48 protein-coding genes and 1 pseudogene (2 of these 49 only partly in view) are annotated in these 57,671 nt (G+C 71.9%); 24 read left to right on the forward strand and 25 right to left on the reverse strand.

Annotated elements, in window-relative coordinates:
- From CO540_RS31205 to CO540_RS17530, 4 genes are all read right to left on the reverse strand, one after another.
- A protein-coding gene (locus CO540_RS31205) for a tetratricopeptide repeat protein (RefSeq protein WP_157779148.1) crosses the window boundary here: on the reverse strand, positions 1 to 2,209 show its 5' portion. 554 nt of this gene lie to the left of the window's left edge; only the first 2,209 of its 2,763 coding nucleotides appear in the window; it begins with the start codon at positions 2,207 to 2,209; its stop codon lies off the left edge, out of view.
- 270 nt (positions 2,210 to 2,479) lie between these two features.
- Positions 2,480 to 2,959 carry a hypothetical protein gene (locus tag CO540_RS17520; RefSeq protein WP_099162887.1) on the reverse strand — a complete coding sequence of 160 codons (480 nt, stop codon included), beginning with the start codon at positions 2,957 to 2,959 and terminating at the stop codon, positions 2,480 to 2,482.
- Positions 2,960 to 3,210: 251 nt separating this feature from the next.
- Positions 3,211 to 3,678: an NUDIX hydrolase gene (locus CO540_RS17525; RefSeq protein WP_253866008.1), complete on the reverse strand. Its 468-nt coding sequence runs from the start codon at positions 3,676 to 3,678 to the stop codon at positions 3,211 to 3,213.
- 23 nt (positions 3,679 to 3,701) lie between these two features.
- Positions 3,702 to 4,925, reverse strand: a complete 1,224-nt coding sequence (locus CO540_RS17530; RefSeq protein WP_216642282.1) for a helix-turn-helix domain-containing protein — start codon at positions 4,923 to 4,925, stop codon at positions 3,702 to 3,704.
- A gap of 627 nt (positions 4,926 to 5,552) precedes the next feature.
- Here CO540_RS17530 and CO540_RS17540 point away from each other — a divergent pair.
- Complete coding sequence (locus CO540_RS17540) at positions 5,553 to 5,795, forward strand: hypothetical protein (RefSeq protein ID WP_172967866.1); 243 nt, start codon at positions 5,553 to 5,555, stop codon at positions 5,793 to 5,795.
- 118 nt (positions 5,796 to 5,913) lie between these two features.
- Complete coding sequence (locus CO540_RS17545) at positions 5,914 to 6,639, forward strand: GntR family transcriptional regulator (protein WP_099162890.1); 726 nt, start codon at positions 5,914 to 5,916, stop codon at positions 6,637 to 6,639.
- Positions 6,640 to 6,647: 8 nt separating this feature from the next.
- Here the strand turns inward: CO540_RS17545 and CO540_RS17550 are convergent, their stop codons facing one another.
- Positions 6,648 to 6,848 (reverse strand): hypothetical protein, encoded by a 201-nt coding sequence (locus tag CO540_RS17550; RefSeq protein ID WP_099162891.1) that lies wholly within the window; start codon positions 6,846 to 6,848, stop codon positions 6,648 to 6,650.
- 155 nt (positions 6,849 to 7,003) lie between these two features.
- Here CO540_RS17550 and CO540_RS17555 point away from each other — a divergent pair, with 155 nt between their 5' ends.
- From CO540_RS17555 to CO540_RS17570, 4 genes are all read left to right on the forward strand, one after another.
- Positions 7,004 to 7,432 (forward strand): hypothetical protein, encoded by a 429-nt coding sequence (locus CO540_RS17555; protein ID WP_172967867.1) that lies wholly within the window; start codon positions 7,004 to 7,006, stop codon positions 7,430 to 7,432.
- Positions 7,433 to 7,527: 95 nt separating this feature from the next.
- Complete coding sequence (locus CO540_RS17560; protein WP_099164814.1) at positions 7,528 to 7,821, forward strand: hypothetical protein; 294 nt, start codon at positions 7,528 to 7,530, stop codon at positions 7,819 to 7,821.
- A complete protein-coding gene (locus tag CO540_RS17565; RefSeq protein ID WP_099162893.1) occupies positions 7,812 to 9,239 on the forward strand; it encodes an FtsK/SpoIIIE domain-containing protein in 1,428 nt (475 codons plus the stop codon). The genes CO540_RS17560 and CO540_RS17565 overlap by 10 nt, the downstream gene beginning before the upstream one ends.
- Positions 9,236 to 9,835: a DUF2637 domain-containing protein gene (locus tag CO540_RS17570; RefSeq protein ID WP_099162894.1), complete on the forward strand. Its 600-nt coding sequence runs from the start codon at positions 9,236 to 9,238 to the stop codon at positions 9,833 to 9,835. The genes CO540_RS17565 and CO540_RS17570 overlap by 4 nt, the downstream gene beginning before the upstream one ends.
- Here the strand turns inward: CO540_RS17570 and CO540_RS17575 are convergent.
- Complete coding sequence (locus tag CO540_RS17575) at positions 9,817 to 10,134, reverse strand: CPCC family cysteine-rich protein (protein WP_099164815.1); 318 nt, start codon at positions 10,132 to 10,134, stop codon at positions 9,817 to 9,819. The two genes, CO540_RS17570 and CO540_RS17575, sit on opposite strands and share 19 nt — an antisense overlap.
- A gap of 47 nt (positions 10,135 to 10,181) precedes the next feature.
- Between CO540_RS17575 and CO540_RS17580 the strand changes: the two genes are divergently transcribed.
- The 4 genes from CO540_RS17580 (at position 10,182) to CO540_RS17595 (ending at position 14,639) form a co-directional block, all read left to right on the forward strand.
- Complete coding sequence (locus tag CO540_RS17580) at positions 10,182 to 11,954, forward strand: replication initiator (protein ID WP_099162895.1); 1,773 nt, start codon at positions 10,182 to 10,184, stop codon at positions 11,952 to 11,954.
- Between the two features lie 15 nt (positions 11,955 to 11,969).
- Positions 11,970 to 12,251, forward strand: a complete 282-nt coding sequence (locus CO540_RS17585; RefSeq protein WP_253866010.1) for a helix-turn-helix domain-containing protein — start codon at positions 11,970 to 11,972, stop codon at positions 12,249 to 12,251.
- An 11-nt stretch (positions 12,252 to 12,262) separates the two neighbouring features.
- Positions 12,263 to 13,651, forward strand: a complete 1,389-nt coding sequence (locus CO540_RS30995) for a tyrosine-type recombinase/integrase (RefSeq protein ID WP_253866012.1) — start codon at positions 12,263 to 12,265, stop codon at positions 13,649 to 13,651.
- A gap of 181 nt (positions 13,652 to 13,832) precedes the next feature.
- Complete coding sequence (locus CO540_RS17595) at positions 13,833 to 14,639, forward strand: HAD family phosphatase (RefSeq protein WP_099162897.1); 807 nt, start codon at positions 13,833 to 13,835, stop codon at positions 14,637 to 14,639.
- Between the two features lie 18 nt (positions 14,640 to 14,657).
- Here CO540_RS17595 and CO540_RS17600 read toward each other — a convergent pair whose 3' ends face one another.
- The gene (locus tag CO540_RS17600; RefSeq protein WP_099162898.1) at positions 14,658 to 15,404 is read right to left on the reverse strand and encodes an oxidoreductase; all 747 of its coding nucleotides are present in this window, start codon (positions 15,402 to 15,404) and stop codon (positions 14,658 to 14,660) included.
- Positions 15,405 to 15,624: 220 nt separating this feature from the next.
- On the opposite strand from CO540_RS17600, the gene acs reads away from it, so the two are divergent.
- From acs to CO540_RS17635, 7 genes are all read left to right on the forward strand, one after another.
- Complete coding sequence (gene acs / locus CO540_RS17605) at positions 15,625 to 17,613, forward strand: acetate--CoA ligase (protein ID WP_099162899.1); 1,989 nt, start codon at positions 15,625 to 15,627, stop codon at positions 17,611 to 17,613.
- 223 nt (positions 17,614 to 17,836) lie between these two features.
- Positions 17,837 to 20,629: an immune inhibitor A domain-containing protein gene (locus tag CO540_RS17610; protein WP_099162900.1), complete on the forward strand. Its 2,793-nt coding sequence runs from the start codon at positions 17,837 to 17,839 to the stop codon at positions 20,627 to 20,629.
- Positions 20,630 to 20,975: 346 nt separating this feature from the next.
- Entirely contained in the window at positions 20,976 to 23,402 is a 2,427-nt protein-coding gene (locus tag CO540_RS17615) for an immune inhibitor A domain-containing protein (RefSeq protein ID WP_099162901.1), read from the forward strand.
- A gap of 182 nt (positions 23,403 to 23,584) precedes the next feature.
- Entirely contained in the window at positions 23,585 to 23,986 is a 402-nt protein-coding gene (locus tag CO540_RS17620; protein WP_253866014.1) for a hypothetical protein, read from the forward strand.
- 189 nt (positions 23,987 to 24,175) lie between these two features.
- Positions 24,176 to 25,012 carry a hypothetical protein gene (locus CO540_RS17625; RefSeq protein WP_157779149.1) on the forward strand — a complete coding sequence of 279 codons (837 nt, stop codon included), beginning with the start codon at positions 24,176 to 24,178 and terminating at the stop codon, positions 25,010 to 25,012.
- A gap of 109 nt (positions 25,013 to 25,121) precedes the next feature.
- Positions 25,122 to 26,450, forward strand: a complete 1,329-nt coding sequence (locus CO540_RS17630) for a vanadium-dependent haloperoxidase (protein ID WP_216642283.1) — start codon at positions 25,122 to 25,124, stop codon at positions 26,448 to 26,450.
- Positions 26,451 to 26,569: 119 nt separating this feature from the next.
- Positions 26,570 to 27,502, forward strand: coding sequence for an alpha/beta fold hydrolase (locus tag CO540_RS17635; protein WP_099162904.1), 933 nt, complete (start codon positions 26,570 to 26,572; stop codon positions 27,500 to 27,502).
- Between the two features lies 1 nt (position 27,503).
- Here CO540_RS17635 and CO540_RS17640 read toward each other — a convergent pair whose 3' ends face one another.
- Together CO540_RS17640 and CO540_RS17645 are read right to left on the reverse strand one after the other, a co-directional pair.
- The gene (locus CO540_RS17640; protein WP_098744019.1) at positions 27,504 to 27,869 is read right to left on the reverse strand and encodes a hypothetical protein; all 366 of its coding nucleotides are present in this window, start codon (positions 27,867 to 27,869) and stop codon (positions 27,504 to 27,506) included.
- Positions 27,866 to 30,991 carry an SseB family protein gene (locus CO540_RS17645; protein ID WP_253866016.1) on the reverse strand — a complete coding sequence of 1,042 codons (3,126 nt, stop codon included), beginning with the start codon at positions 30,989 to 30,991 and terminating at the stop codon, positions 27,866 to 27,868. The genes CO540_RS17640 and CO540_RS17645 overlap by 4 nt, the downstream gene beginning before the upstream one ends.
- A gap of 152 nt (positions 30,992 to 31,143) precedes the next feature.
- Here CO540_RS17645 and mycP point away from each other — a divergent pair, with 152 nt between their 5' ends.
- Positions 31,144 to 32,349 carry a type VII secretion-associated serine protease mycosin gene (gene mycP / locus CO540_RS17650; RefSeq protein WP_099162905.1) on the forward strand — a complete coding sequence of 402 codons (1,206 nt, stop codon included), beginning with the start codon at positions 31,144 to 31,146 and terminating at the stop codon, positions 32,347 to 32,349.
- A 44-nt stretch (positions 32,350 to 32,393) separates the two neighbouring features.
- Here the strand turns inward: mycP and CO540_RS17655 are convergent, their stop codons facing one another.
- Positions 32,394 to 32,687, reverse strand: a complete 294-nt coding sequence (locus CO540_RS17655) for a WXG100 family type VII secretion target (protein ID WP_099162906.1) — start codon at positions 32,685 to 32,687, stop codon at positions 32,394 to 32,396.
- Positions 32,688 to 32,707: 20 nt separating this feature from the next.
- Positions 32,708 to 33,025, reverse strand: a complete 318-nt coding sequence (locus CO540_RS17660) for a WXG100 family type VII secretion target (RefSeq protein ID WP_091584343.1) — start codon at positions 33,023 to 33,025, stop codon at positions 32,708 to 32,710.
- Positions 33,026 to 33,223: 198 nt separating this feature from the next.
- Here CO540_RS17660 and eccE point away from each other — a divergent pair, with 198 nt between their 5' ends.
- The 4 genes from eccE (at position 33,224) to rarD (ending at position 37,008) form a co-directional block, all read left to right on the forward strand.
- On the forward strand, positions 33,224 to 35,068 hold the full coding sequence (gene eccE, locus CO540_RS17665; RefSeq protein ID WP_371682225.1) for a type VII secretion protein EccE: 1,845 nt from the start codon (positions 33,224 to 33,226) through the stop codon (positions 35,066 to 35,068).
- Between the two features lie 50 nt (positions 35,069 to 35,118).
- Entirely contained in the window at positions 35,119 to 35,505 is a 387-nt protein-coding gene (locus CO540_RS17670) for a phage holin family protein (RefSeq protein ID WP_091583634.1), read from the forward strand.
- A 97-nt stretch (positions 35,506 to 35,602) separates the two neighbouring features.
- Entirely contained in the window at positions 35,603 to 36,091 is a 489-nt protein-coding gene (locus CO540_RS17675) for a GNAT family N-acetyltransferase (RefSeq protein ID WP_099162908.1), read from the forward strand.
- A complete protein-coding gene (rarD, locus tag CO540_RS17680) occupies positions 36,088 to 37,008 on the forward strand; it encodes an EamA family transporter RarD (protein WP_099162909.1) in 921 nt (306 codons plus the stop codon). The genes CO540_RS17675 and rarD overlap by 4 nt, the downstream gene beginning before the upstream one ends.
- Positions 37,009 to 37,104: 96 nt before the next feature.
- On the opposite strand, the gene CO540_RS17685 is transcribed toward rarD, so the two are convergent.
- Entirely contained in the window at positions 37,105 to 37,794 is a 690-nt protein-coding gene (locus tag CO540_RS17685; protein WP_099162910.1) for an anti-sigma factor, read from the reverse strand.
- On the reverse strand, positions 37,791 to 38,306 hold the full coding sequence (locus CO540_RS17690) for a sigma-70 family RNA polymerase sigma factor (RefSeq protein ID WP_091583649.1): 516 nt from the start codon (positions 38,304 to 38,306) through the stop codon (positions 37,791 to 37,793). Before CO540_RS17690 ends, CO540_RS17685 begins: the two co-directional genes overlap by 4 nt.
- A gap of 246 nt (positions 38,307 to 38,552) precedes the next feature.
- On the opposite strand from CO540_RS17690, the gene CO540_RS17695 reads away from it, so the two are divergent.
- Positions 38,553 to 40,673, forward strand: a complete 2,121-nt coding sequence (locus tag CO540_RS17695; RefSeq protein WP_099162911.1) for a PhoX family phosphatase — start codon at positions 38,553 to 38,555, stop codon at positions 40,671 to 40,673.
- Positions 40,674 to 40,748: 75 nt separating this feature from the next.
- Here the strand turns inward: CO540_RS17695 and CO540_RS17700 are convergent, their stop codons facing one another.
- Entirely contained in the window at positions 40,749 to 41,531 is a 783-nt protein-coding gene (locus CO540_RS17700; RefSeq protein WP_091583655.1) for an IclR family transcriptional regulator, read from the reverse strand.
- A 152-nt stretch (positions 41,532 to 41,683) separates the two neighbouring features.
- On the opposite strand from CO540_RS17700, the gene CO540_RS17705 reads away from it, so the two are divergent.
- Complete coding sequence (locus tag CO540_RS17705; RefSeq protein WP_099162912.1) at positions 41,684 to 42,865, forward strand: MFS transporter; 1,182 nt, start codon at positions 41,684 to 41,686, stop codon at positions 42,863 to 42,865.
- A 665-nt stretch (positions 42,866 to 43,530) separates the two neighbouring features.
- Here the strand turns inward: CO540_RS17705 and CO540_RS17710 are convergent.
- The 11 genes and pseudogenes from CO540_RS17710 to nuoE all read right to left on the reverse strand — a co-directional run.
- Positions 43,531 to 44,571: a polyprenyl synthetase family protein gene (locus CO540_RS17710; RefSeq protein ID WP_091583663.1), complete on the reverse strand. Its 1,041-nt coding sequence runs from the start codon at positions 44,569 to 44,571 to the stop codon at positions 43,531 to 43,533.
- 88 nt (positions 44,572 to 44,659) lie between these two features.
- Positions 44,660 to 46,213, reverse strand: coding sequence for an NADH-quinone oxidoreductase subunit NuoN (nuoN, locus tag CO540_RS17715; protein WP_091583667.1), 1,554 nt, complete (start codon positions 46,211 to 46,213; stop codon positions 44,660 to 44,662).
- Positions 46,210 to 47,742: an NADH-quinone oxidoreductase subunit M gene (locus CO540_RS17720; protein WP_099162913.1), complete on the reverse strand. Its 1,533-nt coding sequence runs from the start codon at positions 47,740 to 47,742 to the stop codon at positions 46,210 to 46,212. The genes nuoN and CO540_RS17720 overlap by 4 nt, the downstream gene beginning before the upstream one ends.
- A gap of 64 nt (positions 47,743 to 47,806) precedes the next feature.
- Positions 47,807 to 49,735, reverse strand: a complete 1,929-nt coding sequence (nuoL, locus tag CO540_RS17725) for an NADH-quinone oxidoreductase subunit L (protein ID WP_099162914.1) — start codon at positions 49,733 to 49,735, stop codon at positions 47,807 to 47,809.
- Positions 49,736 to 49,745: 10 nt separating this feature from the next.
- A complete protein-coding gene (gene nuoK / locus CO540_RS17730; protein ID WP_089154544.1) occupies positions 49,746 to 50,045 on the reverse strand; it encodes an NADH-quinone oxidoreductase subunit NuoK in 300 nt (99 codons plus the stop codon).
- Complete coding sequence (locus tag CO540_RS17735; protein ID WP_099162915.1) at positions 50,042 to 50,812, reverse strand: NADH-quinone oxidoreductase subunit J; 771 nt, start codon at positions 50,810 to 50,812, stop codon at positions 50,042 to 50,044. Before CO540_RS17735 ends, nuoK begins: the two co-directional genes overlap by 4 nt.
- On the reverse strand, positions 50,809 to 51,450 hold the full coding sequence (gene nuoI / locus CO540_RS17740) for an NADH-quinone oxidoreductase subunit NuoI (protein ID WP_091583682.1): 642 nt from the start codon (positions 51,448 to 51,450) through the stop codon (positions 50,809 to 50,811). Before nuoI ends, CO540_RS17735 begins: the two co-directional genes overlap by 4 nt.
- 1 nt (position 51,451) lies before the next feature.
- Positions 51,452 to 52,807, reverse strand: a complete 1,356-nt coding sequence (gene nuoH / locus CO540_RS17745) for an NADH-quinone oxidoreductase subunit NuoH (RefSeq protein WP_099162916.1) — start codon at positions 52,805 to 52,807, stop codon at positions 51,452 to 51,454.
- Positions 52,804 to 55,287 carry an NADH-quinone oxidoreductase subunit G gene (locus CO540_RS17750; protein WP_099162917.1) on the reverse strand — a complete coding sequence of 828 codons (2,484 nt, stop codon included), beginning with the start codon at positions 55,285 to 55,287 and terminating at the stop codon, positions 52,804 to 52,806. The genes nuoH and CO540_RS17750 overlap by 4 nt, the downstream gene beginning before the upstream one ends.
- Positions 55,287 to 56,603, reverse strand: coding sequence for an NADH-quinone oxidoreductase subunit NuoF (gene nuoF / locus CO540_RS17755; protein ID WP_099162918.1), 1,317 nt, complete (start codon positions 56,601 to 56,603; stop codon positions 55,287 to 55,289). Before nuoF ends, CO540_RS17750 begins: the two co-directional genes overlap by 1 nt.
- Positions 56,604 to 56,905: 302 nt before the next feature.
- Positions 56,906 to 57,671 (reverse strand): annotated as a pseudogene (nuoE, locus tag CO540_RS17760) (NADH-quinone oxidoreductase subunit NuoE); its annotated part runs 80 nt beyond the window's last position; the annotation flags it as partial.

Raw genomic sequence — 57,671 nt, forward strand, 5'->3', positions numbered from 1 at the left:
GGTTGCCGTCGACCAACTCCCGGTAGAGGTCGGCGGCCTCCTGGCCGGCCTCCAACGCCTCCGCCCGCCGCCCCACCTCCGCCAACCGATTAGCGTGGTTGTTCACCGACGTGGCGAGGTCGGGCAGGTAGGCGTCCCGGTTGCCGTCGACCAACTCCCGGTGGAGGTCGACGGCCTCCTGGCTGGCCTCCAACGCCTCCGCCCGCCGCCCCACCTCCGCCAACCGAACAGCGTGGTTGCTCACCGACGCCGCGAGGTCGGGCAGGTAGGCGTCCCGGTTGCCGTCGACCAACTCCCGGCGCAGGTCGACGCCCTCCTGGCTGACCTCCAACGCCTCCGCCCGCCGCCCCACCTCCGCCAACCCAACAGCGTGGTTGCTCACCGACATGGCGAGGTCGGGCAGGTAGGCGTCCCGGTTGCCGTCGACCAACTCCCGGTAGAGGTCGACGGCCTCCTGGCCGGCCTCCAACGCCTCCGCCCGCCGCCCCACCTCCGCCAACCGAACAGCGTGGTTGCTCACCGACGCCGCGAGGTCGGGCAGGTAGGCGTCCCGGTTGCCGTCGACCAACTCCCGGCGCAGGTCGACGCCCTCCTGGCTGACCTCCAACGCCTCCGCCCGCCGCCCCACCTCCGCCAACCGAAGAGCGTGCAAGGCCAGTAGGGACGCTCGGTTGTTTGACTCGGTCTCCCCTGCCGAGGCGGTCAGGGCATGGGTAGTCAATGCGACCGCGATCTGGCCGAACTCGATCGAGGGGTACGGCACCCGCCGCGCTGTCCGCTGGACCCAGCCGGAATCGAGTTCAGCCGTGACGAGCAGGGCCGCGGCCCGCGGAGCGAGCATTCCGGGGAACTGGAGGCCGACCTGGAGCACCGCCTCGGTCATCACCGGCAGATCCGCGGCCAGTGCCACATCGATCATCTCCGCGGCGTCGGGCTGGTGGCTGCGTGCGCGGCTCAGAACCGTCAACGCCTGTACCGCCTGACCGGGAGCCAGCCCTTGCAGGATTCTGCTGCGCTCGGCCGGGGTGCTTTCGGACAGGACCGCGACCGCGAGGTTCTCGGCGAGTAGGTCCGGCTGCAACGTCCCCAGCCCACCGCCCGTCCCCGCTGCCGGGTACAGACCGTACAGCCAGTCCACATACCCGTTGACCACCTCTGGTTGCGCCCCGCCTAGGCCCGGCACCCGGCGGACCAGTTCCATGGCCTGCTCACGGTTGTCCGCACCAAGCAGCGCCGCCACGGCGACCAGCCGCCGCAACACGGCGTCGGCACTTGGCTCACCCGCACCTGGTAGACCGTCGCGGCGGGCCCGGTGCCGCCAGTACCGGGCCTCATGGCCCAGCACCTCGGCCAGCACGTCGTACCGGTCATCACCACGCGGCCCACCCAACACCGCCAGCAACGCCAGCGCATGCAACCGCAACACCGGAACATCAGGACCCAACCCACCCAGCGGAACATCACCCGCAGGCCGGCGACGCAGCTGGGCGGCGAACGCCACCACCGCCTCGGCCACGATCTGCTGCGGGGTGTAGTCCTCAATACGAGCCGGCACCTCTAGGACGTTCGCCGGCAGGGTCAACGCGTCCACCAGATGCGCCTGTGGCGGGTAAGCCGCCGACAGCGACGACCACCACAACCCGGCCGACCGGGCCAGCAACAACACCCGCACACCACCGGCTCGCTGCGCGACACACAACAGGTGCGCCAACGCCTGCGGGTCACGGGTCTCGGCATAATCCACCGTCAGCAGCAACCGGCCCGGCCGGTCACCCGTCTCAAGCTGCCCAGCGACCGTCGCCTCCCCGCCGGGAGCCACAGGCCAACACTCCCAGCCCGTCAACCGGCCGGTGAAGTGTCGCCCCAATCGGGTCTTGCCCACCCCACCCGCACCCACCAACAGCCGCACCACGCTCGCGCCCGGATCCGCGCACCACCTGTCCAACGCCGCCAGCAGCCACCCACGACCGACGAACCCGACCACCGCCGCCTGCGGGCGCAACAGCCACACCACCGATTCCGGCAACTCCGCCACCAACGCCCCCGCGACCGCCCGATCCCGCCGCTCACGCCGTTGCCGCGCAACCCGAACCCACTCCAGAACCGATGGCGCGAACGCTCCCACCACCGCCGCCGCTACGCCCGCGACCACCGTCCAGACCGGCTTGTCATCCGTGACCAACGCCCACACCGCCGCCGCAGCGACCACCGCGGGAGTCAATACCGCCCACCAGCGGCGCCCGACCCACCCCAACCCAGCCCGAAGCACACCCGCACGATACTGAAGGTGATCAGACCAACACACAGTCGATCATCCAAGAATGGAACCCGCTCATCGGCAGATCCCTACGTCCCGACGATCACTGATGCGCCCCTAGGCTCATCGCGCTGTCACGCATCCCGTGACGAAGATATGTCGTGCATCAGTTGTCAGATCACATGCCGCCCACCCGGCTCTCGGTCAATGGCCCTCCGTTCATCACGGACAAAGGTCCGCCCGGACGTGCACCCCGCACCATGCCGGCAGCTCGACGGACCAGACCCGCCACCCGCCGCGGTCCTTTCGTAGCTCCCACCGCCACGAATACGCGGTACCGGCAAGGATCTGCGCGTCGTCCCACCAGACCGCGCGTACCTGCTCGGTCACCGACGCCCGGTCGGCGCCCTGGTGCTCGATCGCGCTCGGCCCCACGCTCTCCAGCTTCGAAGGCTCCCGGCCAGTACCGGTCATCTCGGCCCGATAGTCCCGCCACTGCTGCCGCAGCTCGTCATGACGCGCGCCAGCCAGCACCCGCGACAGCCCCAACTCCTCACCGGCGCTGAGCTTCAACAACCACACCCGGGCCGCGGCCTCCGGCGTCGCCTCGCCCCGCTCCGCTTCCAACTGCTTGCGCACGGCCCACGAGGCCGGCACCGCCATAAGGCCAGCGCAACTGATCACCATCAACGCCAACAGCACCCAGGGCCACCGCCGGGGACTTCCAACTTGTCGGACTCCACGCAACCGCCACCACTGCGGAACCTCCCCCAAGATCACCTACGCGACGATACGAGAACCTCTCGGAACGTGTCTCGTCGAGATGCTCAACGGACGTCGCACCCGTGGCTAACTCCCCGCGCTAGGTGCTGCGGCGAAAGCGTCGATGAAGTTCCGCGCATCGGGGGCAGAGCATGCGGCCCGTTGTGCGCGGTCTTGAGTAAGTCCGCGTGTCAGACAGCGCTGCCGTGCTCGGCGTACGCGGAGAAGCTACCGCCGCGGGCTGCGATTGCGGTGCGGATCCGACGGCCAAGCCGCGAGGGACCGTAGTGTTCTACCGACTCTGCGTCCACGTACTGCCATTGGGTGAGTTCACCGTCCGCGAAGCGGATCGCGCGCTCCTGCTCGGCTCCGAGTGACCCGCCGTCGAAGATGAAGAGCAGTTTGTCGCCCTCGTGCTCGGCCGGTGCCCAGTCCACGAGCAGCATCGGTCCGAGTGCGGGCGTGAGGCCGAGTTCTTCGCGGACCTCTCGGACGCAGGCTGCCCGCGGTGACTCGCCGGGCTCGACGTAGCCGCCTGGGATGTCCCAATGCTTCTTGTAGCTGGGGCGCACGAGCATCACCCTGCCTTCGTTGTCGAAGAACAGGGCGCCGGCGGCGACGCGTGGGGTCGCCACGGGTGGCATCTCGTTGGCCGTCACCAGGGCAGCCTAGATGCCTCGGTTCAGTCGAGCACCTTCAGCCGGCGAGCCAGGCCGACCAGTTCGGCTGGCGGCTTGCCGCGCTGTCGGCGGACCCAAGTCAAGGCGAGCTGCCTGCTAAGGAAGTGGTGCCGCACTTGCTCGGGCGCCATCTGCTCGGCTTCGAGTAGAACAGCTTGAGCGTCATCGACGCGGTTCCACGAGCTGTAGGCGCGGGCGACTTCGAGGGCGTGCCGTACCCGCCGTTCCATAGGGAGTCCGCGGGTGTCGACGCGCGGGCCGAGGTCGACGGCCACCTGAACATCGCCCAGCTCAGCTGCGGTGGCGACGCGGTGGATGACGACGTTGGTCGGGCCGAACGCCGTCCAGAGGTGGTTGGCATCGGTCCCGAGCTGACCGGCGGCATGCGCTGCTGCGGCGAGGAAGGTGCGGGTGGTGCCGGCATCGTTGGCGCGGGCAGCGGCCATGGAGCCGGACAGGAACAGGGTTCCGTAGACGGAGAGCAGGGCCGGCGAGGCATGCGTCAGGTGGGGCTCCAGGTAGCCGGCAGCGTCTTCGGTGAGGCGTACGGCTTCGGTATAGCGACCGGTGGCGTGCAGGGCGTGACCGACGGACCGGAACAGAGAGCCGGTGATGAGCGGGTCACCGGTGGGCCGGACGGCTGCCAAGCCACGGTCGGCAGCGATCCACGCGAGGTCGACCTCACCAAGCTTGGTGAGCTGGGTGGCGGTCAGCTGATAGGCAAGGCCGAGGAGCCGACGGGCTTGGTCCTGGTCGTCCCCCTCGTGTTGGTCGGCGGCGGCCTGGGCGCGGTGGAGCAGGTCGGGTAGTTGGCCGGTGACGTATCCGAATCGCGAGTCCTGGTAGGCGTTCCAGAGCGTGCCGACGTCCTTCCGGAGCACGGCAATGGTCGGGGGCTCACCGTGGGGACTGCCACCGAACGGGGCAATGGCGCGGTAGTTCATGAGGGCCGCGCGGAGAGCGGGGACGGTCTCGGTGCCAGTGTCGGCGGTCCAGTCGAGCAGTACGGGTTCGCCGAGTAGGTCACCGAGGGATACGTCCAGGATCTCGGCGAGAGACTTGATGACGGAGAGCCTGTCCAGCTCGATGCGGTTGTTTTCGACCTTGCCGAGCCAATCAGCGGTGCGGCCGATGAGCCCGGCAAGGACTTCCTGCGACAGGCCGCGTCGGCGGCGGTACCAGGCGACGCGCTCGCCGATGGTCAGGGTCTTGGTTGTCCCGTGCACCGTTTCACCTTCTCCCATCGGCCGGCTGCGACCCCGGAAGGATTTTCCGGGTTGCTGGGCAGTTTGTGCCACAACCTGTGTCCATGACGGGGCTGAACGTATCGACCAACTGCCAATCCTGCTCGGGTGCCGGCTGGAAGTACACCCTTGCGCGATCCGCCGTGCGGGTCATGGGGCAGGGGTCGGAGCGGACTCGTTCGCTGGCTCGGCGGTCCTGCATGGACTGCGCGGGCACCGGTCGCGCGGCAACCTGCTGAGGCTGGCCCGGGGTGGGTGCTGGCATGGGACCGCGACCCGAACGTCGGCCCCGAGAGAGCCCGCCCACCCCGGCGCCCCGCCGACGACACCCGGTTCCGCCCGGCGCACCCAAGCCGGGCGCACTGGTCTTCCTCGACGGTCGCGCGTCGGTGCAATTCGGCGGCGATCGGGCTCTGTGGCTACGGGTGACCGCCATCGGCGATTGGCCGGCCTTTGACGGCTGGGTGTGGCTGACCGGGTACGTCATCAACCCAGGAAACGGGCAAGCGCTGGCCCGGCGCGAAGTCCTTGCGCAGATCGCGGGACTTCAGATCGGCCCCCCATCCAGCGTTCCGTCGCCAACCCTGGCGCGGACGGCAAGGAGGCGTGGTGTTTGACCTTCGGGTACGGCTCGGCACAGTGCTCCGGGTGGAGGCGGCCGACCGCTACCGCCCTGCGGACGGACCGGTAATGCTTCGCGTGACCGGCGTCCGCCTGGTGCTCAATCGCCCGGAGCGCGAGGAGTGGATCTGGGTCGAGGGAACCAAGGTGGCACCGCGCAACCAGAGGGGTGAACGCACCCAGATCCTCGTGCCCATTCGGCTGTTCGCTCCCCTTGGTCCGAGCCGTTGATCCCCCCTCTCCGCTATGCCGCCGTTGAAGCCGCACGGCTGATGCAACTTGTCCTGACATGCAAACAACTCATAAGCTGCTGTAACTCATGCAGCGTTCCTAGGTGGGGTGGCCCGCGATGGCGTACGAGATTCCGACGCCGAAGTACCTGCGCGTGTTGAACACGCTGCGGAAGCGCATCGAAGATGGCGACTACGCCCCCGGCGCGGCGCTACCGTCGGAGAACCAGCTCTGCACGGAGTTCGGGGTGTCCCGGCCGACCGTGCTCAAGGCCCTCGGCATCCTCAAACAGGATGGCTGGATCGAGTCGCAGCAGGGCAAGGGCAGCTTCGTCCGTGGCCGGCCCGCCTCCGGCCGAACCTCCCCTGAGTACGCGCGGGACGCAGTCGAGCTGGACGAGGCCGGGGAGACGGAGATCCTGCACGTCGGCCCGGTGCTCGCCTCGCCGCGGATCGCGGCCGAGTTGAAGATCCCCGAAGGGACACCGGTCTACGAACGGCGCCGTCGCACGGTTTCGGAGGTTGGCCCAGTCGACCTGATCGCCACGTTTGTACCGGTAGACGTCGCCGCCGGCACCGACATCATCAAGCCGGCTCCAATCCCGGGCGGCCTACTCGACCTCATCGCCCGCCACAAGGGCCTACGCGCCGACTACGCCACCGAACGCATGACCGCCCGACGGGTGACCCCGGTCGAGGCGGACGCCTTGGACGTGCCAGCGGACGAACCGGTAATGAGCTTCGTCATTACAGTTCACCAAGCATCCGGCGACCCAATCATGACGTCGGTCCTTGTGATGCCGGGTAGTCGCCATGAGATCGAGGACACCTACGCCCTGTCCTGATCCGCTGTTCAGCGCGGCTGATCGGGGCTCGACGGCGCACGGGGGATCCGCGAGATCCAGCCATCTCCACGGTCTATCCGCAGTTCGTTCGCCTCGCGATCGATCCAGTAGGACTGACCGGCCTCAATCAGCACCGGCAGGTCGAGGCAGAACCACCCGTCAACGATGTTCACCAGCGTCAGACGCTCGACCGTCGTCCACTCCTGCATCGCATCCCCTTCGGTTCACGTCCAAGCCGGCTCTCCACATTGTGCACCCAGCTCACGTTACTCTTGCTTGTACTTACAAGCTGACGTAACTTGTTAGCTCAACCGGTTGTCAGTAAGGCAACTGGTGAAGCTAGGAGGCTGTCCACGTGGTTCCGATGACGTTGAAGGTGCCTGTCCCGTCCGAGTACGTCTTCCCTGCCGGGGCGTTGTGCCTGGGCGTCTCGCCGCAGATCGACTTCGAGCGGCGGGGCGAGGCGGACAACCAGGCGCGGGACAAGGAGACCGGCGAGCGGGTCTGGGTGGTGCGGGTGATGGACCTGGACCCGGAGGCCGGGAAGTTCGGCCGGTCGACCGAGGTGAAGGTCAAGGTCGTGGCTCCGCAGCAGCCGGTGCCGCCGCCGTCGACCGTGCCGGGGTACCCGCCGGCGGTGGAGTTCGAGGGCTTGACCCTGACCCCGTACGTGGACTCGCAGCGGTGCAAGCCGGGTCGGTCCTCGGGTGACTGCCGGTCCCGGATGGCGTACTCGCTGCGGGCGACCGCGATCCGTCCGGCGTCGGTGGTGCCGGGTTCGGTGGCGGCCTGACCGCTGCTCTGTGCGCGCGGGGCGGGTCGTTTCCCCGCCAAGAGTCCCGACCCGTCCCGCGCTCTCCCATCCCTCATCTGGTGAAGGAGGGCGTGATGCCCACCGTAATTCCCCCTGCCCTGTTCATCGCCGTGCCCCTGCTCCTCGGCGCGGCCCTGGCAATCGGCCGCGCCCGCCTGAGCGGTCTGCGCCACGCCTACCGGGAGGTGGAGGCCGCCGTCCGGTCGGCGCTGCATCTGCCGCCGGCTTCCGCTCGGGTGTACGCGATCCGCTGTCCCCATTGCTGCCGGTGGGTGAAGCCGCGCCGCTTCGACCTGCGCCGCATGTCCTGCCACTCGTGCATCGCGACGCTGGGTCGGCCGCACTGGGGTGATGACGTGTGCCTCTGATCAACGTCATTCCCGGGGACAAGATCCCCATGGCGCCGATGAACGTGCGCCTACCGGCGTGGCGGGTTCCGGGTTGGCTGCTGGTGTTGTGGTGGCTGGCCCGGAGCCTGTTCCGCGCCTCCGTGCTGGCGGTCCGGTACTGGTGGCTTACCACCCCCGCCGCGCTAGCTCTGTGGATCCGGGCGGAGTTCGGCGGCCTGGTCCTGGCCGGCGTCGTCCTGACCGTCGCCGGCGGCTGTGTCGGGTGGTGGCGGTGGCATCCGTCGTCGTGGCTGCGGTTCGGCTGGTACCCGCTCGTCAGCCGGGTCCGCGCGCTGGTCGTCTACCGCCGGCGGTGGGCATCCGTGATGGCCACCTGCGGGTTGGCGACGGCGTTCGCCGGTGATCGCTACGTGCCGCAGCTCCTGCGCGTGCGCTGCGACCGGTTCGGCGACGAGCTGACCGTCCGGCTGCTACCGGGGCAAATCCCCGACGACTGGGGACAGGCCGCGGAACGCCTCGCCTACGCCTTCCGCCGCCGCAGCGGACAGGCCCGCTCCACCAACCGGCCGGATCGGGTGGTGGTGCGCCTCGTACGCCGAGACCCCCTCGCCAACGTCGTGGCGCCGCTCCCCGTGGCTGAGGTCCCGAACCTGGACGGGCTCACCCTCGGCGTCGACGAGGACGGCCAGCCCTACCGGCTGCGGCTGGCCGGGTCACATGTGCTGATCGCCGGGGCGACCGGGTCGGGCAAGGGGTCGGTGCTGTGGTCGCTGCTGCGCTCCCTGGCCGGCGGCATCCGCTCCGGGCTGGTGGAGGTGTTGGCGTTCGACCCCAAGGGCGGGATGGAGTTGGCGGCCGGGGTGCCGCTGTTCACCCGCTTCGCCTACGACGACCCCGACAGCATGGCCGGCGTCCTCGAAGAGGCCGTCAAGCGGATGCGGCTGCGGGCGGCCCGGCTACGCGGGGTGACCCGCCAACACGTGCCGACCCCGGAGGATCCGTTGCTCGTCCTGGTCGTCGACGAGCTGGCCGCACTCACGGCCTACATCACCGATCGGAAGGTCCGCGACCGGATCAAGGAATCACTCGGGCTGCTGCTCAGTCAGGGGCGTGCGGTCGGGGTGCACGTGGTCGCCGCGTTGCAGGACCCGCGTAAGGACGTGCTGCCGTTTAGGGACCTGTTCCCCACCCGGATCGGGTTGCGGCTGACCGAGCCCGAGCAGGTGGACATGGTCCTCGGCGAGGCCGCCCGCGACCGAGGAGCCCTCTGCGATCGCATTCCGGAGTCGTCGCCGGGGGTGGGGTTCGTGGTTCTCGACGGCGTCCGTGAACCCGTCCGGGTGCGGTTCGCCTACCTCACCGACGACGACATCCGCCAACTCGGCCGCGACTACCGCCGCCTCTGCGACGACAACAACCAGGAGGTGACCCCGTGAAGGCCGACACCGAACGCGCCGAAGGGCTCGCCCTGGTGTTCATCGTCCTCACCGTCGGCGGACTGGCCGGCGCCGCATCGTTCACCCACGTCCACGACTGGACCATGGCCAACTCGCCTACCGGTACCGGGGACTGGTTCGGCTGGGCGAATGCCGCCATCTCCGAACTGCTCCCGTTCGCGGCGCTGCTGACCATCCGGCGACGCCGCCGCACCGGCGGCCCGGTCGGCTACCCGCTGTTCCTGCTCGTCTGCGCCGTCGCCCTGTCCCTCGCCGCTCAACTCGCGGTGGCGAAGCCGAGTCCGTCAGGGTGGCTGCTGTCGGCCGTGCCGGCGTTGGCGTTCCTCGGCCTGTCCAAGCTCGTCTTCTCCACCGCACCGGCGGCGCCCGTCGATCAGCTGGCTGGCGATCGGGGCGAAGTGCCAACCGGCTACGACCTGACCGAGGATCACCGGCCCGTTGTGGTTGACGCCGTCGACGAGGAGCAGGCAGCGCGGCCGGGGGGTGCGGTACAGCGGCCGGGCCTGGTGCCCGTGCCTGCGGCGGCGTTCACGTCTCGCAGCGCTGCTGGCGTGGTTCAGGGGGTGCGGCCTTGATCGCGGAGTGGATGTTCTTCGGGCCGGGGTGGCCGTACGTGGCGCAGGTCTTTCGGGTCGGCCGCTCCGTGCTTGGCGAAGTTGCGGCGGGCGTCGAGCAGGCTCAGATTGCGGTTCGGCCCGCCGCGTACTCGGCCGGCGTCGTGCTCGTCCTGGCCGTCGTCCTCCCAGAAGCAGACGTCGCAGATCTCGTAGCTGCCTCGCTCGCCCAGGGTGAGGTAGCCGCAGCACGGGCAGGCGTACGGGCCGCCTTCGGGTCCTCGGTACACGTTGACGAACTGCCCCGCGTCGTCCTGCATCACGACGCCCAGCTTTCCACCTCCGCTGTGGGAGGGGTGTCCTGCCAATGACGCAACCGACGCTCATCCCCGTCGAGCAGCCGCGGCCCGGGTCGCGGGCCGACCGGATGCGCAAGCCCTTGGCCAAGGATGCGCTCAAGCAACTCGCCGAGTCTCACGGCGTCTGCGTCCGCCCCCTCGCGCTGCGCCGCACCGACACCACCACCGGCCTGACCGAGGTGGTGGAGGTGCCGTGCGGGGCGACCCTGGCCGTCAAGTGCAAGCCGTGCGCGGAGAAGAGCCGACGGCTGCGCATCCAGCAGATCCGGGAGGGCTGGCACCTCGCCGACGAACCCGCCGTCCGCCCCGACAAGCCCGGTGAAGACGCGCTCGCCCTCGTTCGGGTCCGAGCGCATCTGGAGTTCGAACGCGAAGCCGTTCAGTACCAGCCGATGACCACCGACGAGCGGGCCGCGCAGGTGGCCGAGATCGACGCCGCTATTGCAGAGCTGGATGAAGCTCTCGGCGAGACCAGCCTGCGCGGGCACCTCACGCCGAAGGAACGCGATGAGCGGCCCCGCCGCAAGCGGTCCACCCGACGGCGTCAAGACTCCCCGGACCTGCCTCGGCTCCCCGTCGACCCCCGCACGGTCGGCCGGGCCTACTCGGGCAGGACGGGCAAGACTCACCGGCCGTCGATGCTGGTCACGCTGACGCTCGACTCGCACGGGCCGGTGCACTCCCACCTCCGCCGCGGCGCCTACATCGCTCCGTGCGAGTGCGGTACACGGCACGGCCCGCACGACGACGTGCTCGGCACTCCCGTCGACCCGGCTGGCTACGACTACCGGCGCGCAGCGTTGGATGCGATCCACTTCGCCCGGGTCCTCGACCGGTGGTGGCAGAACGTCCGCCGCGCCGCCGGCTGGAACGTCCAATACGCCGGCGCCGTCGAGCTGCAACGCCGCCTCGCCCCACACGCGCACTTCGCCATCCGGGGCACCCTCCCGCGTCGGCTGCTCAAGCAGATCGCCGCCGCCACCTACCACCAGGTCTGGTGGCCACCCTTCAACGAACCGGTCTATCGGGTGGACAAGCCACCGGTCTGGGACGTCGACCGACAGGCATACGTCGACCCGAAGACCCGCGAGCCGCTGCCCACCTGGGGTGAAGCCCTCGACGCCCTGGAGGAGCCCGACAGCCGCCCCGCCTACGTCGCCCGCCTTGGCCGCATCGACGCCCGCGGCATCGAGCAGGGCACCCGCGATGCGGAGCGGTCCATCCGCTACGTGACCAAGTACGTCACCAAGGACCTGACCGACCAGGCCAAGCCCCGCTCCGACCCACAGAAGGCGCACTTCGACCGACTCCACGCCGAGCTGTCGGTCCTGCCCTGCTCGCCGACGTGCGCGAACTGGCTGCTCTACGGCGTTCAGCCGGACGGCGTCAAGGCGGGCTTGACCCCGGGCCGGTGCACCGGGAAGGTCCACCAACGCTCCACCCTCGGCTTCACCGGCCGGCGCGTCCTCGTCTCTCGCCAGTGGTCCGGCAAGACCCTCGCCGACCACCGCGCCGACAACCGGGCCTGGGTGCGCGCCATCCTCGCTGGGGGCATGGCCGACACCAAGGACCACGACCAGCCGGCCGACGACACGGACGGATCCAAGCGGTACCGGTTCGAACTCGCCCGACCCGAAGACCCCGACGTGCCACCCCTGGAACACCGACTCCTGCGCGCCATATCCGCCCGCATCCGCTGGCGCACAGACCTCGACACCGCGCGGCTAAGAACAGCCGCGCTCTCGCCGTCATCCGATCAACCAGCCGCGCTGGCGGCCTGAACCATGGGGGAACTCTTGTCCAACGTCGTGCCGTTCGAGCTGCGTCAGGCCGGCCCTCGGGTCGGTGAAGCCGACGAGGTGAGGCCGATCCGGGCCGTATACACGGTCAAGGAGGTGGCCGCGATGCTGTCTCTGTCGGTCAGTTCGGCCTACGCCCTGGTCCGGGCCGGGCAGATCCCCGCTGAGCGTCTGGGGCGGCGCTGGGTGGTCCCACGTAGCCGCTTCCATGCCTGGCTGGACGGCGCGGTCGGCGGACTCTCGGCGACCGGAACCGACTCGCCGCGTAGGGGTTGGTGACCGTGGGCTTCGTGAGCAAGACGCCGGCCGGGACCTACCGGGCGAACTGGCGGGACTCGGCCAACCGGCAGAAGGCCAAGACGTTCCGCACGAAGAAGGAGGCGAACGCGTACCTGGCCGAAGTGGAGGGCGCGATCAACCGGGGCACGTACGTCGACCCACACGCGGGGCGGCTGCGGTTCGGCGACTTCGTGACGCGGTGGCTCGCCGGGCGGTCGGTGGAGGTCCGGACGGCCGAGCGGACGGAATCGATGCTGCGGGCGCATCTGCTGCCGCAGTGGGCGGACTGGCCGTTGTCGCGGATCGACTACCTGGCGGTACAGGAGTGGGTGACCAACCTCAGCCGGACCCTGGCGCCCTCGACGACAGCCAAGCACCTCGGGATGCTGTCGATGATCATGCAGACGGCGATCCGGGCGCGACTCATCGCGGTGAACCCGTGCGAGGGAGTGCGGATACCGCGCAACCGGGCGGGTGAGGCTCGCGCCGGCATCATCAGCCGGGACGCGTTCCTCGGCCGGCTGCTGCCCGCCGTGCCGGCCGAACACCGGGGAATCGTCGCCGCCGCCGCCGGAGCGGGACTGCGCTGGGGTGAGTGCGCGGGCCTGCCCTGGGAAGCGGTCAACCTCGACCGGGGGCTCATGCACGTCGGCCAAGTGGCGGTGGAGACCCACGGCGGGATCGTGCTGCGGGCGTACCCGAAGACTCGGGCCGGCGTGCGCTCGGTGCCAATGCCGCGGTTCCTCGTCGACGAGCTGCGCCGGCGGCGCGGGGCCGGCTCGCCGGATGGCCGGGCGCTGGTCTTCGCCGACCGGGACGGCGGCCCGCAGCGGCGGTCGAACTTCCGGCGCCGGGTGTGGCTGCCGTCGCTGGTGCGGGCCGGCCTCCTCGGGGGCGTGACCGAGATGGCACCGGGCCGCTGGCTGGCGTTGTGGCCGGATCGCGACGGGCAGGAGCAGCGGGCGGAGTTCGCCACTGAGGCGGCGGCGGTCGCGCACGCCGCGGCCTCGGCGGTCGGCGGGCTGCGGTTCCACGACCTGCGGCACTCGTACATCACGTGGCTGGTGACGGACGGGGTGCCGGTCAACGTGGTGCGGCGGGTAGCGGGCCACGAGAAGGCGTCGACGACGCTGGACCGGTACACGCACACGCCCGACGACTACGCCGATCGGGTCCGGCTGACGTTCGCTGACGATTCGCTGACTTTTCGCCCGACGCCGTATTCGGCCGACCCGGAGAACACGCCTCCACCTGCGGCGGAACGCTCAGCCCGGAAAGGGACGACCCCCGTCGGGGGGAGACGGGGGTCGTCTGTGGTTCGGCTCCGGGGGGGTCGAGCCGAACCGACTCAGCGGTCACGGGGGGTGCAACCGCCGAGGGCCTGCGGCGACGGGACGTGAACTCCTGTCGTGAGGACAAGCATGCCGCAGCGGACCCTTATACGTCGAGTGGTGTTCACTCCACGCAAAGCTAATTCCCACCGCAACGGATGTGACCGCCGTCACTCCGGTGGGTGCACCTCGGTCTTCCTGACCCCGGGCGGGCGGCTCCACCGGGCCTGTCCGGCTAGACTTTCGCGCCGTGGGCCGCAGTGCCGCTTTCTTCGATCTCGACAAGACCGTCATCGCCAAGTCGAGCGCCCTGGCGTTCGGTCGGCCGTTCTACCGGGACGGGCTGATCACTCGGCGTGACGTGGTCAAGTCGGCGTACGCGCAGCTGATGTTCCGGCTGGGCGGCACCGACGAGCAGACCATGGCCCGGACCCGGGACTACCTGGCCACGCTCTGCAAGGGCTGGCCGGTGGAACAGGTCCGCCAGATCGTCGCGGAGACGCTGCACGAGCTGATCAACCCCTACGTGTACGCCGAGGCCGCCGCCCTCATCGAGGAGCACCAGGCGGCCGGGCGGGACGTGGTGCTGGTCTCCGCCTCGGGCGAGGAGATGGTCCGGCCGATCGGTGAGCTGCTCGGGGTCACCGACGTGATCGCCACCCGGATGGCAGTGGTCGACGGCCGCTACAGCGGCGAGGTCGAGTTCTACGCGGCCGGGCCGAGCAAGGTCGAGGGCGTCAGCGAGCTGGCCCTGGAGCGGGACTACGACCTGAGCGACTCGTACGCGTACTCCGACTCGTACAGCGATCGGCCGTTGCTGGAGTGCGTGGGGCATCCGACGGTGGTCAACCCGGACCGGGCGCTGCGCAAGCTGGCGGTGGAGAACGCCTGGCCGGTGCTGGAGTTCCGGCACCCGATCCCGCTGGGCCGCCGGCTGCGGGAGCGGCCGGCGGTGCCGGTCGCGGCGGCGGCGCTCGGCGTGGGCGTCGGGGTGGCCATCGGCATCGCCTGGTACGGCCGGCACCGCCGCACCCGCGCCGCCGCGCCCACCGCCTGAGGGCCGCCGGGCCGGAGGTCAGGACGCGGCGAGGATCTCGTCGCCGATGAGCGTGATCTGGTCCGCCCCGACCTCGACCGCCGTCATGTAGTGGCGCAGCCAGGAGCGCAGGCCGTCGGGGGTGCCGGTGGCGAACGCGCCGGCCGCGCCGACGTATTCCGGTTCCCGCTCGCGGTGCCCGACGTCCACCGCGACCAGCCCACGCGGGTCGAACCCGGTGGAGATCAGCACCAGGCGGGCGGCGGCCCGGGCCACCACGCCGGACGGGCCCGGGAACGGGCGCAGGTTGAGCAGTTCGCCGTGCACCACTGCGGCGAGCACCAGCGGCGGCACCTTCGTGCCCCCGGCCACCAGGCCGGAGAGGCCGTCGAGCCGGGCCGCCACCACGGGGTCGGCGACCGGGCGGCCCAGTTCCTCCTCGGTCAGCACGTCCCGGGCGGCGAGCACGTGCAGCCGGGCCAGCACCTGCCGGGGGGCCCTGGTCCAGAGGTCGCTCAGCCCGGGCAGCGCGCCGGCCACCCGCAGCGCGCCCTGGAGCACCGGGTCCGTGACCGTGCCGGCGCGTACCTCCTCGCGGTCGTGGTCGCGGCCCTCCAGCGCGGCGCTGGCCACTGCCGAACGGAGGCTGACCTCGGCGGCGACCTGCCCGCCCTGGCGGCGCAGCGCCCGGTGCCGGTGGGCCTGGTCGACCAGGTCGCGGGCCCGATCGACGGCGGGCGCGACGTCGGCGAGCGCGAGCAGCGGGGCGAGCGGATCGGTGGTCACATCGTCACGCTAGCGACCGCCGGGCCCCTCGTACGCCCGGGGTGTTAAGAGGGGACCCTTCCTCTACCGGAAGCGTTAACAGGGGGCCCTTCCTTACACCTCAGCGCGGAGGGGGCGCCGCTGAGCGCGCGGAGCGGGGCGGGCGGTCGCGGCCCGGCGGGGCCGGGACTAACCTTCCCGGGAGTAGGAGACGCAGGTCACGCGACGAAGGAGTCACCGCATGAGCGAGGCATTGGCCAACTTGCTGAACGAGACGCGCCAGTTCCCGCCGCCGGCCGAGCTCGCCGCGAACGCCAACGTGACCGCGGAGGCGTACGACGAGGCGGCCGCCGACCGGCTCGCCTTCTGGGAGCGCCAGGCCGGCCGGCTGGCCTGGGCCCAGCCGTGGGAGCAGGTGCTCGACTGGTCGAACGCGCCCTTCGCGAAGTGGTTCACCGGTGGCCGGCTCAACGTGGCGTACAACTGCCTGGACCGGCACGTCGAGGCGGGCCTCGGCGACAAGGTGGCGATCCACTGGGAGGGTGAGCCGGGCGACACCCGTACCGTCACCTACGCCGACCTGCACAAGCTCACCTGTCAGGCGGCGAACGCGCTGACCGAGCTGGGCGTGACCGCCGGCGACCGGGTGGCGATCTACCTGCCGATGATCCCGGAGGCGGCGGTGGCGATGCTCGCCTGCGCCCGGATCGGCGCCACCCACAGCGTGGTGTTCGGCGGCTTCTCGGCCGACGCGCTCACCAACCGGATCCAGGACGCCAGCGCCAAGGTCGTGATCACCGCGGACGGCGGCTTCCGCCGGGGCAAGCCGTCGGCGCTCAAGCCGACGGTGGACGAGGCGGTGGTGAACTGCCCGTCGGTGGAGCACGTGCTGGTGGTGCGGCGGACCGGCGAGGAGGTCGCCTGGTCGGCGAAGGACCACTGGTGGCACGAGACGGTGGAGACGGCGTCGCCGGAGCACGAGGCGCAGCCGTTCGACGCCGAGCACCCGCTGTTCATCCTCTACACCAGCGGCACGACCGCCCGGCCGAAGGGCATCCTGCACACCACGGGCGGCTACCTGACCCAGGCGTCGTACACCACGCACGCGGTGTTCGACCTGAAGCCGGAGACGGACGTCTACTGGTGCACCGCCGACATCGGCTGGGTGACCGGGCACTCCTACATCGTCTACGGCCCGCTCTCCAACGGCGCCACCCAGGTCATGTACGAGGGCACCCCGGACACCCCGCACAAGGGCCGGTTCTGGGAGGTCGTCGACAAGTACAAGGTGACCATCCTGTACACCGCGCCGACGCTGATCCGCACCATGATGAAGTGGGGCGAGGACATCCCGGCCGGGTACGACCTGTCGTCGCTGCGCCTGCTCGGCAGCGTCGGCGAGCCGATCAACCCGGAGGCGTGGATCTGGTACCGGCAGCACGTCGGCCGCGGCGAGCTGCCGGTGGTCGACACCTGGTGGCAGACCGAGACCGGGGCCATCATGATCTCGCCGCTGCCCGGCGTGACCGAGGCGAAGCCCGGCTCGGCGATGAGCCCGCTGCCCGGCATCGTCGCCGACGTGGTCGACGACCAGGGCCAGTCGGTGCCCAACGGTGGTGGCGGCTACCTGGTGCTCAAGGAGCCGTGGCCGTCGATGCTGCGGACCATCTGGGGCGACGACAACCGGTTCCTGGAGACGTACTGGTCCCGGTTCGGCGCGGGCGCCAACACCGGCGACGAGTGGGTCTACTTCGCCGGTGACGGCGCGAAGAAGGACGACGACGGGCACATCTGGCTGCTCGGCCGGGTGGACGACGTGATGCTGGTGTCCGGCCACAACATCTCCACCACGGAGGTGGAGTCGGCGCTGGTGAGCCACCCGTCGGTGGCGGAGGCGGCGGTGGTCGGCGCGACCGACCCGACCACCGGCCAGGCGATCGTCGCGTTCGCCATTCCGCGCGGCAGCGCGGAGACCTCCGGTGACGCGGGCGAGCAGCTCATCGCCGAGCTGCGCAACCACGTGGCGAAGACGCTGGGCCCGATCGCCAAGCCGCGGCAGATCATGCTGGTGCCGGAGCTGCCGAAGACGCGCTCCGGCAAGATCATGCGACGGCTGCTGCGGGACGTGGCGGAGAACCGGTCGCTCGGTGACGTGACCACGTTGCAGGACTCCTCGGTGATGGAGATGATCTCCTCGGGGATGGGTGGGGGCAAGTCCGACGAGGACTGACCGACGCGGAACACCAGGGGCGGGTCGCCACGGCGGCCCGCCCCTCGTCGTACCCGGGACCGGGTTGGTCGATCGGCGGAGGAGGCACTGACCTGAACGGGCAGAGGGCCTGTTCACCCCTGTCTATGCCGCGCCCGGTCGACTACGTTCAGCCGCACCGGCGGAATTCGACATCTGTCACTGAGACGGCCGGTCCCTCACCATTCCCTACGAACGGAGTGGCATGCTCCCCATTTCGCAGTCCAGGGCACGCAGACGCCTACTCGTCGCGCTGCCCGCCATCGCCCTCGCGGCCACGTCGCTGACCGTGACGGGCAGCGCGGCGGCCCAGCCGTCCCGGTCCGCGCCGGCCACCATCGGGGCGGACGAGTACTACATCAACTACGCCGAGCCCGAGGTGCAGCCGGACACCGGCGGCAAGGAGACCAAGGGTCGGGACGGGGTCTTCTCCTCCCCCGCCGACGAGGCCCGCGCCTACGACCGGAAGTACGCCGGCGGCAACCCGATGACCGCGCGGGAGCTGGCGAAGCTGGAGGCCAAGTCGATCCGGACCGGGCAGAGCCCGCGGAAGATCAAGAAGGCCAAGAGCACCCAGACCGCCAAGCTGCTGACGCTGCTGGTCGAGTTCAACGACAAGGCCAACGACGACTTCACCGACGTGATGGTCCCGAAGACGGTCTTCGAGGACCGCACCTGCGTGCCCGGCACGGTGCAGAACGGGCCGCGGCACAACACCATCCCGAACCCGGCCACGCTGCCGCACAAGGACAACAACTCGATGTGGGTGCCGGACTTCTCGCCGGCCCACTACGACAAGATGCTCTACACGAAGAAGGGCATCACCGAGCGGGTCCGCAAGGACCTCAAGGGGCCGGACGGCAAGCCGGGCATCAGCCTCGCCGGGCGGACCATGCACAACATGTACCTGGAGATGTCCAAGGGTGCGTACACCGTGGACGGGCAGGCCAGCCCGTGGATCACGGTGCCGCACTCGGAGGGCTGGTACGCCGCCTCGCGCTGCTTCCAGGACGAGAACGGCAACTGGGTCGCCGGGCGTGAGCAGTCGATGAACGGCCACCCGGACAACCCGCAGGGCGCCGGCCGCCTCGCCACCGACGCGATCGACGCGCTGGCCGCCGCCGACCCGAACTTCCCGTGGGCCGACTACGACATCGAGGACCAGGCCGACCGCGACGGCGACGGCAACTATCACGAGCCGGACGGCGTGATCGACCACCTGGTGCTGGTGCACGCCAACCAGGGCAAGTCCCGGGGCGGCGGCGACGTCGGCATCTACTCGGTGTGGGCGCACTCCTCCACCGTGGCCGGTGGCTACACCATCCCCGGCACGAACCTGAAGGTGTCGAACTACATCGTGCAGCCGGAGGACGCCGGCGTCGGCGTCTTCGCCCACGAGTTCGGGCACGACCTCGGTCTGCCGGACCTCTACGACACCTCGGGCAACGCCGACTCGGACGTCGACTTCTGGGACCTGATGGCGTCCGGCTCGCACTCCGGCGAGATCTTCCAGGCGCTCCCCACCCACATGGGTCTCTGGGACAAGTGGGTGCTCGGCTGGGCCGAGCCGAAGACGTTCGGGCCGGGCGACCGGGCCAAGCTGGTCAAGCTCGGGCAGACCTCGCGTACGCCGGTCGGCACCGAGGACGGCATCAAGATCGACCTGCCGGACAAGGTGATCACACTGGCCGAGCCGCACAGCGGCGGGAACATGTGGTACTCCGGCGCCGACCAGAACTGGGCGGACGTCAAGCTGAGCCGGACGGTGACCGTCCCGAACGCCGCCGACGCGAAGTTCTGGATGTGGAACAACTACGTCATCGAGGAGGACTGGGACTACGGCTTCGTCGAGGTCTCGACCGACGGCGGCGCCACCTGGACCGAACGCAAGGTGTACGACGCCTCCGGCGCGCTGGTCACCACCGACGACGGCTACGCCGACCCGAACGGGCGGATGGTCGACTTCGGCAACAAGAAGTACGGCCTGACCGGCGCCACCGACGGCTGGCGGCACGACTACGTCGACCTGTCGTCGTACGCCGGGCAGACCGTGCAGGTGCGCCTGCGGTACGCGACCGACGAGGCGTTCGTGGAGCGCGGCTGGTTCGCCGACGACTTCTCGGTGACCGGCGGCGGCGCCACCACCTGGAGCGACGACGTCGAGGGCGGCACCGCCGGCTGGACCCAGACCGGTGGCACCTTCACCGACACCAGCGGCGCGGGTTGGCACGTCGACTCGGGCACCCAGGTCAAGTCGCACTACTACCTGGCCGAGTGGCGCAACTTCGACGGCTTCGACAAGGGCCTGAAGTACGCCTACGACACCGTCTACTCGCACGAGGCGTGGAAGGTCGACCGGATCGCCTACAACGCCCCGGGCATGCTGGTCTGGTACCGGGACACCCAGCTCGGCGACGTCAACCACGTCACCGGGCAGATGACCGCGCTGCCCAGCTACGGCGCCAAGGGCGGGTTGCTGATCGTCGACTCGCACAACGACCCGCTGCGCCGCAAGTGGACCGCGGCCGAGAAGGACCCGTCGGTGCTGGACAACCTGCCCAGCCGCCCGCAGTCGTCCAACGCGGCCTTCTCGCTCCAGCCGACGTACCCGTTCAAGGAGTGCCTGGAGGCGGCGGACGAGCCGTACAGCGCGTACTGCACGAAGTTCCCGGCGCAGTCCCCGGTGCGGGCCTTCACCGACGCCAAGGGCTGGTACCCGGGCATCGAGATCCGGGACGGCGCGCCGTACGCCCGGGACAACGACGCCTCGGTGGTCGTTCCGTCCCGGGGCAACCAGCAGTACACGACCCGGGTGGTGAACCCGGACGGCTCCCCGGCGACCGACTGGTACGGCGAGGAGCTGGGTGGCGGCGCGATCGTGCTCGGCACCGGCAACCCGCGTGACGCGGGTGTCGCGTACGGCACCTCGATCGTGCTCGTGCGGGCCGCCAAGGACAACGCGTACGCGACGGTGTTCGTGGTCCCGCCGAAGGGCTGAATCGGAGACGCCAAACCGGAACCGGAATGACCGAAAAATGAGCTGAACGGGCCGGAAGACCGAAGGGCCGGGAGCGGAAGCGCTCCCGGCCCTTTTGTATCCATGACCTTCGCTGTGCCGACCTCAGTGGGCATCGGCGCTGGTCAGCGCGTCGGCAACAGATCGACGTGTGACGGGCAACGGCGTCACCAACAAAAAGTTGCTACAAATCGACGCACACATCTTCCCACCGGTCCCAGCAGTGTCTATGTTCACCAAGGGTCCCACTTGTGGGACGTTCCACCGGCCCGTACCCCCAGTTGGGCCGGTTCCCTCACACCGGAGGTACCACGTGCGCAAAGTCGCAGTGGGTCTGCTCGGGCTTTCGCTGACCGCGACGGGGCTGATGGCGGGGACGTCCGCCAGCGCCGCGCCGACGCCGAAGCTCCCGGCCGCCGCCCCGTCGGTGGCCGAGCCTGCGCAGGCTGAGCACGACCTGCCCAACCCGCTCGAAGAGAAGCGGCGCGCGCTGCGCCAGGAGGGCCTGAGCGAGGTCCTTTCCGGCAGGGCGAAGGCCCAGAAGATCAACGGCAGCACGGTCGTCAAGGTTGGCGAGCAGGCTGCCGAGGGTGCCGCGGCGGGCAGGTCCGCCAAGAGCACCAGGGCCGGCAAGGGTCCCGTGAAGGACCAGTACGTCGAGCTCTCCCGCAAGCAGACTGACAAGATCTTCGTCATCCTTGCGGAGTTCGGCGACGAGCGGCACCCGAACTACCCGGACCAGGACACCGACCCGGACACTCCGGGCCCGTCCCGGTTCGACGGTCCGCGCGTCAACCAGATCCCCCAGCCCAACCGGGCGGTGGACAACTCCACGGTCTGGCAGCCGGACTTCAGCGCCGATCACTACCGGCAGCTGTACTTCGGCACCAAGCCGGGCGACGAGTCGTTGAAGCAGTACTACGAGGCCCAGTCCTCGGGCCGGTACAGCGTCGACGGCGAGGTCACCAACTGGGTGAAGGTGAAGTACAACGAGGCTCGCTACGGCCGTTCCGACGGCTACCCGTGCGCCTCGAACGTCTGCACCAACACCTGGGCTCTGGTCCGCGACGCCGCCAACCAGTGGGTCGAGGACCAGAAGGCGCAGGGTCGCTCCGACGAGGAGATCGCGGCCGACGTCAAGTCGATGGACCAGTGGGACCGTTACGACTTCGACGCCGACGGCAACTTCAACGAGTCGGACGGCTACATCGACCACTTCCAGATCGTCCACGCCGGCGGCGACCAGGCCGACGGTGACCCCTACCAGGGTGAGGACGCCATCTGGAGCCACCGGTGGTACGCGTTCGCCAGCGACCAGGGCAGCACCGGCCCGGAGAACTTCCCGGCCGGCGGCACCCAGATCGGCAACACCGGCGTCTGGATCGGCGACTACACGATCCAGCCGGAGAACGGCGGCCGCAGCGTCTTCTACCACGAGTACGGCCACGACCTCGGTCTGCCGGACGACTACAACGTGGGCACCAGCGCCGACAACAACAACGAGCACTGGACCCTGATGGCCCAGAGCCGGCTCGGCGCGAAGAACGACGGTGGCATCGGCGAGCGCGGTGGCGACCTGGGCGCCTGGAACAAGCTCCAGCTCGGCTGGCTCGACTACGAGACGGTCGTCGCCGGTCAGAAGCGGACCCTGAACCTGGGGCCGCAGGAGTACAACTCGGCCAAGGCGCAGGCTGCCGTGGTCGTGCTTCCGCAGCGCGAGTACACCTTCGACAACGGCAAGCCGTTCGAGGGCACCAAGCAGTTCTTCTCGGGCAACGCGGACGACCTGAACACCACGATGACGCGCACCCTCGACCTCACCGGGAAGAGCAGTGCCGCGCTGTCGATGAAGGGTCGCTACAGCATCGAAGAGGACTACGACTACCTCTTCTTCGAGGCGTCCACCGACGGTGGTCAGACCTGGGCCACGCTCCCCGGTACGGCCAACGGCAAGGCGCTCAAGGAGATCTCGCCCGGGCGCTTCGCCCTGGACGGCTCCAGTGACAACCAGTGGGTCGACATCAACATCCCGATGGACGCGGTCGCCGGCAAGGTCGTGCAGTTCCGGCTCCGCTACCAGACGGACGGCGGTGTCTCCGAGGGCGGCTTCTTCGGTGACGCCATCACCGTGACCGCCGACGGGCAGACGCTGCTCAGCGACGGCGCCGAGGCGGGTGCGGGCGACTGGGCCCTCGCCGGCTGGAGCATCGTCGAGGAGACCTACACCCGTAAGTTCGACAACTACTACATCGCCGGCAACCGGTCGTACGTCTCGTACGACAAGTACCTGAAGACCGGCCCGTACTACTTCGGCTACGCGAACACCCGCCCGGACTACGTGGACCACTACGCGTACCAGGAGGGTCTGCTGATCTCGTACTGGAACCTGCGTTGGGCGGACAACAACACCGCTCCGGCGTCGGCGGCCAACCCGGGTGGTCACCCGGGTGAGGGTCGGAACCTGTACATCGACTCGCGTCCGCGGCCGCTCTACAACCTGACCGGGCAGCCCTGGCGGGCCCGCGTCCAGGTCTACGACGCGCCGTTCAGCCTGAAGAAGGCCGACTCGTTCACCCTGCACATCAACAGCCAGCCGCAGTACATCCGCGGTCAGGCCGCTGCTCCGGTGTTCGACGACAGCAAGCAGTACTGGTTCCCGGAGCTGCCGAACCACGGCGTCAAGGTCCCGAACAACGGGGTCAAGATCCGCGTGGTGGAGCAGAACGGCACCTCGATGAAGATCCGCATCTCCTGATCAACGGATCGACGCACCACAGCGATGCCCGGGCGGTTGACCGCCCGGGCATCGCCCTTTCCGGTGGGGAACCGACCGACCCCCGGCCGCGTCCCATCCGGGTGACGCCTCGCACCGCCCTACCGGCCGCCCTCGCGGTGGCACTGCTCGCCACCGCCGGCTGCGCCGGGAACGGAGGATCCGTGCCCGACGAGACCCGGCCGTCCACCCCGGCCGCGCCGCCCACCTCTGCCGCACCGGCCGCGCCGCCCACCCCGGCGGTGGACGCGCCGGCCGCCAGCGGCGCCCCCGCCGACCGCCCCACCCCGCTCTCCGCCACCGAGCTGCCCACTCTGCGGCGCCCCGCCGGGCCGCCGAAGAAGCCCACCGACAACCGCCCCACCGGGGTCGTCGCCGGATGGATCACCCGTGGCGGTCCCGGCCCGTGCTACGGCCTGGTCGACGAGAACGGACGGGAGTACGCCGTGCACGGCCCGGAGGCCGGCGAGCTGCGCGAGGGCGACTTCGTCACGCTGCGGCTCGCCTCGCGCGACCGCTCGGTCGACTGCGGCCCCGGCGTACCGATGCGGGTCGTCGGCCCGTAGCCGATCACCCCGGGTGAGGACACGTGCACCCAAAGCACACCCGGTCGGTGCGGGCAACGGCAGAACGGCCCATTGACCCGGATGACACAGGAAACCATGCTCGTGGATGTCTGGTTCGGGGGCCAGGCACGCCGCCGTCTCACGAGGACGTCGGCCACCGGCCCCCGTCATCCACGGGGGGTGGCGGCCATGTCCACGGAAGTGTTGTCCGACGACACCGAGAACCCATCGAACGACAGTGGTCGCGACGCCGCGGCGGTCCGGAACGTGTCACTCCTGAACGAGCTGCGACAGGCCATCGCCGCCAGTCAGCACGATCTGGACCGGGCCCAGCGCCAACTCACCGAGGCCGGCGCCGAGCTGGCCCGGTGGACCAGCCGCGCGACCCGGGAGGCGGGCACCACGCTCCTGGTCGACGGCGTGCCGGACGCCGGGGAGTTCCGCCGGCTCTCCGCGCGGCTGTGCGCCCGGGACACGGAGGGCTGCCGTCTCCTGCACGGGGACCGGGTCGGTCGGGAACCGCACGCGCACCCCCTCCCGAGCCCTGGCGACGCTGGTCATCGCAGCGTCGTCGGCCAGGCCCGGCTGGAGGATCCCGCCTACCGGCAGGCGGCCGAGGAGGCGGTGCGGTCGGCGCACCGGGTCCGGGTGCTGCCCCGCCTCGGCACCACCATGCAGCTCGCCGACGGGGTCGCGTTGTTCTCCCTACAGCAGCCCGCCGGGCCGGCGGGACTGCTGATGCGCCACCCGGAGCTGGTCGCGCTGGGAGCCCAGCTCTTCGAGGCGGCCTGGGCGGACGCCCTCCCACTGGGGGCGCGCCGCTCGACCGGCGACGACCGCCCGTCGGAGGTTCAGCTCCAGATCCTGCGGTTGGCGGCGGTCGGGGCGAAGGACGACACGATCGCCCGCAGCCTCGGACGCAGCACCCGGTGGGTCCGGCGCCACTTCGAGCTGCTGGAGGAACAGCTCGGGGCCACCAACCGGATGACCCTCGGCATCGCCGCCGTCCGCCGCGGCTGGATCTGATCTTGCAGCTTGCGGACGCGGGCAACTCTGCCCTGCCGCCGCGCCACCAGCACCCGCATGATCGATGTGTGTCGATGGAAGTTCCATCGGTCATCGGGGAAGGATCACCTTGCGAAGGACGTCTCTGCGGCGGCTCGCCGCACTCGCGCTCAGCGCCGTCACCCTGGTCGGAGGGCTGGTGGCCGTCCAGGCCCCGGCCGCCGCCGTACCGGCCGGATTCGACCACACGATCTACTGGAACAACGTCCTGCTCAAGACCTACCGGGCCGTGGGCGGCCCGCCCACCGTCCTGTCCCGGGCCGGCGCCATGATGCACCTCGCCATGTACGACGCCTCGGCCTCGCTGTCCAGCGGACCGACCTACCTGGCCCGGGTCGCCCCGGTCCCCAACTTCAGCTACGACGTGGACATGAACGTCGACATGGCGGCGTTCAAGGTGCTGCAGTCGGTCTTCCCCAGCCGAGACTTCACCGCCGACTACCAGGGCTCGCGGGTCTACCCCCCGGTCGGCTCCCCGGGACCCGAGGGCTGGAGCACCAGCGTCGGTGAGGGCGCGGCACAGAACATGATCAACGCCAGAGCGAACGACGGTTCGGCGAACAACACCGCGTACACCCCGACCATCGTCGCCGGCCAGTGGCGGCCCACCGAGGCGGGCACCAGCGCGGCCAGCCCGAACTGGGGCCGGGTGAAGCCGTTCGGGCTGACCTCCGGCTCGCAGTTCCGGCCCTCGCTGCCCGGTGGCTTCAGCACCATCACCACGATGCTGACCAGCAGCGCGTACGCGGCCCAGGTCAAGGACGTCCGCGAACTGGGCGCGGCCACCGGATCGACCCGCACGGCGGACCAGACCCAGGCGGCCTTCTTCTGGGCCAACGACCTGGACGGCACCTACAAGCCCCCGGGTCAGCTCTTCGCCCACACCCAGATCATCGCCAAGGCGAAGGGCACCCCGACGATCAAGCTCTTCGCGCTGGTCGCCATGGCCATGGCCGACGCGGCCATCGCCGCCTGGGACGCCAAGTACGAGACCACCATCGACCTGTGGCGCCCGGACACCGCGATCGAGGAGCCGCAGGACGACGGCAACGCCGCGACCACGCCGAACGCCGCCTGGCAGCCGCTCTCCACGGCCGCCGACGGCACGCACTTCTCGCCCAACTTCCCGGCGTACATCTCCGGCCACGCCACCTTCGCCGGGGCCTGGGCGGGCATCATGAAGCGGTTCTACGGCACCGACGCGGTGACCTTCACCGCGACCACCGAGGACCCCAAGGCGGTCGGGGTGCAGCGCACCTTCACCTCCTTCTCGGCCGCCGCCAACGAGAACGCCCTGAGCCGGCTCTGGCTGGGTGTGCACTACCGCTGGGACGCCGACGCCGGCCTGGCCACCGGCGACGCGGTGGCGAACCGGGTGTTCGCCACCTACCTCCGCTGAGCGACGCGGGCCGGCGACGACCGTCGCCGGCCCGCCCTCCGGCGGGTTCTCCCGGAGAATCCCCTGATCCTGGGCACCTGCGGGGCCGGCGGGCGACTGCCGGCCCTAGGCTGTGCCCCATGACCGACCAGCGCGGCGGGTTCGCCGACGAGTCCTGCGTCCTGCCCGAGGGGCCGTGGACGCACCGGTTCGTCGGCGCCAACGGCAGCCGGTTCCACGTCGTCGAGGCCGGCACCGGCCCGATGGTGCTCTTCCTGCACGGCTTCCCGGAATACTGGTACGCCTGGCGCGAGATGCTCCCGGCGGTCGCCGACGCCGGCTTCCGCGCGGTCGCCGTCGACCTGCGCGGCTACGGCGCGAGCGACAAGCCACCCCGGGGGTACGACGGCTACACGCTGGCCGCCGACGTCGCCGGCCTGATCCGCGCGCTCGGCGAACGGTCGGCCACCGTGGTCGGCACCGGCGCGGGCGGGCTCATCGGCTGGACCGCCGCCTCGTTCCACCCCACCCTGGTCCGGCGGCTCGTGGTGCTCGGCGCACCGCACCCGCTCCGGCTGCGGGCCGCCATCTTCGCCGACCCGCGCGGCCAGTTCACCTCGGCCACCGCCACGCTGAAGTTCCAGCTCCCCCGCTACGAGCACGTGCTGACCCGGGACGGCGCCGCCGAGGTGGAGGAGATGCTGCGCCGGTGGGGCGGGCCGCGCTGGGTCGACGGACCCGACTTCGCCGACTACGCCCGCTGCTGCCGGGTGGCCATGCAGATCCCGCAGGCCGCGTTCTGCGCCATGGAGGGCTACCGCTGGGCGTTCCGCTCGGTGCTGCGGCTGCACGGTTACCGGTTCGTGAAGCTGATGCAGAAGCCACTGGTCACACCGACCCTGCAACTGCACGGCGCGTTGGACCGGGCCTCGCTGCCGCGCACCGCGCAGGGCTCGGGCCGCTACGTCACCGCCCCGTACGAGTGGCGGCTGCTCGACGACGTGGGCCACTTCCCGCACGTGGAGGCCCGCGACGTGGTGCTCGGCGAGATCCTGCGCTGGGCGAAGTCCTGACTCAGACCCGCTGCTCGCCCAGGTCGGCCACCTCGGTCGCGGGCGCCCACCCCTGGTAGACGCCGAAGTCGAACGCCTCCAACCCCATCGCCTCGGCCACCGGCCAGCGTCCACCGGTGTACTCCACACGCAGCCAGCCCTCGTGCTCGGCCAGCACGATGAACGGCTGCCCCTGCCAGGTGCAGGTGGTCCGGACGTACGCCAGGTCCTCCACCTCGGCGGCCGGCACCACCCGGACGTACCGGCCGGGGCGTACCTCGGCGAAGCCGTCGTCCGGTTCGGGCTGGTAGAGGCGGACGTCGGTCCCGTCCGGGCTGGCCTGGTACTCCCGCCCCCGCCAGCGGGCCACGTACCCGTCGCGGGTCACGCCTCATCCGCCTTCCGCCACACCAGCGCGTCCGTGTCGAGGACCGCGACCAGCCGGGCGGCGGCGTCGGCGCCGACGCGCCACAGCTCGGCCCCGTGCGGCAGCCGGGCGCTGTCCACCTTGAACTCCGCCACCACGTCGGTGCTCTCCCCCGGTGCGAAGCCGTTGCCGCGGAACGGGGACCGTTCGATCACCCAGCCCTCCATCGCCCGCATGGCGGCCTCGTTCTGCCCGCCGTACGGGATCCGGTAGAGGCTGGGCCGGTGGGCCGGCCAGCGCAGCAGGTAGACCTCCTCGTCGTCCCGGGAGAACGGCGAGCCGGGATGGCCGAGGCCGAGCGCGTCGTACAGCTCCGCCGGGGTCCGCAGGTGGGCCAGTTCACCGGCCCGGTGCACGAACCCGGACACCCGGTCGTAGCCCCGCTCCAGGTAGTAGGCGAGCTGGCTCGCCGCGATCGCCTTCTGCATGGTCACCGGCAGGCTCGGGTCCGTCGGCGGCGCCGCCGGTCGGGGCTCGGCCGCCGGGGCCGGCGCGGCGGCGGGAGGCTCCGGTTCGTCGCCGAGGCCCACCTCGGCGGCCCAGTTGGCGAGCGCGAGAACCTGCTCCCCCGGGTATGCCGCACCGACCGGACTGCCCGGGTTGACCAGGAACGACCAGGCGGCGTCCGGCCACCGACGGATGAGCTGGACGAACTTGACCCGTACGGTGTCGACCGGCCCGTCGGCGTGCTCGGCGAGCCGCTCCGGCGAGGTGTAGGCCACGACGTACGTGCCACCGTCGATCGACCGGGTGTGCCAGACGAAGCCGGGGTCGCCCGGCCTACTGCCGGGGACCGACTCGGGCGCGACCGGCAACAGCACCCGGGCCAGCAGCAGGGTGGTGAGGAAGCCGTCCGTGTTTCCGCTGCCGGCGGCGGCGAGCAGTTCCTCCTCCACCTCGTTCGCCGGCACGAACTCCGGCCGCCCGGCGGGGGGCGTCGTCGCGCCGGCCGACGTCGGCTCGTCGACCGACCGCTCGGAGGCGGTGGAGCGCGGCGAGCCGTCCTCCACATCGGAGCGGGCGGACCACGACACCGGAGGCTCGGCCGGCACCGACGTCGACTCGGGTGTCGGCGTCCCGAGCAGCGACGTGGTGTCCGGTTCGGCGGGGGACGGATCGGGTGGGAACAGCGGCTCGGTCGGCGGCTCGAACAGCGGGGCCGGGGCGCCGTTCGACGGCTCGGAGAGCGGGGCCGTGGACTCGAACAACGACACCGTCGGGTCGGCCGACGACGACGGCGGCTCGAACAGCGACACCGTCGGTTCACCCGAGCCCGGCGACTCGAACGCCGTCGTCGACTCCGGCCCGAACGCCGACGCGGCCCCGTACGGCGTCGTCGGCTCGAACGTCGTCGTCGGCTCGAACGCCGCCGTGGGCTCGAAGGTCGTCGTCGGCTCGAACGCCGCCGTGGGCTGCGCCGACGCAGTCTCGAACGCCGTCGTCGGCTCGAAGGCCGACGCGGTCTCGAACGCCGTCGTCGGCTCGGCAGCGGTGGACCCGAAGGGGGCCGTCGACGCGAACGAGGGTGCGGCCCCCGACGACGGCTCGAAGAGCGACACCGGAGCCGCGGCCGCCGGCGAGAGCGGCGTCGTCGGCTCGTCCCCGACGCCGGACCGGTCGAACGGCGACGTGCCGTCGACCGGCTCGCCCGTGCCGGTGGCGTCGAGGTGGGCGGCGAGATCGGCGGTGTCGTCGACCACCGGGTCGACGGGGAGCGGCACGGTCGGGTCCGTGGCGCCCACCCAGGCCGCCGCCGCGTCGCCACCCGGAACCGGGACCACGGGATCGGCGCGCGGTGGGGACCAGGCCGGTGTGGGCTCCGTCAGGTCGCGGGCCTCGATGACGGTGCCCTCGATGACGATCGGGGTGAAGTCACGCCGAGGCGTCGGCGGCGCGGACACCGGCTCGGCGACCGACGGCGGCAACTCCTCCGCCTCCGCGAGGTCGGCGACCGGATTCTCCCCGGCCCACTGGTCCGGCGCGGGCGCGGCGGGGCCGGCGTGCCGCCGGGGCAGCGTGGCGGTGGCGTCCTCGGCCGGGCGGGCCGGCCGGAACGGCCGGGTCGGGTCGTCCGGACGGGATGCCGGCGGCGGCTGGTCCGCCCCGATCGGGAAGGCCCGGGTCGGATCCTCCCGCACCGGCTCGTTCAGCGGCCGGCGGCGGGGAAACGGCTGGCCACCGGCGAACCGGGACGGCGGCGTCGCCCGTTCGGCGGACCGGCGGGGCGCGTCCAGCGGCGAGGGCCGCCGGCTGGAGCGCCCGGAGGAGGGCTCGAAGAAGGAGCGGGCCGGGGGCGGCGCGGGAGCCGCCGGCGGATCGTCCACCGACGCGTCCCGTCCGGCGGCGAAGGGGTCCGGCTCGTCCGGCCGCCGACGCAGGTCGGTGAGCCAGCCGTCGAGGGCGTCGGAGCCGGGCTCGTCGCCCGAGCCGGGCCGGCCCGCCTCGGGCGCCTCCGGCGTTCTCCGGCGGGGCGGCACGGTGGGTACGCGGCGACCGAGGACCGGCACGGTCCGCATCGGCACGGTGGAGGGCTCCTCGGCCTCCGCCACCCGGCCACCGCGGGTCGGCGGAACCGGGGGCGGCGGCGCGGGAGCGGCCGGTACCCGGGGGAACGGCGCCTCCCGTGCGGTCTCCGGAACCCCGTTGCGGGCGGCCCGGGCCGCGCTCTCCACCCGATCCAGGCGGGCTCGGGCGCCCATGGTCCGCCCGGGCAGCCGGATGTCTCCCCGAGCGAGCTGCGCGACGTACCAGGCGGGCAGGTAGCCCTCGATCGGCAGCCCCGGATCGACCGCCAACCACCACTCCTGGTTGGGCCAGCCGGCGGCCAGGTCCGGGTATGCCACGACGCGCGTCGCCCCGGCGTTCTCACCCAGACTGGCCCGTAGCGCGGCGACGGAGGTGAAGGCCAACACGTGGGTGCGACCCCCGGAGGTCCAGGTGCCCCACCCGGCGGTCGAGCCGCCGGCGACCGGCAGCACCAGATCGACGCGGGTCAGTACGCGGAAGTACTGCTGCTGGTCCTGCGCGCGCAGCGCGTCCCGCATCGCCACCTCGGCCTCGGTGGCCGGCTCCCATCCGGTCACGGCCACCTCTCCTTCCGCGAACAGGCCACAGGCATCGCCTACAACCTACAAGGTGGTAACAAGATCACAATGCCTGGCCATCGACGGTCGGCCGTGACCTCGGCGAGGCGCTAACATCCCGTTCCGGAGTCGACACGTTACGGAGGTCGTCGATGTCTCGGCCCCTCGTCCGCCCGGCCCTGGCCGCCCTGGCGATCCTCCTCGTCGCCGGCCTGCCGGCCGCTCCGGCGGCGGCCCGCGCCCCGTCCGGATGCGCGGCGCCGCCGGCGCCCGCCCGCCCGGTGGCCGAGCAACCGTGGCCCCAGCAACGGTACGCGCCGGACCGGCTCGCCCCGCTCGCGACCGGCGCCGGCGTGGTCGTCGCGGTGGTCGACTCCGGGGTCGACCGGTCGCATCCGCAGCTCGCCGGCCGGGTGCTCGACGGCGCCGACTTCCTCGACCCGGGGGGCGACGGCACCCGGGACTGCGCCGGGCACGGCACCGGCGTGGCGAGCATCATCGCCGCCGCGCCGCGCCCCGGCGTCGCCTTCCGCGGGCTCGCGCCGGACGCGCGCGTCCTCCCGGTACGGGTGAGCGAGCAGCAGGTGGTCGAGGGGCGGGAGTCGGGGCGTACGGTCGACGCGGCCGACTTCGCCCGGGCGATCCGGTGGGCGGTGGACCACGACGCCGACGTGCTCAACCTGTCCGTCGTGCTGTACGCGGACGACCCGGCCGTCCGGGCCGCGATCGCCTACGCGGTGCGGCGGGACGTGGTGGTGGTGGCCGCCGCCGGCAACCTGCACGACAGCGGCGACCCGCGACCGTACCCGGCGGCGTACGACGGGGTGCTCGGCGTGGGCGCGATCGGCCGGGACGGCGCACGCGCGGCCTTCTCCCAGACCGGCCCCTACGTCGACCTGGTCGCCCCGGGCAGCGAGGTGCTGATGGCGGCGCCCCGGCAGGGCCACCACCGGGCGGAGGGGACCAGCTATGCCACGCCCTTCGTGTCCGGCACCGCGGCGTTGCTGCGGCAGTATCGCCCCGGGTTGAACGCGGCCGGGGTCGCCGGGCGGATCGTGGCCGGCGCCGATCCGGCGCCGGGGCGGGACGAGGGCTACGGCGCCGGGGTGCTCAACCCGTACCGCGCGGTGACCGAGTCGCCCGGCGACGCGCCCGCCCGCCCTCGCGCCGGGGCGGCGTTGCCGGCCGACCGGCCGGATCCGGCCGCGCTCGACCGCCGGTCCCGTCGCGCCACGGCCCGCGACCGGGCACTGCTGGTGGCCGGCGTGACCGGTGGGGCGGCGGCGCTGGTGGCGCTGCTGGCCGTGGTGCTGCCCCGGGGGGCCCGGCGGCGCTGGCACCCGGCCGGCCCGGCCTGATCACCGGACGCGGCCCGGGACCGCACCCGGGCCGCGCCCGGGGCTCACTGGAACAGGTTGGCGTTGCGCTTCTCGGTGTCGAGGTAGTCGGCCGCGGAGTCCTCCACGGCGAGCTTGATGTCCCGCAGCATCGCCTGCAGGTCCTGCGAGGCGGCCCGCCAGCGGGCCTGCCGCTGCTCGTACGCCTCCCGCGCCGCGCCGGTCCAGCTCGACACCAGCGGCGCCGCGTCCCGTTCGAGCTGCCCGAGCTGGCTCTCCAGAGTGGTCAGCGCCCGTTGGATGTCCGCGCCGGCCTGTTGCAGGGCGGCGAAGTTGACGACCAGCACACCGTGCTCCATGGGTTCGATCCTTCCGATGGTCAGAGCGGCAGCTGGATGCCGCGGTTGGTGCCCGCCACCCGGCCGGCGGCCTCGGTGTCGGAGACGTCGTAGTGCCGGCCCGCGGTGCGGATCGCCGTGGCGGTCTCACGCAGGGCCCGCTGCAGGGTCGCCTGGTCCTGCGCCCACTGCTGCTTGACCTGCTCGAACGAGCGCCCGCCGGCGCCCCGCCAGGCCTGCTGCAGCACCTCCAGCTCGGCCATCAGGCCGCTCAACATGGTCTGCAGCGACTGGTCGACCTGCTCGAACCTCCCGGCGGTCTGCTGCATCACCGCGGCTTCTGCCTGGGTCTGGGACATCCCGGACGTCACCTCGTCTCCTCGGTCGTGGTCGGTCACCGTGTGACCACCGTGGACTCGCCGGTGCGCGCCCGCCGTCCCCGGAGGGGGAAGAGGGACGGCGGGACGCGCGAACGACGATTTCGTCGCTGACGGTAGCCGTCTCACTTCAGTTCTGCTACCCCCCGGGCCTCCCCTGTGGACAACGCTCCCACTACCATGAGCCACGGCGGCGTCACAGGGCGGACCGGGCGGGGAGGTGCGGTGACCGCGAGCACGACCGAGCGACCCTCGCCGAGCGCTCCTCCTCAGTGGACCCGGGTGAGCGCACCGGTGGTGCGCGCCGGTCAGGTCGTGACGACCCAGGTCGCGGCGGCCGTGCTGGTGGCCGCGGTCGGGCGCGGCGTGGTGGTGACCGCCGTCGCGCTGCTCCTGGCCACGCTGCTGCTGCCCGCCGCGTGGGTGCGGGTCCGGGGCCGCTGGCTGCACGAGTGGCTCGGCGTCGGCGCCGCCCACCTGAGCCGTCGGCGTGCGCTGCCGCCGGCCGCCGATCCGGCGGCGCTGCTCGACCTGGTCGCTCCCGGCACGGTGGTGCAGGCCGCGGAACTGGCCGGCGGGCCCGCCGCCGTGCTGCACGACGCGGCCGGGCTGACCGCGCTGCTGGAACTCGGCGATCCGGACGATCTGCTCGGCGACCGCCCGGAGGCACTGCCGTCCCCGTTCGACCTGCTTCCCCCGGCGGGTCCGGAGAGTCCGCCGGTCCGGCTGCAACTGGTCCTCTCGGCGTCGCCCGCACCGACGCCCGCCGTCGCGGCCGGTCCGGCCGGCACGTCCTACCGGCAGCTCACCGACGGCCGGATCGCCGGGCGGACCCGGGTCGTGCTGGCGATCCGGGTGCTCCGGACCGACGGTTGGTCGGACGACGAGTTGCTGCGGGCGCTCGCCGGCACCGTCCGACGCACGGCCCGCCGGCTCGGCCCGCTCGGCGGACATCCCCTGGGGGCGCCGGCGGCGCTGCGGGTGGTCGCCGAGATGGCCCACCACGAGGCCGGCACACCGGTCCGGGAGACGTGGCCGCTGCTCACCGTGGGCGGGCTGCCGCAGGCCACCTGGCGGTTGCGCCGGTGGCCCGATCCACGCGGCGAGGCGGCCCGGGGCCTGCTGTCCCGATTGCTGGCCACTCCGGGCACCGCCACCACCGTCGCGCTCTGCGTCGGCCCGCACACCGGCTCCGCACCGGCGCCGGCCGGGTTGACCGTGCGGGTCGCCGCCGACGACGTGCCGGCGCTGACGCTGGCCGAGCGGGCGCTGCGCCGGGTGGCCGGAGACGCGGGCGCGGAGTTGCGGCGACTGGACGGCGAGCACCTGGCCGGGCTGGCCGCGACCCTGCCACTGGCGGTCGGCGGTGCCGGCGCGCCCGCGACCGGGTCGCCGCCGACGGGTCTGGACCTGCCGGTCGGGGGGTGCGGGCTGGTGGTGGGCGCGAACCGCCGCGGCGGCCCGCTCACCGTACGTCTGTTCCGGCCCGCGACGACCCGGATGGTGCTGGTCGGCGGGGTGCCCGCCGCGCAGTTGCTGGTGTTGCGGGCGCTGGCCCTCGGCGCCCGGGTGGCGGTGCAGACCACGCGGCCGCGCACCTGGGAGAGGTTCGTGCGCGGGCTCGGGGCGCCGGCCGGCGGGGTGCCGCTGCTCCCGCCGGGGCGGCCGGCCGGCGGCGCGCCCGGGTCGCCGCTGCGCCCGCTGCTGCTGGTGGTCGACGCCGGCCCGGTGCCGCCGGAGGTCGGTCCGGCGGCGGCCTGGCAGTCCGTGCTCGTGGTCCGCGACGAGCTGACCCCGGCGGACGCCCCGACGCTGGCGCGCGCCGACCTCGCCGTCCTGCAACCCCTCGACCCGACCGAGGCCGCCCTGGCCGGCACCGCGCTCGGCCTGGGCGGCTCCGCCGACTGGCTCACCCGGATCCGCGACGACATGGTGGCGGTGGTCAACCGGCGGGCACTGCGCTGGGCGCTGCTCTCGCCGACGCCGGTCGAGTCGCAGCTGGTCGGTCGTCCGACCCGCCGCTGAGCCGGTCGCACGGGTTCCGCGCGGGGAACGGGCGTGGCACGATCCCCGCCATGGATTTCCTGAAGGGTCTACTGATCCGGGTGGCGACGACGGCGGTGGCCTTCTGGCTCGCCACGTTGCTGATCCCGGGCATCACGCTCGACTCCGATTCGGCCACCGAGACGGTGACCACGCTGGTCCTCGTCGCGGTGATCTTCGGTGTGGTCAACGCGGTGCTCCAGCCGATCATCAAGACCGTGGGTTGCGGTTTCTACCTGCTCACCCTCGGCCTGATCGCGCTGGTGGTGAACGGGCTGCTCTTCCTGCTCACGAGCTGGATCGCCGGTGAGGCCGGGCTGCCCTTCCACGTGGACGGGTTCTGGCCGGCGGCGGTGCTGGGCGCGCTCTTCGTCGGCATCGTCACCTGGATCCTCGGCGCCGTCCTCGACCGCGACTGAGGCCCGGCGAGCCCGGCCGGCGCCCACGACGCCGGCCGGGCCAGCGAGCGGGAATTGGCTGGCGAGCGACCCGGGCGGCGGCACTAACGTCGGCCGGGTGTTCACAGTGACCCGCGCCGACGGCTACCAGCTCAGCACCGACCCGGACCGGCTCGACCTGGACCGGGTGCACGCCTGGCTCGCCACGGACGCCTACTGGGCACTCGGGCGCGAGCGGGAGACGGTCGCCCGCGCGTTCGCCGGTTCGATCGGCTTCGGCGTCTACCGGCCCGGCGACGGCCGGCAGGTCGCGGTCGCCCGGGTGGTGACCGACCGGGCCACCTTCGCCTGGCTCTGCGACGTCTACGTGGACCGGGCCGAACGCGGTCGCGGGCTGGGCACGTGGCTGGCCGGCGGCGTCCGCGACCACCTGGCCGAGCTGGGCGTACGCCGCATCCTGCTGGCCACGCTGGACGCGCACGGGGTGTACGGGAAGCTCGGGTTCCAGCCGGTGGCGGCGGACCGCTACATGGAGCTGGACCAGCGGGTGACGCCCATCACCGGAAAGGATCAGGAGCCCGATCCGCACCTTACGGTGGACGGGTGAACCAGCTCCGCCTCGGTTATCTGTACGGCGTCGGCGCGTACCTGCTCTGGGGTTTCTTCCCGATCTACCTGAAGCTGCTCCGGCCGGCCGGGCCGGTGGAGATCCTGGCGCACCGGATCGTCTGGTCGGTGGCGTTCGTGGCGCTGCTGCTGGCCGCGATGCGCCACGTCGGCTTCCTGCGCACGCTGGCCCGGCGACCCCGCGCGTTGGCCGGCATCGCGCTCGCGGCCGCGCTGATCGCGGTCAACTGGGGCACCTACATCTATGGCGTGAACTCCGACCGGGTGGTGGAGACCGCGCTCGGCTACTTCATCAACCCGCTGGTGTCGGTGCTGTTCGGCGTGGTCGCGCTGCGGGAGCGGCTGCGCCCCGGGCAGTGGGCGGCGTTGGGCGTCGGCGCGCTCGCCGTGGCGGTCCTCACCGTCGACTACGGCCGGCTGCCCTGGCTGGCGCTCACGCTCGCGTTCAGCTTCGCCGGCTACGGCCTGGTCAAGAAGCGGCTCGGGTTGCCCGCGGTGGAGGGGCTCTTCGTCGAGTCGGCGGTGCTGGCGCTGCCGGCACTGGCGTACCTGGCGTGGCTGTCGGCCCGGGGCGACTCGACGTTCGGGCACGTCTCGGCCGGGCACACCGCGCTGCTGGTGCTGGCCGGCGCCGCCACCGCGATCCCCCTGCTGCTCTTCGCCGGCGCGGCGAACCGGCTGCCGCTGTCCACCGTGGGCATGCTGCAGTACCTGGCCCCGATCCTCCAGCTCGGCTGCGGCGTGCTGATCTTCCACGAGCCGATGCCCCCGGCCCGGCTCGCCGGCTTCGCCCTGGTCTGGCTGGCCCTCCTGGTCTTCACCGCCGACGCCCTCCGAAACACCCGCCGCACCCGCGCCACCCCCCGCCCCACCCCCACCCCCACCCCCACGCGCTGATCTTGCACTTCCGGCCCGGACAGAAGGGGCGACAAGCCCGAACCGAGGGCCCAAAGTGCAAGATCGCGGCGGTGGGCGGGGGCGGAGGGGCGGGGGTCAGCGGAGGTCGTAGGCGAGGACGGGGGTTTCGGTGCCTCGTTGCAGCTCCAGGCGGACCAGTTCCCCCCTGGTGAACCGGGTGACGCCGGAGAAGCGCAGGTCGTCACCGGGGGCGGCCAGCCAGGAGCCGATCTGCTCCGTCGCGCCGTCCGGGCCGTGCGCCACCAGTCGGAACGTGTACGCCTCGCGGTGCCCGGCCCGCCGGTCGTAGCCGCAGTGCATGGTGACCTCGGTGCCCCAGGGCGTCTCGGTCAGCCCCACCTCGGCGTGCACCGGCGCGGTCCCGGCCACCGGTCGCATGGCGGTCAGCGCCACCTGCCGGGTGGCCGGCTCGGCCGGCGGCCGGACCAGCGTCACGCCGACACCAGCGAGCACCGCCAGCACCGCGGCGGCGAGCGCGGTCGCCGCGTACCGCCGGCGGGAGCGGGACCGCTCGCGGCGCCGCCGCTCCCGCGCGGCGTCGAGCAACGCGGGCACCCGGTTGGTCTCCGGCCCGACCTCCAGGAACTGCTCCAGCCCGGCCGGATCGAGCCGGCCCAGCAGGCCGGGGAGCACGGCGATCTCGGCGACCGCCTCCCGGCACGCGGCGCAGCCGGCCAGGTGCCGCTCGTAGGCGGCGCGCTCGGCCGGGGCGAGGGCGCCCAGCACGTAAGCCCCGTCGTCGTGCGCGAACTCGCAGCGGGTCATCCGGTCACCCCCATCTCGGCCAGCACCAACCGTAGTGAGCGCAGCGCGTAGTGGGTGCGCGACTTCACCGTGCCCGGCGGGACGCCCAGCCGGGCGGCCGCCTCCGCCACCGACCGCCCCTGGTAGAAGCACTCGACCAGCACCTCGCGGTGGGTCGGGCTCAGCCGGTTGAGCGCCTCGGCCACCGTCCACGCCTCCACCGCGCGCTCCGTCTCGTCGACCGTCTCGGCGGTTTCGGGCAGTTCGTCGGTGTAGACCTCGCCGACCCGGGCCGAGCGGCGACGCCACGCGTCGATGGCCAGGTTCCGCGCCGTGGTGAAGAGCCAGGCGCGGACCGAGCCCCGCCGCGGATCCAGCGACTCCGGGTGCCGCCAGGCCCGCAGCAGCGTCTCCTGCACCAGGTCCTCGGCGCGCGGCCGATCGCCGTTGACCAGTCGCAGGGCGTGCGCGAACAGCGCGTCGGCATGCTCGTCGTGCAGCGCGCGCAGCAGCTGGGCGTCGTGGTCACTGATGGCGGTACCTCGCTTCCGGCGGCGGGGAGACCGACGATGCGTCCGCCCGTGGCGGGCGGTGCGTCCGCTCTTCCATACGTGCCGTGACGCCGAACGGTTCAGCCGCAGGTCAGGCCGGAGCTGTTCACGTCCGGTTCACATTCGGGCCGACACCCGCTCACCACGCCCTGGCACCGTCCGGCAGGTACGCGCGCGGGCCGATCGCCCGTGCGCGCCTTCCGACGTCCGATCAGGAGGCTCCACCTCATGAGCGACCGTCCTCGCCTGCTCCCGCTGCTGGGTGGCACCCGCCACGGCAGCCGCGACGCGATGACCTGTCTGTACCGGTGCGGCAACGCCTGCGACCACCCGGTGCCCAACCCCACCGACAACCCGTACCTCGGCGACCTGGTCGACGCCGAGGTCACCCGGCGCGGCGTGGTCCGGGCCGGCGCGGTCGGCGCGCTGGTGCTCGGCTTCGGCGGCGCCGCCGCCGGCGCGCTCGCCGGCGCCGCCCCGGCCGCCGCCGCGCCCGCCACCCCGACCGCCCCGGGCACGGACGAGGCCGTCGCCGCGACCGTGCGCCCGGGCAGCGGCGCGCTGACCTTCAAGCCCATCCCGCCGAACAAGCTGGACACGCTGGTCGTGCCGAACGGGTACGACCACGCCGTGGTCATCAAGTGGGGCGACGAGGTGGTCCCCGGCGCGCCCGCGTTCGACGTGCGCCACCAGAGCGCCGCCGCGCAGGCCAAGCAGTTCGGCTACAACAACGACTTCGTCGGCGTGCTGCCGATCGACCGCAAGCGCGCGCTGCTCGTGGTCAACCACGAGTACACCAACGAGGACCTGATGTTCCCCGGCTTCACCGGCCAGGACGCGCTGACCGTGGAGCAGCTGCGGGTGGCGATGGCCGCCCACGGCATGTCCGTGGTCGAGCTGGAGCGGGTGGAGAACACCGGGCAGTGGCGGCCGGCACGGCGCGGCCGGCGGGAGTACAACCGCCGGGTCACCGCGCTGGCCACGAAGTTCGAGCTGACCGGCCCGGCCGCCGGCTCGGCCTGGCTGCGGACCGCCGCCGACCCGAAGGGCCGCACGGTCGTCGGCACGTTGAACAACTGCGCCGGCGGCGTCACCCCGTGGGGCACCGTGCTCTCCGGCGAGGAGAACTTCAACCAGTACTTCGTCGGCGGCGACGGCGCGCCGGAGGAGCTGAAGCCGAAGCTGGCCCGCTACGGCATCCCCACCGACGTGCGCTACCCGAGCGGCAGCCGCAAGTGGGACCGGGCCGACGAGCGGTTCGACCTGGCGAAGCACCCGAACGAGGCGCACCGGTTCGGCTGGGTGGTCGAGATCGACCCGTTCGACCCGCAGGCCCGGCCGCGCAAGCACACCGCGCTGGGCCGGGTGAAGCACGAGGGCGCGAACGTCATCGTGGCCCGCAGCGGACACGTGGTCGCGTACATGGGCGACGACGAGCGTTTCGACTACCTCTACAAGTTCGTCTCGGACAAGAAGTTCATGCCGGGCAACTCCTGGGTGGCCCGCAAGCACAACCTGACGCTGCTGGAGTCGGGCACGCTCTACGTCGCGGCGCTGACCGGCGACAGCCCGGGTGAGATCGACGGCAGCGGCACGCTTCCCGCGGACGGCGGCTTCGGCGGCCGGGGCCGCTGGATCAAGCTGGTCAGCGGCAACCGCTCGTACGTCGACGGCATGACCGCCGCCGACGTGCTCACCTTCACCCGGCTGGCCGGCGACAAGGTCGGCGCGACCAAGATGGACCGTCCCGAGGACGTCGAGCCGAGCCTGCTCACCGGCAAGGTCTACGTCTCGCTGACCAACAACACCGACCGGGGCAAGGCCGGCAAGGCGCCGGCCGACGAGGCGAACCCGCGCAACGCCAACAAGCACGGGCAGATCCTGGAGCTGGTCGAGGACCGGGGCGACAACACCGCCGACACCTTCGCCTGGTCGCTGCCGATCGTCTGCGGCGACCCGGCGGACGCCTCGACCTACTTCGCCGGGTACGACAAGTCGAAGGTCTCCCCGATCTCCTGCCCGGACAACGTCGCCTTCGACGCCACCGGCAACCTCTGGATCTCGACCGACGGCAACGCCCTGGGCAGCAACGACGGGCTCTTCGCCACCGCCGTCGAGGGCCCGGAGCGGGGGCACCTGAAGCAGTTCCTCACGGTGCCGCTCGGCGCGGAGACCTGCGGACCGTTCATCACCAAGGACAACCGGTCGGTCTTCGTGGCCGTGCAGCACCCGGGCGAGATCTCCGGCGCCTCGGTGGAGAACCCGGCCTCCACCTGGCCGGACGGCGACTTCGCCAAGCCCGGCGTGGTGGTCACCTGGCGCCTCGACGGGGGCCCGGTCGGCAGCTGAGCCATCCCCGGGGTGGGTCCGGCGCTGGACCCACCCGCTGACGGGCCGTCGTCGGACCCACCGGCGGCGGCCCGATCAGTTCTCGGTGGCGATCCCGTCGGCGATGGAGCGCGCGGCGGTGAGCAGCTTCGCGCGGACCACCCGGGCGGAGGTCATCATCTCGCCGGCCGGCAGCGCGCAGGCCAGCACCACCCGCCGCTCGATGTCCTTGTCCGGGGTGACCAGCACCGCGGCGCAGGCCACGCCCTGCCGGAACTGCCCCAGCTCCAACTGCATGCCGCGCCGGTCGCCGGCGGCCAGGTCGGCCTCGAACGCCTCGACCGTGGTCAGGGTGGCGGTGGTGAACGGGCGCATGCCGTATTCGCGCAGGTAGCGGAAGCGCTGCTCGGCGGTGAGCGTGGCGAGCAGGCTCTTGCCGAGCGCGGTGGCGTGTGCGCCCTCGTCGAAGCCCGGGACCAGGTCCTCCATGAACGGTGAGCGCGGCCCCTCGGCGGACGCGGTCACCGCCACCTGCCCACCCACGAAGCGGCCCAGGTAGTGGCTCCAGCCGGTGTCCACGGCGGCGCGCCGCAGCGCCTCGCCCACCGCGGGCGGCCCCCGGAACGCGGTGACCAGCTCGCGGTAGCGGTCGGCCACCTCCAGCCCGACGATGTACGTCCCGTCCTCGCGCCGGATCACGTAGCCCTCGTAGGCCAGCGTGCGCACCAGGTGGTAGGTGGTGGCGACGGTCAACTCGCAGCGGCGGGCGATCTGCTTCACGGTGAGCCCTCTCGGCGCACGGCCGACCGACTCGAGCACTCGAAGCGCGCGGGAGACGCTGCGGATCAGGTCCGAAGGTTCCGCCAGGGGGTCGCGCACAACCACCTCCGCCGCCGGGGACTTACACCATATGAAAAACAGGCCGAGTGCGAAATGCCTGTTCGGATCGAGGATGCCAGATCACCGGACACCCACCGTGCACCGACAGACACGATCAGCAGCCAAAACGCGACAGGCGTAGGTTGGCGACGATGACCGAAACAATTTCGCGAACCGCTCCGGCGTCGGCCGGCGGAGCGGTCCGGGTCGGCGCCGGCGCCACCGTCACCACCGTCGCCTGCGTCCTGCCGGTCTTCCTGGTCGGCGGTCTGGCCGTGCAGCTCGGCGACGAGCTGGGCTTCAGCCCCGCCGGCCTGGGCCTGGCGGTCTCGGTCTACTTCGGCGTCAGCGCCCTGGCCTCGGTGCCCTCCGGCGCCCTGGTCGAGCGGTACGGGCCGGCCCCGGTCGCCCGGGCCGGCATCCTGCTCTCCGCCGGCTCGCTGCTGGCCGTGGCGGCGCTGGCCCGGTCGTACCCGGTGCTGGTGGCGCTGCTCGCGGTCGGCGCCGCCGCCAACGCCCTCGGCCAGCTCGCCAGCAACGCCGCGCTGGCCGCGCACGTGCCGGCGCGGCGGCAGGGCCTCTCCTTCGGCGTGAAGCAGGCCGCCATCCCGGTCTCCACCCTGCTGGCGGGCGTGGCGGTGCCCACGGTCGCGCTCACCGCGGGATGGCGCTGGGCCTTCGTCGCGGCCGCCGGGGCGGCGTTGGCCGCGCTCCCGGCCGTACCCCGGTCCGAGCGGAACCGGGACGGCCGCGCCGCCCCCGGGAGCGGCGGAGGCGGGCGGGGGCCGCTCGTGGTGGTGGGGCTGGCCGCGACGCTGGCGGCGGCCGCGGCGAACGCGCTGGGCACGTTCCTGGTCGACTCGTCGGCCGCGCGCGGGCTCTCCCCCGCCCTGGCCGGCCTGACCCTGACGCTCGGCAGCGCGGTGTGCGTGGTCGCGCGGATCGGGGTGGGTTGGTTCGCCGACCGACGGGCGAGCGGGCATGTCGGGTTGATCGCCGGGCTGCTGGTGGCCGGCGCCGTGGGCCTGGTCCTGCTGGCGGTGGCCGGCCCGGTGCCGCTGGTCGCCGGCGTGGTGCTCGGGTTCGGTCTCGGCTGGGCCTGGCCCGGGCTGATGAACTTCGCGGTGGTCCGCCTCCATCCGCAGGCCCCGGCCGCCGCCACCTCGATCACCCAGACCGGGGTGTACGCGGGCGGCAGCCTCGGACCGCTCGGCCTCGGCACGGTGGCCGGCGCCGCCGGCTACCCCGCGATGTGGCTGACCGCCGCCGTGGCCATGCTCCTGGCCGCCCTGCTCATGCTCCTCGGTGCCCGCCGCCTGTCCCGCACCGCCTGACCGGCCCCTCCGGGAGTGCGGCGCGTTCGGCGGGACATGCCACGGGCCGCCCGGGGTGTCGCGCCGCGCCCCGCCGCGCCCGGGGCCGCCTTCGGGCCGAGGGGCCGGAACGAGCGTGGCACCGGGGTGGGCGTAGCGCGGGGTGGACGTAGGGCGTAGCCGGGGGTGGGCGTAGCGCCGGGTGGGCGTGGCGCGGGGTGGGCGTGGCGCGGGGTGGGCGTTGCGCCGGGGTGGGCGCTGGGGTCGGCGTAGCGCGGACGGGCGTTGGTTTCGAGCGGGCGCGCGCCCGGACGGGCGGCCTGCACCGAGCGGACCGGGCCAGCGGGCGTGATCCCTGGGATGCCCCGGCGCCGCAAGGGGGCGGGGTGCCGGTGACCGGCCGCCCAAACAAGAAAGACGCCACATTCGAGCGATATACCGCCTGGTCATATTTATGACTCAGCGGTATATCGCGCAAACGCGATCTCTTCTCAGCGGGGACTACGTTCCGTGACGGTGGAGAAGCCGACGCGGGCGCTGGTCCCGGTGACCCGGCAGCCCTCACCGCCACCTCCGCGGAGCGGGCCGTGGCGGCGAACGCTTGCCGCGGCGTCAGCTCGGTGCTCCGGCCCGGCCGGCTCGGGAGCGACGGATCCGGCCGGGCGGCCCGGGAGCGGCCGGACCGGTCAGCTGGTGCGGTCGGCGATGTAGTCGCAGAGAGATTCCAGCGCGCGGCGGGCCGGGCCCTCGGGGAGCGGGGCGAGGCGGGCGCGGGCGTCCTCGGCGTAGCTGCGCACCGTCTCCCGGGCGCGCTTGAGCGCCGGGGACTCGCGGAGCAGGGTCAGCGCCTCGGCGTGCAGGGCGTCGTCGACCAGCGGCCCGGTGGCCAGGATCTCCCGCAGCCGCACGCTGGCCGCGTCCGAGTCGTCGGCGGCGAGCGCGTAGAGCACCGGCAGGGTCGGCACGCCCTCGCGCAGGTCGGTGCCGGGCGTCTTGCCGGACTCCACCGACTCGCTGGCGATGTCCAGCAGGTCGTCGGAGAGCTGGAACGCCACCCCGATGATCTCGCCGTATCCGGCCAGGGCCTCGATGTGCTCGGGGGACGCGCCGCCGAACATGCCGCCGAAGCGGGCCGAGGTGGCGATCAGCGAACCGGTCTTCTCGGCGATCACGTGCAGGTAGTGGGCGACCGGGTCGGTGTCCCGCGGCCCGACCGTCTCGGCGATCTGGCCGTGCACCAGCCGGGCGAACGTGCGCGCCTGCAACCGGACCGCCTCCGGGCCCAGGTCGGCCGCGATGTCCGCGGCCCGGGCGAAGAGGTAGTCGCCGACCAGGATGGCCACCGAGTTGGTCCAGCGGGAGTTGGCGCTCGGGGCGCCCCGCCGCACGGCCGCCTCGTCCATCACGTCGTCGTGGTAGAGCGTCGCCAGGTGAGTGAGTTCCATCACCACGGCGGCCGGGACGACCTGCGCGGCCTCCGGGTCGCCGAACTGGGCGCCCAGCGCCACCAGCAACGGGCGGAACCGCTTGCCGCCGGCCTGGAGCAGGTGCCGGGCCGCCTCGGTGACGAGTGGGTCCGCGCTGGCCACGCTGGCCCGCAGGTGCGCCTCGACCCGGTCGAGCACGCCCAGCACGGAGGCTTCGACGCGCGGGTCGGCGAGGTGCAGGCCGAGCGCGCCGAACTGACCTGAATGCTCGCCAGCCGGGTTCACCACGTCTTCAACCATGCCACACCCGTTCGACCTGCTCGGCGAGGGGGATGGAGGCCGAGGGCCGGCACGCCACGGCGTACCGGCCCCCGGAGGATCCGTTCCGTCATCGAACGAATTCGGCGGCACCGGTGGTCAGGTCGAGCAGCGGCCCGGGGACCACGCCGAGGACCAGCGTGGCCAGCACGCCGATGACCAGGGCCGCGGAGGTGAGCGCGCCTGGCACAGCCACCGTCGGGGTCGCCTCGCCCGGCTCGGAGAGCCACATCATCACCACGACCCGCAGGTACGGGAACGCCAGCACCATGCTGGTCAGCACGCCGGCGATCACCAGCCACGCCTGGTTCGCCTCCAGCGCCGGCCCGAACACCGCGAACTTGCTGGTGAAGCCGCTGGTGAGCGGGATGCCGGCGAAGGCCAGCAGGATGAACGTGAAGACCGCCGCGAAGAACGGCGAGCGTCGACCCAGCCCGGCCCAGCGGGACAGGTGGGTGGCCTCGCCGTCGGCGTCCCGCACCAGCGTCACCACGGCGAACGCGGCGAGCACCGAGAAGCCGTACGCGGCCAGGTAGAACATCGTGCCGGAGAGCCCCGACTTGGTCGGCGCCAGGACACCCACCAGCAGGTAGCCGGCGTTCGCGATCGACGAGTACGCCAGCAGGCGCTTGATGTCCGTCTGGGTGACCGCGAGCACGGCGCCGACCAGCATGGTCAGCACCGCCACCACGCCGAGCACCGGGGTGAAGTCCCAGGCGGCGCCGGCGAAGGCGACGTGGAAGACCCGCAGCAGCGCGCCGAACGCGGCGACCTTGGTGCAGGCGGCCATGAAGCCGGTCACCGGCGTCGGCGCGCCCTGGTAGACGTCGGGCGTCCAGACGTGGAACGGCGCGGCGGCGGCCTTGAACAGCAGACCGATGGCGAGCAGCGCCATGCCGGCGAAGAGCAGCACCTGGCTGGACGAGGACTGGCCGACCGCCGCGTGCACGGTGGCGAAGTCGACGCCGGCCCCCCGACCCGGGATCCCGGAGGTGAAGCCGTAGATCAGGGCGACACCGAACAGGAAGAACGCCGAGGCGTACGCGCCGAGCAGGAAGTACTTCATCGCCGCCTCCTGGCTCAGCAGCCGCCGGCGACGGGCCAGCGCACAGAGCAGGTAGAGCGGCAGCGAGAAGACCTCGAGCGAGATGAACATGGTCAGCAGGTCGTTCGCCGCCACGAAGATCAGCATGCCGCCGATGGCGAACGTCATCAGCGGGTAGACCTCGGTGGCGCCGCCGACACCCTCGGCCTGCTTGCGGTCCTCGGGAGACTCGGCGGTGACCGCGGCGTGCGCCACGAAGGCGCCGCCCCGCTCCACCGTGCGCTCGCCGACGAGCAGCAGCGCCATGGCGGCCAGGACCAGGATGGCGCCCTGGAGGAACAGCGTCGGCCCGTCCACCGCGATCGCGCCACCGGCGGTGATCAGCCGGTCGTCGGAGTTCAGGATCACCATGGCGATCGCGGCCAGCACCGCCAGCAGGGCGAGACCGAGCTGCACCCCGTTGCGCAGGCGGCGCGGCACGAACGCCTCGACCAGGACGCCGACCAGAGCCGCGCCCAACATGATCAGGATGGGAGCGAGCGCCGCGTAGTCGATCGACGGCAGCTTCAGTTCACTCACTTCGAAGCCTCCTGGACGCTGCCGACCTCAGGGGCGGGATCGGACTTGCCGACGTCCTGCATGGTCGCCTGGACGGCGGGGTTGATGACATCGGTGACCGGCTTCGGATAGAAGCCGAGCAGCACGATCAGCGCGATCAGCGGCGCGACGACGACCTTCTCGCGCAGCGTGAGGTCCCGACGCATGCCCTCGACCTCGGTCAGCGCCGGGTTCAGCGTGCCCTGGGTGGTGCGCTGCACCATCCACAGCACGTACGCGGCGGCCAGGATGATGCCGAGCGTGGCGATCACCGCGACCGGCTTGTTGACCGTGAACGTGCCGATCAGCACCAGGAACTCGGAGACGAACGGCGCGGTGCCGGGCAGCGCCAGCGAGGCCAGACCGGCGAAGAAGAGCACGCCGGCCAGCACCGGCACCAGCTTGCCCGCGCCGCCGAAGTCGCTGATCAGCGCCGAACCGCGCCGGGCGATCAGCATGCCGACCACCAGGAAGAGCAGGCCGGTGGCGAGCCCGTGGTTGAGCATGTAGAGCACCGCGCCGGTGCCGGCCTGGGTGGTGAAGGCGAAGATGCCCACGCCGATGAACCCGAAGTGCGCGATCGAGGTGTACGACACCAGTCGCTTCAGGTCGTTCTGGCCGACCGCCAGCAGCGCGGCGTAGATGATGCCGATGACCCCCAGCGCCAGCGCCCACGGCGCGAACCAGCGCGACGCCTCCGGGAACAGCGGGAGGCAGTAGCGCAGGATGCCGAACGTGCCGACCTTGTCCAGCACGCCGACCAGCAGCGCGGCCGCACCGGCCGGGGCGGCGCCACCGGCGTCCGGCAGCCAGGTGTGGAACGGGAAGAACGGCGCCTTGATCGCGAAGGCGATGAAGAAGCCGAGGAACAGCCAGCGGGCGGTGTTCGTGGCGAACTCCGCCTGGCTCAGCGCCTGCCAGTCGAAGGTCTTCCCGCCGACCACCCAGAGGCCGATCACCGCGGCCAGCATGAACAGACCGCCGACCAGCGAGTAGAGGAAGAACTTCACCGCCGCGTACTGCCGCTGGTGGCCGCCGTAGCTGCCGATCAGGAAGTACATCGGCACCAGCATGACCTCGAAGAACACGTAGAACAGGAAGACGTCGGCGGCGGCGAAGACGCCGATCATCGTGCACTCGAGGACGAGCAGCAGCGCGAAGTAGACGGGCACAGAGCGCTTGGACGACTCGGCGTCGTGCCAGGACGCCAGGATCACCAGCGGCACCAGGATCGCGATCAGCATCAGCATGACCAGCGCGATGCCGTCCACCTCGAAGGTGAACCGCACGCCCCAGTTCGGGATCCACGGGTACGACTCGCGGAACTGGAACCGGTCACCGCCGGCGGAGAAGGCGAACCACATCACCACCGAGAGCACCAGCACCAGCAGCGACCAGCCGAACGCCACCAGCTTGGCCAGGTCCGGCCGACTGCGCGGCAGCAACGCCACCACCAGGGCACCGACCAGCGGCGCCACGGTCAGCACCGAGAGGAACGGGAAGTTGGACATTATTCGGCCTTACCTCCGTCGTGACTGCGTGGCCCGCCGGCGGGGGCGGCCGCGTTGCTGTCGATCACGCCAGCCACCCCGCCTGCACCGCCAGGAACGCCGCCACCACGAGCAGCGCGCCGGTCAGGATCGAGGTCGCGTACGACCGCACGAAGCCGGTCTGCAGCCGCCGGAGCCGGCCCGAGCCCCCACCCACGGCGGCGGCGAGGCCGTTGACCAGCCCGTCGACGCCCCGGTTGTCGAGGAACACCAGCGCCCGGGTGAGGAAGATGCCCGGCTTCTCGAAGACCGCCTCGTTGAAGGCGTCCGTGTAGAGGTTGCGGCGGGCGGCGGTGACCACCACGCCGGCCGGCTGCGGCTCGGTGGCCGTGCCGGTGCGGAACAGGAACCAGGCCAGCCCGGCTCCGAGCACGGTGATCAGGATCGAGAGGATGGTGATCACGGTGTGCGAGAGCACGCCGTGCGCCTCGCCGCCCGCCTCCTCGCCGAGCACCGGGGTCAGCCAGGACACCACGCCGTCGTTGAGCGTCATCAGACCACCGGCCACCACCGAACCGGCGGCGAGCAGGATCAGCGGGATCGTCATGAGCTTCGGCGACTCGTGCGGGTGCTCGATGTCCTCGGTCCACCGCTTCGGGCCGTGGAACGTGAGCACGAACAGCCGGGTCATGTAGAACGCGGTGAGTCCGGCACCGAGGAGCGCCGCCCCGCCGAACAGCCAGGCGGTCCAGCCCTCCCGCTCGAACGCGGACGCGATGATCGGCTCCTTGGAGAAGTAGCCGGAGAGCGGCGGGATGCCGATGATGGCCAGCCAGCCCATCATGAACGTCAGCCAAGTGATCTTCATGTACTTCGACAGTCCGCCGAAGCGGCGGATGTCCACCTGGTCGTTCATGCCGTGCATGACCGAGCCGGCGCCGAGGAACATGTTGGCCTTGAAGAAGCCGTGCGCCAGCAGGTGGATGATGGCCAGCGCGTACGCGCCGCCGCCGAGACCGACGCCGAGGAACATGTAGCCGATCTGGCTCACCGTGGACCAGGCCAGCACCCGCTTGATGTCGTCCTTCGCCGCGCCGATGACGCAGCCCATCAGCAGGGTGAGCGCGCCGACGCTGACCACCACGAGCTGGAGCGTCTCGTTGGCGGAGAAGATCGGGTTGGAGCGGGCGATCAGGTAGACGCCCGCGGTGACCATGGTGGCCGCGTGGATGAGCGCGGACACCGGGGTCGGGCCTTCCATCGCGTCCGGCAGCCAGGCCTGGAGCGGGAACTGGCCGGACTTGCCGGCCGCGCCCAGGAGCAGCAGCAGGCCGAGCACCAGCACCGTGGTGGAGGTCAGCGAGCCGACCCCGTTGAACACCTCGTCGTACTGGGTGGTGCCGAGCATGGCGAACATGACGAAGATGCCGATGGCCAGGCCGGCGTCGCCGACCCGGTTCATCAGGAACGCCTTCTTGCCGGCGGTGGCCGCGCTGGGCCGGCCGTACCAGAAGGAGATCAGCAGGTACGACGCCAGGCCGACGCCCTCCCAGCCGAAGTAGAGCATCACGTAGTTGTTGCCGAGCACCAGCAGCAGCATGGCGGCGACGAACAGGTTGAAGTACCCGAAGAACCGGCGCCGGCCCTCGTCGTGCGCCATGTACTCCACGGCGTAGAGGTGGATGAGGAAACCCACCCCGGTGATCAGCAGCACGAACACCGCGGCCAGCGGGTCGAAGAGCAGACCGAAGTCCACCTTCAGGTCGCCGACCGTGATGAACTGCCAGAGGCTCTGTTCGACCTGCTTGTTCTCCAGACCGCGCAGCTGGAAGAAGTAGGTCAGGCCGAGCACGAACGCGGCGCCGATGGCCGCCACGCCCAGCCAGTGGCCCCAGCGGTCGGCCCGCCTGCCGAGCAGCAGCAGGACCGCCGCGCTGACCAGCGGGATCGCCACCAGCAGCCAGACGCTGCCCAGCAGGCCATCCGCAGTAGCGAATTCCACAGTCTGTTCCACCGCAGACCCCTCAGTACTTCAGCAGGTTGGCGTCGTCGACGCTGGCCGAGCGCCGGGTCCGGAAGATCGCCATGATGATCGCGAGCCCGACCACGACCTCGGCCGCCGCCACCACCATCACGAAGAACGCCATGATCTGGCCGTTCAGGTCACCGTTGATCCGGCTGAACGTGACGAGCGTCAGGTTGGCCGCGTTGAGCATCAGCTCGACGCACATGAACAGCACGATGGCGTTGCGTCGGACCAGCACGCCGACGGCGCCGATGGTGAACAGCACCGCCGCGAGGATCAGGTAGTAGTCCGGCGTCATTTGTCCGTGCCCTTCAGTGCGGTCTCCTCGGCCGTCAGCTCGCGTACCGGCATGATCTCCGGGATGCCGCGGTCGGTGAGCCGGCCGTCCGGCAGGCGGGCCGGCGTGGCCACCGAGGAGGAGGTGGCGAAGACACCCGGGCCGGGCTTCGGGCCGGGGTAGTTGCCGGGCCGGAAGCGCGCCTTCATGGTGGCGACCTGGTCCATCCGGTCCTCCTTGCGCCGCTCCACGTGCGCCAGCACCATCGCACCCACCGCGGCCGTGATCAGCAGCGCCGAGGTCAACTCGAAGGCGAAGACGTACTTGGTGAAGAGCAGCCGGGCGATGCCCTGCACGTTGCCCTCGGCGTTCGCCTGGTCGAGCCCGGCCGCCCGCACGCCGTCGAGCGCGCGGTAGAGGCCGGTGCCGACCAGGCCGGCGAAGCCGAGCCCGAGCACCACCGCGGCGACCCGCTGGCCGCGCAGCGTCTCGATCAGCGAGTCGGACGCGTCCCGGCCGACCAGCATCAGCACGAACAGGAAGAGCATCATGATCGCGCCGGTGTAGACGATGATCTGCACCATGCCGATGAACGGCCCGGCCTGGAGCACGTAGAACACGCCCAGGCAGAGCATGGTCAGCACCAGCCAGAGCGCGGAGTGCACCGCGTTGCGGGCCCACACCATGCCGAGCGCCCCGATCAGGGCCAGCGGGGCGAGGATCCAGAAGGTGACCTCCTCACCCCCGGTCACGTCGCCCGCCGCGGCGAGCACCGTCTGTGTGGTCATGCCCCTGCTCCCTTGCCCGCCTCGGACCGCTGCGCGGCCTGCTCGGCGCCGGGGAAGGTCACGCCGGGGTGCTCCTCCACCTGGTACCGGCCCGGGCCCATCGGCGAGTGCTCGGCGCCGGCCGAGGTGCCCGGGTTGGTCAACGCGCCGACGTAGTAGTCCTTCTCGCTGTCGCCCAGCCGCATCGGGTGCGGCGGCTGCTCCATGCCTTCGAGCAGCGGCGCGAGCAACTGCTCCTTGGTGAAGATCAGGTCCTGCCGGTTGTCCCGGGCCAGCTCGTACTCGTTGCTCATGGTGAGCGAACGGGTCGGGCAGGCCTCGATGCAGAGCCCGCAGAAGATGCACCGGGCGTAGTTGATCTGGTAGGTGCTGGCGTACCGCTCACCCGGGGAGAAGCGCTGCTCCTCGGTGTTGTCGCCACCCTCCACGTAGATCGCGTCGGCCGGGCAGGCCCAGGCGCACAGCTCGCAGCCGATGCACTTCTCCAGCCCGTCCGGGTGCCGGTTGAGGATGTGCCGCCCGTGGTAGCGCGGCGCCGAGACCGGCGGCTTGAACGGGTAGTCGGTGGTGACGACCTTCTTGAACATGTGCGAGAAGGTGACCCCGAAGCCCTTGAACGTTCCGGTGATCGCGCCCACGTCACACCTCCCTGGAGTCCGAGCCGGCGACGACGTTGGCCGGCTCCCGCTCGGCGACCACGCGCCGGGTGCGGGGGCTCGGCGGAACCTGAAGATCCATCGGGGGCAGCGGGAAGCTGCCGTACGGCCGGCTGTCCACCTGTTCCTGCGGGGACGGCTTCGGCTGCTTCTTCTTGCTGGGCCAGAAGAGCGTGGCCAGCAGCAGCACGCCCGCGCCGATGGCGGTGGCGAGCAGCCGGTCGTTGGTCTGCCAGTCCTCGATCGAGCGCAGCCCGGCGAGCACCAGGATCCAGACCAGGTTGATCGGCAGCAGCACCTTCCAGCCGAACCGCATGAACTGGTCGTAGCGGAGCCGGGGCAGCGTGCCGCGCAGCCAGACGAACACGAAGACCAGCAGGATCACCTTGCCGAAGAACCACAGCATCGGCCACCAACCCTCGTTGGCGCCCGACCAGAGCGTGATCGGCCAGGGGGCCCGCCAGCCGCCGAGGAACAGCGTGGTGGTGACCGCCGACATGGTCACCATCGCCACGTACTCGGAGAGCATGAAGAGCGCGAACTTCAGCGAGCTGTACTCCGTCATGAAGCCCGCGACCAGCTCCGACTCCGCCTCCGGCAGGTCGAACGGCGCCCGGTTGGTCTCGCCGACCATGGCGATGAAGAAGATGATGAAGCTGGGCAGCAGCAGGATCGCGTACCAGCCGGGGGCGGGCAGGTCGAACCCGCCGATGCTCAGTTGCGTGGCGTCGCCCTGCGCGGCGACGATCCCGCTGGTCGACATCGTGCCGGCGGTCATGAACACCGCCACGATGCTCAGCCCCATCGCGACCTCGTAGGAGATCATCTGGGCGCTGGACCGGAGACCGCCGAGCAGCGGGTACGTCGAGCCGGAGGCCCACCCGCCGAGCACGATGCCGTAGACGCCCATCGAGGAGCAGGCCAGGATCACCAGCACCGCCACCGACACGTCGGTGACCTGCAGCGGCGTCCAGTGGCCGAAGATGCTCACCTTCGGGCCGAACGGGATCACCGACAGCGCGGTGACCGCGGAGATCACCGAGATGGTCGGGGCGAAGAAGAAGACCACCTTGTCGGCGGCGCGCGGGAGGATGTCCTCCTTGAACGCCATCTTCAGGCCGTCCGCGAGCGTCTGGAGCAGGCCGAACGGGCCGACCTGGTTGGGGCCGGGCCGCACCGCCATCCGGCCGACGACCCGCCGCTCGAACCAGACGCCGAGCAGCGTGGCCAGCAGGCCGAAGGCGAACGCGAAGACGATCTTCCCGAGGACCAGCCACCACGGGTCCCGGCCGAAGTCGGCGAGCGTCGGGTCCTGCGCCGCGAGGATGACGGCGTTCACTGGGATACACCCCCGGTGTTGAGGAGCGGACCCGGGCGCGCGGCGGCGTCCGCGGCGACGGGCGCCGCGGTCACCGTGACGACGTGACCGGACGTCGCGCCGAGGCTGCGGCGTACGGTCGAGCCGGGTGAGTTGGTCGGCAGCCAGACGACGCCGTCCGGCATCTCGGTGATCGCCGCCGGCAGGGTGACCGCGCCGCGGTCGGTGCCGACCGTGACCGGGTCCCCGTCGGCCACGCCGAGCGCCTCGGCGGTGCCCTTGCCCAGCCGGACCACCGGCGGGCGGGCGGTGCCGGCGAGGTGCTCGTCGCCGTCGGTGAGGCTGCCCAGGTCGACGAGCTGGTGCCAGGTGGCCAGCACGGCCTGGCCCGGGCCGGGCTGCGGCACGGTGGCCGGCTCGACCGAGGGCGCGGACGGCCGCTCGACCCGGGTCCGGGGCAGCGCCCCCAGCTCGCGGCGCACGCTCGGCACGTCGCCGGCGCCGAGCCGCACGTCGAGCTGCGCCGCGATCGCGTCGAGCACCCGGCCGTCGGTCATCGCGCCGGTGTCCAGCACCTTCTCGAAGGTGCGCAGCCGGCCCTCCCAGTCGAGGAAGCTGCCGGCCTTCTCGACCACCGGGGCGACCGGGAAGACCACGTCCGCCCGCCGGGACACCGCGCTCATCCGCAGTTCCAGGCTGACCAGGAACGGCACCGCGTCCAGGGCAGTCTCGGCCAGGCGCGGGTCGGCCAGGTCGGCCGGGTCGACCCCGGCCACCACCAGGGCGCCGAGGCGGCCGTCGGCCGCCGCGTTCAGAATGCCGTCGGTGTCGCGGCCGGCCTGGCTCGGGATGACCCCGGCCGGGATGTCCCACGCCTCGCCCAGCTCGGCGCGGGCGGCCGGCTCGGTGACCACGCGACCGCCGGGGAGCAGGTTGGGCAGGCAGCCCGCGTCGACCGCACCGCGGTCACCCGCGCGCCGCGGCACCCAGGCCAGTCGGGCTCCGGTACGCCGGGCCACGTCCGCCGCCGCGGAGAGTCCGCCGGGCACCGCGCCCAGCCGCTCGCCGACGATCAGGATCGCGCCCGGCTGCCCCAGCGCCTCGGCCACCGTGGCGTGTTCGGCCAGCACGCTGGCCTCCTCGCCCGGCACCACCCGGGCGAGCTTCGCCCCGAGCTTCTCCAGGCCGCGGGTCGCGAACGGCGCGATCGCGTAGACGGTGAGCTTCTTCTTCAGGTACGCCTTGCGCAGCCGCAGGAAGAGGATCGGGCACTCCTCCTCCGGCTCCAGGCCGACCAGCACCACCGCGGGCGCGTTCTCCACGTCCGCGTAGGTCACGTCGGTGACCCCGGCGACGTTGCTGGCCAGGAAGTCGGCCTCCTCGCGGGAGACCGGGCGGGCCCGGAAGTCGATGTCGTTGGTGTGCAGCGCCACCCGGGCGAACTTCGCGTACGCGTAGGCGTCCTCGACGGTGAGCCGGCCGCCGGTCAGCACCGCCGTGCCGGTGCCGCCGTCGCGGGCCGCGCGCAGCCCCTCGGCGGCCCGGGCGAACGCCTCGCTCCAGGACGCCTCGCGCAGCTCACCGGTCTTCTCGTCCCGCACCAGCGGGGTGGTGAGCCGGTCGAACGCGCGGGTGTACTGGAAGCCCCAGCGGCCCTTGTCGCAGTTCCACTCCTCGTTCACCGCCGGGTCGTCGCCGGCCAGCCGGCGCAGCACCTTGCCCCGCCGCCAGTCGGTGCGCTGGGCGCACCCGGCCGAGCAGTGCTCGCAGACGCTGGGCGAGGAGACCAGGTCGAACGGGCGGGACCGGAAGCGGTACTGCGCGCCGGTCAGCGCGCCCACCGGGCAGATCTGCACGGTGTTGCCGGAGAAGTACGAGTTGAAGGGAACATCCCCCTCGTCGCCCTCCTCACCGTACGCGTCGTCCCGGTAGATGTTGATCTCCTCGTGCGAGGAGCGTCCCATCAGGTCGATGAACTTGTCGCCGGCGATCTCCTCGGAGAACCGGGTGCACCGCTGGCAGAGCACGCAGCGCTCGCGGTCGAGCAGCACCTGGGTGCTGATCGGCAGCGGCTTCGGGTACTCCCGCTTGTGCTCGTGGAAGCGGGAGTCGGTGCGGCCGGTGGACATGGCCTGGTTCTGCAGCGGGCACTCGCCGCCCTTGTCGCACATCGGGCAGTCCAGCGGGTGGTTGAGGAGCAGCAGCTCCATCACCCCCTCCTGGGCCTTCTTGGCGACCGGCGAGGTGAGCTGGGTCCGCACGACCATGCCGTCGGCGACGGTCTGGGTGCAGGAGGCGACCGGCTTGCGCTGGCCCTCCACCTCCACCAGGCACTGCCGGCAGGCACCGGCCGGGGCCAGCAGCGGGTGGTCGCAGAAGCGGGGGATCTCGGTGCCCAACTGCTCGGCGACCCGGATCAGCAGCGCTCCCTTGGGCGCGGTGACCTCGACGCCGTCGATGGTCAGCGTGACGGTCTCGGTCTGCTTGGCTACGTCCGTCATCAGTGGGCTCCAACCAGCTGCTTGTCGGAGAGCTTCGGAGCGGTACGTCCCTCGATGTAGTCGAGGTAGTCCTGCTTGAAGTACTTCAGCGACGAGGTCACCGAGCTGGTCGCACCGTCACCCAGACCGCAGAACGAGCGGCCGAGGATGTTGTCGCAGGTGTCGAGCAGGGTGTCCAGGTCCTCGTGGGTGCCCTGGCCGGACAGGATCCGCCGGTAGACCCGGACCATCCAGTAGTTGCCCTCGCGGCACGGGGTGCACTTGCCGCACGACTCGTGGTGGTAGAACTCCAGCCACCGGTAGGTCGCGTAGACCGGGCAGTCCTGGTCGGAGAAGATCTGCGTGGCCGTGGTGCCCAGGATCGAGCCGGCCGCCGCCACCCCCTCGAAGTCCAGCGGCACGTCCAGGTGCTCGGCGGTGAGCAGCGGCGTCGACGAGCCGCCCGGGGTCCAGAACTTCAGTTCGTGTCCGGGCTTCATCCCGCCGGCCAGCTCGATCAGCTCGCGCAGCGTGATGCCCATCGAGCACTCGTACTGGCCGGGGTTGGCGATCCGGCCGGAGAGCGAGTAGATCATCGGGCCGGAGGACTTCTCCGTGCCCATGGTCTTCCACCAGTCCGCGCCGCCCAGCACGATGTAGGGCACGCTGGCGATGGTGCCGACGTTGTTGACCACGGTCGGGCTGGCGTACAGGCCGTGGGTCGCCGGGAACGGCGGGCGCAGCCGGGGCTGGCCCCGGAAGCCCTCCAGCGAGTCCAGCAGCGCGGTCTCCTCGCCGCAGATGTACGCCCCGGCGCCGGAGTGCACCACCAGCTCCAGGTCGAACTTCGAGCCGAGGATGTTCCGGCCGAGGTAGCCCTTGGCGTACGCCTCGGCCACCGCGCTGCGCAGCCGCCGGGCGGCGTGCACGGCCTCGCCGCGGATGTAGATGTACGCCCGGTTGGCCCGGATCGCGTACGACGCGATGATCACGCCCTCGACCAGCGCGTGCGGGTCGTGCGTCATCAGCGGCAGGTCCTTGCAGGTGCCCGGCTCGCCCTCGTCGGCGTTCACCACCAGGTAGTGCGGCTTGCCGTCGCCCTGCGGGATGAACCCCCACTTGAGACCGGTCGGGAAGCCCGCGCCGCCCCGACCGCGCAGCCCGGAGTCCTTGATCAGCTGGATCAGGTCGTCCGGGTGCGCCTTGAGCGCCTTGCGCAGGGCGGCGTAGCCGTCCAGCTTCTCGTAGGTGCCGAGCCGCCAGGCGTCCGGCGACAGCCAGCGCTTGGTGAGCACCGGCGTGAGCTTGGCCAACGTCTCCGGCCGAGGAGTGGTCACTTCCGGACCCCCGTTCCGCTCGCGTCCGCCGGGTCGGCGCCGTCGGCGTCCGTACCGGCCTCCGCCTCCTTGAGGTTGCGCTCCTGCGCGCCGGCCGCGTCGCCGGCGGGCTTGCCGTCGCCGGCCGGCGGGTTCGCCGCCACGCCGGCGGCCTCCGCCGCCCGCGCGTCGCGCGGCGCCGGCGCCGGGCCGTCCACCGGGACCTTGGTGCCCGGCGCGTCCGCCACCGCGGTCCGCGCGTCGGGCTGCCGGGTCTCGGCGGTACGCACCTGCGGCGACTTGTCGTCCGGCGCCTTCGCATCCGGCGCGGTGCTGCCGCTGGCCGCCGCGGGCGTCGCCGGCTCGGCCGCGCCCGCGTTGCCGGCGGTGTCGGCCTTGGCCGGCTCGGCCTTGGCCGGCTCCGGCGCGGGGGCCGGCTTCTCGGCCTCGGCCTTCGCCTTGGCCTCGGCGGCGGCCCGGTCGGCCTCGGCCTTGCTGCGGATCGGCGTCTTCGGGTCGAAGCCCGGCACCGCGATGCCGTGCTCCTCGGCCAGGCGCAGGCCGCGCAGCGTGGGCGCACCCGGCCCGCCGTCGGCCACCGCGCCGTCCCGCTCGTCGGCGAAGCCGGCGAGCTGGACCGCCATCTCCTTCAGCGTGCAGAGCCGCGCGCCCCGGGTCGGCATCGGCCGGCCACCCGCCTGCAACTCCTGCACCACGCCGAGCGCGCCCTGCGGCTCCACGTTGTCGAAGAAGTCGTAGTTGACGGTCATCACCGGGCCGTAGTCGCACGCCGCCAGGCACTCGGCGTGCTCCAGGGTGATCTTCCCGTCGGCGGTGGTCTCCTCGTGCCCGACGCCCAGGTGCTCGGCGAGCGTGTCGTAGACCGCCTGGCCGCCCAGCACGTCGCACATGGTGTTGGTGCAGACGCTGACCAGGTAGTCACCGCTCGGCTTGCGCTTGTACATGGTGTAGAAGGTGGCGACCGCGCCGACCTGGGCCTTGTTCAGCCCGAGCACCTCGGCGCAGAACTCGACCCCGGCCGGGGAGACGTAACCCTCCTCGGACTGGACCAGGTGCAGCAGCGGCAGC

Origin of the sequence: Micromonospora sp. WMMA2032 (assembly GCF_002688545.1) — a bacterium.
GTDB classification, from domain to species: domain Bacteria; phylum Actinomycetota; class Actinomycetes; order Mycobacteriales; family Micromonosporaceae; genus Micromonospora; species Micromonospora sediminicola.

What these genes read in the sequence shown, in the direction of transcription:
- CO540_RS17545 (WP_099162890.1), top strand. Translation starts at nt 5,914, where the DNA reads ATGGCGTACGAGATTCCGACGCCGAAGTACCTGCGCGTGTTGAACACG.
- CO540_RS17550 (WP_099162891.1), bottom strand. Translation starts at nt 6,848, where the DNA reads ATGCAGGAGTGGACGACGGTCGAGCGTCTGACGCTGGTGAACATCGTT.
- CO540_RS17555 (WP_172967867.1), top strand. Translation starts at nt 7,004, where the DNA reads ATGACGTTGAAGGTGCCTGTCCCGTCCGAGTACGTCTTCCCTGCCGGG.
- CO540_RS17560 (WP_099164814.1), top strand. Translation starts at nt 7,528, where the DNA reads ATGCCCACCGTAATTCCCCCTGCCCTGTTCATCGCCGTGCCCCTGCTC.
- CO540_RS17575 (WP_099164815.1), bottom strand. Translation starts at nt 10,134, where the DNA reads ATGCAGGACGACGCGGGGCAGTTCGTCAACGTGTACCGAGGACCCGAA.
- CO540_RS17580 (WP_099162895.1), top strand. Translation starts at nt 10,182, where the DNA reads ATGACGCAACCGACGCTCATCCCCGTCGAGCAGCCGCGGCCCGGGTCG.
- acs (WP_099162899.1), top strand. Translation starts at nt 15,625, where the DNA reads ATGAGCGAGGCATTGGCCAACTTGCTGAACGAGACGCGCCAGTTCCCG.
- CO540_RS17610 (WP_099162900.1), top strand. Translation starts at nt 17,837, where the DNA reads ATGCTCCCCATTTCGCAGTCCAGGGCACGCAGACGCCTACTCGTCGCG.
- CO540_RS17625 (WP_157779149.1), top strand. Translation starts at nt 24,176, where the DNA reads ATGTCCACGGAAGTGTTGTCCGACGACACCGAGAACCCATCGAACGAC.
- CO540_RS17635 (WP_099162904.1), top strand. Translation starts at nt 26,570, where the DNA reads ATGACCGACCAGCGCGGCGGGTTCGCCGACGAGTCCTGCGTCCTGCCC.
- mycP (WP_099162905.1), top strand. Translation starts at nt 31,144, where the DNA reads ATGTCTCGGCCCCTCGTCCGCCCGGCCCTGGCCGCCCTGGCGATCCTC.
- CO540_RS17655 (WP_099162906.1), bottom strand. Translation starts at nt 32,687, where the DNA reads ATGGAGCACGGTGTGCTGGTCGTCAACTTCGCCGCCCTGCAACAGGCC.
- CO540_RS17660 (WP_091584343.1), bottom strand. Translation starts at nt 33,025, where the DNA reads ATGTCCCAGACCCAGGCAGAAGCCGCGGTGATGCAGCAGACCGCCGGG.
- eccE (WP_371682225.1), top strand. Translation starts at nt 33,224, where the DNA reads ATGAGCCACGGCGGCGTCACAGGGCGGACCGGGCGGGGAGGTGCGGTG.
- CO540_RS17670 (WP_091583634.1), top strand. Translation starts at nt 35,119, where the DNA reads ATGGATTTCCTGAAGGGTCTACTGATCCGGGTGGCGACGACGGCGGTG.
- CO540_RS17685 (WP_099162910.1), bottom strand. Translation starts at nt 37,794, where the DNA reads ATGACCCGCTGCGAGTTCGCGCACGACGACGGGGCTTACGTGCTGGGC.
- CO540_RS17695 (WP_099162911.1), top strand. Translation starts at nt 38,553, where the DNA reads ATGAGCGACCGTCCTCGCCTGCTCCCGCTGCTGGGTGGCACCCGCCAC.
- CO540_RS17705 (WP_099162912.1), top strand. Translation starts at nt 41,684, where the DNA reads ATGACCGAAACAATTTCGCGAACCGCTCCGGCGTCGGCCGGCGGAGCG.
- CO540_RS17710 (WP_091583663.1), bottom strand. Translation starts at nt 44,571, where the DNA reads ATGGTTGAAGACGTGGTGAACCCGGCTGGCGAGCATTCAGGTCAGTTC.
- CO540_RS17720 (WP_099162913.1), bottom strand. Translation starts at nt 47,742, where the DNA reads ATGTCCAACTTCCCGTTCCTCTCGGTGCTGACCGTGGCGCCGCTGGTC.
- nuoK (WP_089154544.1), bottom strand. Translation starts at nt 50,045, where the DNA reads ATGACGCCGGACTACTACCTGATCCTCGCGGCGGTGCTGTTCACCATC.
- CO540_RS17735 (WP_099162915.1), bottom strand. Translation starts at nt 50,812, where the DNA reads ATGACCACACAGACGGTGCTCGCCGCGGCGGGCGACGTGACCGGGGGT.
- CO540_RS17750 (WP_099162917.1), bottom strand. Translation starts at nt 55,287, where the DNA reads ATGACGGACGTAGCCAAGCAGACCGAGACCGTCACGCTGACCATCGAC.